The sequence below is a fragment of the Asticcacaulis endophyticus genome (assembly GCF_014652575.1).
Lineage (GTDB): Bacteria > Pseudomonadota > Alphaproteobacteria > Caulobacterales > Caulobacteraceae > Asticcacaulis > Asticcacaulis endophyticus.
The window spans coordinates 111,976-169,646 of record NZ_BMZB01000002.1; the positions used below are offsets into that span (position 1 = coordinate 111,976).

48 protein-coding genes (2 of these 48 only partly in view) are annotated in these 57,671 nt (G+C 56.0%); 23 read left to right on the top strand and 25 right to left on the bottom strand.

Going from position 1 to position 57,671, the window contains the following annotated elements; translation table 11 throughout:
* Positions 1-423 carry the start of an alpha/beta hydrolase-fold protein gene (locus tag IE102_RS09035; protein WP_229807661.1) on the bottom strand. It extends 843 nt beyond the left edge of the window, so the window shows 423 of its 1,266 coding nt (coding positions 1-423); its start codon is at positions 421-423; its stop codon lies off the left edge, out of view.
* A 215-nt stretch (positions 424-638) separates the two neighbouring features.
* On the opposite strand from IE102_RS09035, the gene IE102_RS09040 reads away from it, so the two are divergent.
* The 7 genes from IE102_RS09040 (at position 639) to IE102_RS09070 (ending at position 7,697) form a co-directional block, all read left to right on the top strand.
* Positions 639-794, top strand: a complete 156-nt coding sequence (locus tag IE102_RS09040) for a hypothetical protein (RefSeq protein ID WP_189486184.1) — start codon at positions 639-641, stop codon at positions 792-794.
* A 12-nt stretch (positions 795-806) separates the two neighbouring features.
* Entirely contained in the window at positions 807-1,052 is a 246-nt protein-coding gene (locus IE102_RS09045; protein ID WP_189486185.1) for an alpha/beta hydrolase, read from the top strand.
* A 230-nt stretch (positions 1,053-1,282) separates the two neighbouring features.
* A complete protein-coding gene (locus tag IE102_RS09050) occupies positions 1,283-1,825 on the top strand; it encodes an RNA polymerase sigma factor (protein ID WP_189486186.1) in 543 nt (180 codons plus the stop codon).
* Between the two features lie 76 nt (positions 1,826-1,901).
* A complete protein-coding gene (locus tag IE102_RS09055; RefSeq protein ID WP_189486187.1) occupies positions 1,902-2,831 on the top strand; it encodes a FecR family protein in 930 nt (309 codons plus the stop codon).
* A 195-nt stretch (positions 2,832-3,026) separates the two neighbouring features.
* Positions 3,027-6,263 carry a TonB-dependent receptor domain-containing protein gene (locus IE102_RS09060; protein WP_189486188.1) on the top strand — a complete coding sequence of 1,079 codons (3,237 nt, stop codon included), beginning with the start codon at positions 3,027-3,029 and terminating at the stop codon, positions 6,261-6,263.
* Between the two features lie 104 nt (positions 6,264-6,367).
* Positions 6,368-6,967 (top strand): biliverdin-producing heme oxygenase, encoded by a 600-nt coding sequence (locus IE102_RS09065; protein WP_189486189.1) that lies wholly within the window; start codon positions 6,368-6,370, stop codon positions 6,965-6,967.
* Positions 6,957-7,697, top strand: coding sequence for an energy transducer TonB family protein (locus tag IE102_RS09070; RefSeq protein WP_189486190.1), 741 nt, complete (start codon positions 6,957-6,959; stop codon positions 7,695-7,697). Before IE102_RS09065 ends, IE102_RS09070 begins: the two co-directional genes overlap by 11 nt.
* 220 nt (positions 7,698-7,917) lie before the next feature.
* Here the strand turns inward: IE102_RS09070 and IE102_RS09075 are convergent, their stop codons facing one another.
* Positions 7,918-8,820, bottom strand: coding sequence for a LysR family transcriptional regulator (locus IE102_RS09075; protein WP_189486191.1), 903 nt, complete (start codon positions 8,818-8,820; stop codon positions 7,918-7,920).
* Positions 8,821-8,917: 97 nt separating this feature from the next.
* Here IE102_RS09075 and IE102_RS09080 point away from each other — a divergent pair, with 97 nt between their 5' ends.
* Positions 8,918-10,093, top strand: coding sequence for an MFS transporter (locus IE102_RS09080; RefSeq protein ID WP_189486192.1), 1,176 nt, complete (start codon positions 8,918-8,920; stop codon positions 10,091-10,093).
* A gap of 11 nt (positions 10,094-10,104) precedes the next feature.
* On the opposite strand, the gene IE102_RS09085 is transcribed toward IE102_RS09080, so the two are convergent.
* Positions 10,105-11,028: a LysR family transcriptional regulator gene (locus IE102_RS09085; protein ID WP_189486193.1), complete on the bottom strand. Its 924-nt coding sequence runs from the start codon at positions 11,026-11,028 to the stop codon at positions 10,105-10,107.
* Positions 11,029-11,106: 78 nt separating this feature from the next.
* Here IE102_RS09085 and IE102_RS09090 point away from each other — a divergent pair, with 78 nt between their 5' ends.
* Positions 11,107-11,424, top strand: a complete 318-nt coding sequence (locus tag IE102_RS09090; protein WP_229807662.1) for a carboxymuconolactone decarboxylase family protein — start codon at positions 11,107-11,109, stop codon at positions 11,422-11,424.
* A gap of 352 nt (positions 11,425-11,776) precedes the next feature.
* Here the strand turns inward: IE102_RS09090 and IE102_RS09095 are convergent, their stop codons facing one another.
* The gene (locus IE102_RS09095) at positions 11,777-12,751 is read right to left on the bottom strand and encodes a FecR family protein (protein ID WP_189486194.1); all 975 of its coding nucleotides are present in this window, start codon (positions 12,749-12,751) and stop codon (positions 11,777-11,779) included.
* A gap of 58 nt (positions 12,752-12,809) precedes the next feature.
* The gene (locus IE102_RS09100) at positions 12,810-13,313 is read right to left on the bottom strand and encodes an RNA polymerase sigma factor (protein ID WP_229807709.1); all 504 of its coding nucleotides are present in this window, start codon (positions 13,311-13,313) and stop codon (positions 12,810-12,812) included.
* A 517-nt stretch (positions 13,314-13,830) separates the two neighbouring features.
* On the opposite strand from IE102_RS09100, the gene IE102_RS09105 reads away from it, so the two are divergent.
* Positions 13,831-14,412 carry a hypothetical protein gene (locus IE102_RS09105; protein ID WP_189486196.1) on the top strand — a complete coding sequence of 194 codons (582 nt, stop codon included), beginning with the start codon at positions 13,831-13,833 and terminating at the stop codon, positions 14,410-14,412.
* A gap of 132 nt (positions 14,413-14,544) precedes the next feature.
* On the opposite strand, the gene IE102_RS09110 is transcribed toward IE102_RS09105, so the two are convergent.
* From IE102_RS09110 to IE102_RS09120, 3 genes are all read right to left on the bottom strand, one after another.
* Positions 14,545-15,594 carry a DUF7146 domain-containing protein gene (locus tag IE102_RS09110; protein WP_189486197.1) on the bottom strand — a complete coding sequence of 350 codons (1,050 nt, stop codon included), beginning with the start codon at positions 15,592-15,594 and terminating at the stop codon, positions 14,545-14,547.
* Positions 15,591-19,883, bottom strand: coding sequence for a strawberry notch family protein (locus IE102_RS09115; protein ID WP_189486198.1), 4,293 nt, complete (start codon positions 19,881-19,883; stop codon positions 15,591-15,593). The genes IE102_RS09110 and IE102_RS09115 overlap by 4 nt, the downstream gene beginning before the upstream one ends.
* A 185-nt stretch (positions 19,884-20,068) precedes the next feature.
* A complete protein-coding gene (locus IE102_RS09120; protein ID WP_189486199.1) occupies positions 20,069-20,419 on the bottom strand; it encodes a DUF2958 domain-containing protein in 351 nt (116 codons plus the stop codon).
* Between the two features lie 273 nt (positions 20,420-20,692).
* Between IE102_RS09120 and IE102_RS09125 the strand changes: the two genes are divergently transcribed.
* The gene (locus tag IE102_RS09125; RefSeq protein ID WP_189486200.1) at positions 20,693-21,820 is read left to right on the top strand and encodes a hypothetical protein; all 1,128 of its coding nucleotides are present in this window, start codon (positions 20,693-20,695) and stop codon (positions 21,818-21,820) included.
* Here IE102_RS09125 and IE102_RS17865 read toward each other — a convergent pair.
* The 4 genes from IE102_RS17865 to IE102_RS09140 form a co-directional block, all read right to left on the bottom strand.
* The gene (locus IE102_RS17865) at positions 21,702-22,061 is read right to left on the bottom strand and encodes a DUF6117 family protein (RefSeq protein ID WP_229807663.1); all 360 of its coding nucleotides are present in this window, start codon (positions 22,059-22,061) and stop codon (positions 21,702-21,704) included. The genes IE102_RS09125 and IE102_RS17865 overlap by 119 nt on opposite strands.
* A gap of 88 nt (positions 22,062-22,149) precedes the next feature.
* Positions 22,150-22,551, bottom strand: coding sequence for a hypothetical protein (locus tag IE102_RS09130; protein ID WP_189486201.1), 402 nt, complete (start codon positions 22,549-22,551; stop codon positions 22,150-22,152).
* Between the two features lies 1 nt (position 22,552).
* Positions 22,553-22,975, bottom strand: coding sequence for a hypothetical protein (locus IE102_RS09135; protein ID WP_189486202.1), 423 nt, complete (start codon positions 22,973-22,975; stop codon positions 22,553-22,555).
* Positions 22,976-23,081: 106 nt separating this feature from the next.
* The gene (locus tag IE102_RS09140) at positions 23,082-25,223 is read right to left on the bottom strand and encodes a ParB/RepB/Spo0J family partition protein (RefSeq protein ID WP_189486203.1); all 2,142 of its coding nucleotides are present in this window, start codon (positions 25,221-25,223) and stop codon (positions 23,082-23,084) included.
* A gap of 453 nt (positions 25,224-25,676) precedes the next feature.
* On the opposite strand from IE102_RS09140, the gene IE102_RS09145 reads away from it, so the two are divergent.
* Positions 25,677-26,114, top strand: a complete 438-nt coding sequence (locus tag IE102_RS09145; protein ID WP_189486204.1) for a helix-turn-helix domain-containing protein — start codon at positions 25,677-25,679, stop codon at positions 26,112-26,114.
* Between the two features lie 60 nt (positions 26,115-26,174).
* On the opposite strand, the gene IE102_RS09150 is transcribed toward IE102_RS09145, so the two are convergent.
* Positions 26,175-26,474 carry a hypothetical protein gene (locus IE102_RS09150; RefSeq protein ID WP_189486205.1) on the bottom strand — a complete coding sequence of 100 codons (300 nt, stop codon included), beginning with the start codon at positions 26,472-26,474 and terminating at the stop codon, positions 26,175-26,177.
* Positions 26,474-28,159, bottom strand: coding sequence for a methyl-accepting chemotaxis protein (locus IE102_RS09155; RefSeq protein WP_189486206.1), 1,686 nt, complete (start codon positions 28,157-28,159; stop codon positions 26,474-26,476). The genes IE102_RS09150 and IE102_RS09155 overlap by 1 nt, the downstream gene beginning before the upstream one ends.
* 1,034 nt (positions 28,160-29,193) lie before the next feature.
* Here IE102_RS09155 and IE102_RS09160 point away from each other — a divergent pair.
* The 9 genes from IE102_RS09160 (at position 29,194) to IE102_RS09200 (ending at position 42,036) form a co-directional block, all read left to right on the top strand.
* Positions 29,194-30,639 carry a methyl-accepting chemotaxis protein gene (locus tag IE102_RS09160; RefSeq protein WP_229807664.1) on the top strand — a complete coding sequence of 482 codons (1,446 nt, stop codon included), beginning with the start codon at positions 29,194-29,196 and terminating at the stop codon, positions 30,637-30,639.
* Between the two features lie 590 nt (positions 30,640-31,229).
* Positions 31,230-32,600, top strand: coding sequence for a dicarboxylate/amino acid:cation symporter (locus IE102_RS09165; RefSeq protein ID WP_189486208.1), 1,371 nt, complete (start codon positions 31,230-31,232; stop codon positions 32,598-32,600).
* Positions 32,601-32,703: 103 nt separating this feature from the next.
* Complete coding sequence (locus IE102_RS09170; RefSeq protein ID WP_229807665.1) at positions 32,704-33,417, top strand: porin; 714 nt, start codon at positions 32,704-32,706, stop codon at positions 33,415-33,417.
* Positions 33,418-33,589: 172 nt separating this feature from the next.
* On the top strand, positions 33,590-35,878 hold the full coding sequence (locus IE102_RS09175; RefSeq protein ID WP_189486209.1) for an NADP-dependent malic enzyme: 2,289 nt from the start codon (positions 33,590-33,592) through the stop codon (positions 35,876-35,878).
* 231 nt (positions 35,879-36,109) lie between these two features.
* Entirely contained in the window at positions 36,110-37,132 is a 1,023-nt protein-coding gene (locus IE102_RS09180) for a helix-turn-helix transcriptional regulator (RefSeq protein WP_189486210.1), read from the top strand.
* 421 nt (positions 37,133-37,553) lie between these two features.
* A complete protein-coding gene (locus IE102_RS09185; protein WP_189486211.1) occupies positions 37,554-38,657 on the top strand; it encodes a helix-turn-helix domain-containing protein in 1,104 nt (367 codons plus the stop codon).
* Between the two features lie 271 nt (positions 38,658-38,928).
* On the top strand, positions 38,929-40,635 hold the full coding sequence (locus tag IE102_RS09190) for a methyl-accepting chemotaxis protein (RefSeq protein ID WP_189486212.1): 1,707 nt from the start codon (positions 38,929-38,931) through the stop codon (positions 40,633-40,635).
* On the top strand, positions 40,635-40,973 hold the full coding sequence (locus tag IE102_RS09195; protein ID WP_189486213.1) for a hypothetical protein: 339 nt from the start codon (positions 40,635-40,637) through the stop codon (positions 40,971-40,973). Before IE102_RS09190 ends, IE102_RS09195 begins: the two co-directional genes overlap by 1 nt.
* A gap of 106 nt (positions 40,974-41,079) precedes the next feature.
* A complete protein-coding gene (locus IE102_RS09200; protein ID WP_189486214.1) occupies positions 41,080-42,036 on the top strand; it encodes a glucokinase in 957 nt (318 codons plus the stop codon).
* 78 nt (positions 42,037-42,114) lie between these two features.
* Here IE102_RS09200 and IE102_RS09205 read toward each other — a convergent pair whose 3' ends face one another.
* From IE102_RS09205 to IE102_RS09245, 10 genes are all read right to left on the bottom strand, one after another.
* Positions 42,115-42,762, bottom strand: a complete 648-nt coding sequence (locus tag IE102_RS09205) for a class I SAM-dependent methyltransferase (protein WP_189486215.1) — start codon at positions 42,760-42,762, stop codon at positions 42,115-42,117.
* Entirely contained in the window at positions 42,759-44,126 is a 1,368-nt protein-coding gene (locus tag IE102_RS09210; protein ID WP_189486216.1) for a sigma-54-dependent transcriptional regulator, read from the bottom strand. The genes IE102_RS09205 and IE102_RS09210 overlap by 4 nt, the downstream gene beginning before the upstream one ends.
* Entirely contained in the window at positions 44,123-45,832 is a 1,710-nt protein-coding gene (locus IE102_RS09215; RefSeq protein WP_189486217.1) for a sensor histidine kinase, read from the bottom strand. Before IE102_RS09215 ends, IE102_RS09210 begins: the two co-directional genes overlap by 4 nt.
* A gap of 231 nt (positions 45,833-46,063) precedes the next feature.
* Positions 46,064-46,717, bottom strand: a complete 654-nt coding sequence (locus tag IE102_RS09220) for a hypothetical protein (RefSeq protein WP_373295597.1) — start codon at positions 46,715-46,717, stop codon at positions 46,064-46,066.
* 117 nt (positions 46,718-46,834) lie between these two features.
* Complete coding sequence (locus IE102_RS18025) at positions 46,835-47,161, bottom strand: nucleotidyltransferase family protein (RefSeq protein WP_308429915.1); 327 nt, start codon at positions 47,159-47,161, stop codon at positions 46,835-46,837.
* A 96-nt stretch (positions 47,162-47,257) separates the two neighbouring features.
* Positions 47,258-47,941, bottom strand: a complete 684-nt coding sequence (locus IE102_RS09225; protein WP_229807666.1) for a PIN domain-containing protein — start codon at positions 47,939-47,941, stop codon at positions 47,258-47,260.
* A 5-nt stretch (positions 47,942-47,946) separates the two neighbouring features.
* Entirely contained in the window at positions 47,947-48,603 is a 657-nt protein-coding gene (locus tag IE102_RS09230; RefSeq protein WP_189486218.1) for a hypothetical protein, read from the bottom strand.
* Positions 48,604-48,755: 152 nt separating this feature from the next.
* A complete protein-coding gene (locus IE102_RS09235) occupies positions 48,756-49,505 on the bottom strand; it encodes a hypothetical protein (protein ID WP_189486219.1) in 750 nt (249 codons plus the stop codon).
* Between the two features lie 68 nt (positions 49,506-49,573).
* Positions 49,574-51,304, bottom strand: coding sequence for an ATP-dependent helicase (locus IE102_RS09240; protein ID WP_229807667.1), 1,731 nt, complete (start codon positions 51,302-51,304; stop codon positions 49,574-49,576).
* A complete protein-coding gene (locus IE102_RS09245; protein ID WP_189486220.1) occupies positions 51,301-53,034 on the bottom strand; it encodes an ATP-dependent nuclease in 1,734 nt (577 codons plus the stop codon). The genes IE102_RS09240 and IE102_RS09245 overlap by 4 nt, the downstream gene beginning before the upstream one ends.
* Before the next feature lie 297 nt (positions 53,035-53,331).
* Between IE102_RS09245 and IE102_RS09250 the strand changes: the two genes are divergently transcribed.
* Together IE102_RS09250 and IE102_RS09255 are read left to right on the top strand one after the other, a co-directional pair.
* Positions 53,332-54,192 (top strand): hypothetical protein, encoded by an 861-nt coding sequence (locus IE102_RS09250; RefSeq protein ID WP_189486221.1) that lies wholly within the window; start codon positions 53,332-53,334, stop codon positions 54,190-54,192.
* Positions 54,189-57,134 (top strand): rhodanese-like domain-containing protein, encoded by a 2,946-nt coding sequence (locus tag IE102_RS09255; RefSeq protein WP_189486222.1) that lies wholly within the window; start codon positions 54,189-54,191, stop codon positions 57,132-57,134. The genes IE102_RS09250 and IE102_RS09255 overlap by 4 nt, the downstream gene beginning before the upstream one ends.
* 42 nt (positions 57,135-57,176) lie before the next feature.
* Here IE102_RS09255 and IE102_RS09260 read toward each other — a convergent pair whose 3' ends face one another.
* Positions 57,177-57,671: the 3' portion of a hypothetical protein gene (locus IE102_RS09260; RefSeq protein WP_189486223.1), read on the bottom strand. The gene runs 288 nt beyond the window's last position; 495 of the gene's 783 nt are visible here — the last part of the coding sequence; its start codon lies off the right edge, out of view — the gene reads right to left on this strand; it ends in the stop codon at positions 57,177-57,179.

Genomic DNA, 57,671 nt, shown 5'->3' on the forward strand with positions numbered 1-57,671 from the left:
CGGATAAACGCTGCCGTTTGCCGTCCTGACTGGGCCGATCTGCGTGAAGGTCGCCGTGGCATCCTTGTGTGTCGTGGATCGACCGTTGCTGAAATTAATGCGGGCATCCGCGTCATCTGCTGACAACTCGATGATCACGAAGCGTCCATGTGTGCCGACTTTCGCCATGGCAGCGGCCGTGTTCGCATAAACGGCTGTCACTGTCCGCCCTTCGACAGCGAAGGTCGAGACAGACAATTTGGATGTGTCGATGTCCTGATCGTAGCCGACCGCGATAGCGATCAATCGCTGGCCATCACCTGAGACCTTTGTGATCGCGGTGCCGCCTTTGATATGGGCGGGAAGCGGCGGGCCGAAGGACGGGGGCCCACCTGATGGCACGCCGTCCGCCTCTTGCGATTGTGCAATGGCCGCGGAGGTCATAACGGCGGCGCTCCCCAGGCCGGCTATGGCGAAAAAGTGTCTACGCGAATGCATCCATCGTCTCCCGTTCCGCCGATGGCTTTTACACCTGCATTATCAGCGGAATGCAGGCGCGTTTAATTCAAAAATCAATCTAATCAGCATGGCTCGTTGTTTACAATACATTATCGTCTTTTCCGGGGCATGCGGTTCGTTCTTCAAGGCCCCGGGAATGGTTGCCTGCCCGTCAGCCGTTTGTGCAGACGTCTTGGATTGCCACCACGGGGAATTCGTTCGGTGCCGTCGAAGCCCTGTTTGGGGCACAGCACCTCGGCTACTGCGCCGCGATTGACGCATCGTGCGGCGCGGAAAGCTGGGCTCAGGCGCCTTAAATCCGCGACGCCATGACAAAAACGGTGCGCCAAATCCCGATTTCCGTTCTGTTTTTTCAGGCCCAGAACGACTACGATGTGGCGCCAAGTATTGTCCTTCACAAGGAAATGGTCAAAGCCGGCAAGGTGGCGGAGGTGAACCTCTATCCCGCCTTTGGATCGTCGGATCGTGACGGCCACAGTTTTGCGTACCGGGGGATATCGATATGGGAAGCTGACACTTTCCGGTTCCTTGATGCCTATTGTGGGGCAGACTGAGGTGCCCCAAAAATTTTAGACGCGTTGCTTGTTACGAATTGGATGAAAAAGGAGCTGGTAATGTCCGCTTCTGAGATTTCGGCGCGTACCGCGAATGTCCGCCTTGGTCGCTCACATGAAGTTATGTTTGCGGGCTATTCACGTCGCCGAGGGAATGTCGCTTGCCTGAGCAACAGGGTTACCTGTAGAACTTGCGGATCATTCGCAACTGTGCTAGTTGTGTTGGCCTCATGGCCGAAAGCTCCCCCTTACCGGACCGAAACAATCTGTCCCTAAATCAAATCGCCCGTCAACTTCAGGGGCCGCTGTTTTCGCATGTGCGGGGACGTGTACGCTCTCATAGCGATGCCGAAGATATTGCTCAGGAAAGCTGGGCACGAGTAGCCGGCGCATTGGCTGGTGAAGGCATAGGGAACATACGTGCATATATCTATAGTATTGCACGCAATTTGACGGTCGATCATTACCGCCGACAATCGCGTAATCCGGTAGTTGAGGTAGATGAGGCCTTCTACCTGAATGTGGCTGATCTGAAGCCAAACCCTGAAACTCAACTACTGACGCGCGATGAACTGAGACGGATGAATGCAATCATAACCGCTATGCCGGCCCGTCCACGCCAAATCTTTCGCTTGTCACGTATTGAAGGCATGTCCTACGCCGACATAGGCCGTAAACTCGGTCTGTCGCGTCAAGCGGTTCAGGAGCATATGGTGCGTGCACTTTTGGCGCTTCAAATGGCGGCTGCCAATGATTACGGCCCCACGACCTGACAAATGCATAGTGGCAACGTCATAATCAGTGACGGACCCAGCCGTGGGTGCTGTCTGCAGACGTAAGGTTAAGATTTTGACACCCTCAATTCATGAAACAGATCCGCTCGACCGGCTTGATCCGGTGCGGCTGGCCGCGACCCGGTGGTTTGTGGCCCTACGCGATGAGAATGCCGACGAGGCTCTGATCGCTGAGTTCGAAGTGTGGTGTGCTGCTGATCCCTGTAATGTGCAGACCTACGACCGGATTGAAAAGCTTTGGGGGGCATCAGACGGCCTGGCGGCATTGAACGGGACAACCCACCGGCGTGGCCTGATTGGCGGAGCGGCCGGGGCTCTGGCAGTTTTGGCGGGGGGGCGGCTTCTCATGCAGGCGCATCCTTTCGCCGACTACCGCGCCGGAACGGGACAGCTTAGAACGGCGATGCTGCCAGATGGCTCACGTGTGGAGATGGCCTCGCAATCTGCCTTGTCAGTAAGTTTTTCGCCGGATCGTCGACGGGTGAAGCTTTTGTCGGGCGAGGCATGGTTCAAAGTAGCCCGCGATCCATCGCGACCGTTCGAGGTGGCCGCGGCCGGCGGGCGGATAACGGCACTGGGCACAGCCTTTGCTGTGGCGACGGATGACACGTCAACACAGGTAACTGTGACCGAACACGCCGTCAGGGTGGTGCTGGCCGGGCAAGCTGTGCGTCTGGAGGACGGTTATAGTTTGCGTTACGCAAAAGCCCGAATTGGGCCGACATTAACGGCGGATGAAAATGCGCTGGCGTGGCGAACGGGCCGTCTGGTTTTTGTTTCCCGCCCGTTATCCGAGGTTGTGCGAGTGCTCGATCGCTGGGCGGGGGGGCGTACGATCATTGCTGACAAAGCTCTGGCCGCGCGAGAGGTCACCCTGATGGTAAGCGTGGCCAATGCCGGTGACGGCGTGGCGCGTCTGGCAGAAAGTTTACCCGTCCGGGTAAGGCGTATAACACCACTCATGACCGTAATTAGCAAAATATAAAAATAATTCTCATTTGCAGACTGACAAATGCAAAGGACCGACGTCCTCATCCTCAGGGACGCCAGATGGCGTCAATTTGGGCAAAGTGAGTAGGGCGGCAAAATGTTTAGATCTAAAGCAATATATGGGTTTCTTTCGCTGGCAAGTTTGAGGAGGGGGCTACACCAGTCGACCGCTCTTGCGGCGATGATGGCCTTGAGTTTGCCCGCAGCGGCCTATGCACAAACAGACGTTAAACAGAGGTTCGATATCTCGCCTCAGCCCTTGGGGTCAGCGCTTGCGATCTTTACACGCGTCACTGGACTTGATCTGGTCTTCGGCGAGGCTTTACCCACTGTGCCGTCGGGTGCCGTGCGCGGGGAAATTACCGCTTCAGAGGCACTGTCGCGTTTGCTTGCGGGTACGGGCCTGACCTATCGCATCGCAGGGAATAAGGTGACACTGGAAAAGGCTCCGGGCGCAAACGGGGCAATTCAGCTTGGCACTATTCGTGTGGAATCCTCAGTTGATACTGGTCGTGGTGACCGGGTTGCCGGAACCGGCACCGGCACGCCACTGTGGGATGGTCGCCCCGAAAGTGTATATACGACTCCCGGCTCTGTCAGTGTTATTGAGCGTGAACAGATCGACGCCTTCCGCGGTACATCGCCGGCCGACATCCTGAAATCGGCTCCCGGCATTTTGTCAGGTGAAAGTCGCGCCAATGGTGGGATTGATGTCAATATACGCGGGCTTCAGGGACAAGGACGTGTCGTTGTCACCGTTGACGGCGCCCAGAACTCAACCAATGTGTATCGCGGTTATCAGGGTATCGCCAACCGTACCTTCATAGATCCTGATTTCATATCGAGCGTATCCATTGAAAAGGGCTCAAGCGGCCAGCCCGGAGCTTCCGGAGCAATCGGCGGCACACTCACCCTGCGCACGGTTACCGCAGATGACATAGTCGGAGAGGGTGAAGTCATCGGTATCCGAATGAAGGCTGAGTACGGTGGCAATACAAGCCCCCGTGAGCAGGGGCGTGTAGCCTTTTCGCAAGCGCCCTCAACCGGATTGGTCAGCACAGAGACTATGCCTCAACGACCGTCCGACTTAGACCTCAATACATCAGCCTATAGCATGTTAGTCGGGACAAAAAGCTCTCGTTTTGACACGGTGTTTGGCTATTCTCACCGCCGGTCAGGCAATTATCATGCAGGCGAGGAAGGATCGAATGGTTCGCGCCTGACGACCTGTCCGTATTCAGCGGAAGATTGTGCCTATTATAACAATTGGCATCAGTTGGGGCTGACGGCGTACCTGTCCGGCGAAGAGGTGCTCAACACGTCTCAGGATGCAGAATCTTTTCTGCTGAAAGGCACGCTCAGGATCACGGATTCTCAAACTCTGGATCTTGGATTTTCACGCTACGATAGCCATTACGGCGAAACCTTTCCGGGCAGTTTGTGGAATAATCAGGGATTGGCATCAGAATACCCGCTGTCTGAAGTTTTACTCGACACCTACACGGCGCGCTACCGGTGGGACCCGGTCAGTGAACTGATTGATCTCAAGTTCAATCTGTGGGGAACTGAGATGACCGAATTGAGCATCTCATCATCCAATACAGAGCAGAGCCATAAATGGGGTAAGTCACGTGGCGCAGATGTCAGCAATACGTCCAGCTTAAGCGTCGCCGGCCAGCCTTTGAATGTACAATATGGTCTGTCGTACCTGTCGGAATCGACTGGCCCTGATCGCGCCTATTATGTTGGTATACCGCCGCGTGAAGGAAGCCGCAAAAGTGCTAGTCTTTTTGTCAATACGCGCTGGGAGCCTTTAACATGGCTGACGGTTACAAACGGTCTGCGGTATCAAAACTTCGAAAGTGAGAACAAAAACCCACTTAGCCAGAAAGAGCGAGTTTCTGGTAATGGAACCGATATATCTCTGGCGGCAAGTGTCAGGACACCGGTTGAGGGGCTACAGGCTTATGTCCGTTACGATCGCGCCCACCGTCTGCCATCCTTGTTCGAATCTGTCGGAGCTTTTGCCACGACGGTATCGCCCGACTTGAAACCTGAGCGCTCGAATAACTGGGAACTGGGGCTTAATGCAGAGCGGCGCGGGATGTGGGGCGAGGATGAGGGTGCCCTTAAGCTCTCCTATTTCCGCAATCAGACTGATGATTACATCTATCGTCAGTGGACGCAGGTCTGTGCCTACTTTTATAATGGCAGATGCTATTACTATACCAGCACCATGGTCGTTTCCAACCTTGAGAAGGCTGAATTCACGGGATGGGAGCTGTCAGGACGTTACCGAAAGGGCGGTTTTGCGGCAGACCTGAACGCGACCTATTACGATAAGGTGGCTTTCTGCCGGACTGAGAATAGCTGCAAGGATTCATCCCTTGCCGCAGACTATGCCACCAATCAGGTCCCTCCGGAATATAGCTGGAACCTGACCCTGTCGCAAAAGCTTCTGAAGGATCGCCTGAACCTTAGTGCCCGCGTCAACCGTACCGGGCCGCGCGCGGCGAAAGCCGAACCTACGTCCGGCGGGGCTAATCCCTTCATCGCCCTGATAGATTGGAAGCCATATACTGTTACTAGTCTTTACGCAGACTACGCGGTGACGGACGGTGCAAAATTTTATGTATCTGCGGAAAATGTCTTTGACGAGTATTACGTAGAACCCTTGGGACTGGCGCTGATGCCGTCGCCTGGCCGCACTTTACGTTTCGGGCTTACGGCGGCCTTTAACGGGCCAAAGTCGGGCCGGTATTTGGGTGAGGGCGATAGCCGCAATTCAGGTGAGCCGGTTGATTGGAATGGCCTGTATGTTGGTCTGCATGGATCAAGGTCCCAGGGGCCGATCAGTGCGGAAGCGTTTGGCTCTGGGGGCATCAGAGCTCTAAATTTCAGTGATGTGGCTGAAACAGCGGCCGGCGTCCAGTTCGGCTACAACTATGTGTTTGCTGACCGTTTTGTCGTCGGGCCGGTCCTCGATTACAGCGCTGGAAAGATTAGCGCAAAACAACGTTTCCAAACCGAATACCTGTCCTCAATAGCCATTAGCAACCTGACGACGGCAGGTATTCGTCTCGGGATCGTCACCGATCGTACACTGGTCTATGTCGTCGGAGGCCGCGCTGTGGCGGATACAGAGTCACAGATCGGCTACCAGGCCTCCAGACGTCGCCCGGATATACAATATGCCGGTGACGGCCGCATGCGCGGCACCTTCATCGGGGCCGGTGCTGAATATGCTCTTGGGGAGCATTGGTCGTTTGTCGGGGAATACCGCAATATTCAGTTCGAGCGAGGTGATTACTGGTCGCAGAGCCAGAATATTAGCGCCCCTGAAAACACACCCTTCTTTCTCACCCTGGGTTGGGAGCCGAATGCCCGGCTTGATCAGCTCAAGATTGGGTTGAACTACCGCTTCTAACTGACATCCAAACCCCTCCTGCAATGCGTGAGGGGTTTGGTCATGGTGGTTTTAAGTAAAATGCGTACCCCTCAAAATGCATGCGGCATAGAACTGGAGATAATATGAGCGAGGTAATCGACCAAAGCTCGCGTTCCAAACGCCTTAAGGGGCTAACAACGGGGACCCATGACCGGCTTGATAAGTCGATCATGGGGGGTGAGCCGTTTGCCAGTGTTGAGAACTATGTGAAGTTTCTGAAGGTTCAGTACCTGTTTCATCGTGATATCGCCGCCCTTTATCAGGTGCCGGTACTCGACCGGCTGCTGCCCGACCTTACCGGCCGCCGCCGTTTTGAGGCGGTGGCCAGTGATCTAGCCGATGTCGGCGCGGATCTTCCCGAAGCGGAAGGTGAGCCAAGATTTGTTGAGGGCGAGGCTATTGATCTGCCGACGGCTCTGGGCTGGCTCTATGTGGCCGAAGGCTCGAACCTTGGGGCGGCATTTCTGCTGAAATTTGCGGCCAGGCTTGGCCTTGATGCCACTAACGGCGCGCGCCATCTAGCCCCAGCCGATGAGGGGCGGGGGCTGCACTGGCGCACTTTTACTGCGGCTCTGGATTCGATCGATCTAAGAGCGGACGAAGAAGCGCGGGTAACCGCCGGAGCCGAAGCGGCGTTTAATCGGGTGCACGGACTGGTGCGGCGGTTCTACGATGGCGTTTGACGGGGTGCGCGATCTGATACCGCCCAGTCCGTGGGCGCAGTTTGAGGCGCGGCCAAAGCCTAAGCAAAAGGGTTTGGCGCGCGGTGTGGTGGTGTCGCTTGTGCTGCATGCCGCCCCTGCGGCTATAGTTGTGTTGTGGGGACTTTATTCACCGGCGCCCCTGCCGGTTGAGGCGCCAAGTCTGGCTGTGGAGATGGTGACGCTGCAGGCCCCGCCGGAGCCGCCGTCCGAGCAGCCTGACGGTAAGCGTCAGGTCGAAGCGCTAGCTTCAAAGGCTGAGCCGCGCCCGATTGAGCGCATTGTGCATGAGGTTCTGCCCAGTGATATCGAGCCCATACCCGTACCCCCGCCCACACCACTCGTCACCACAAGCGTCGCGACCAATCCGGCTCCGGCCACCACAGCGACTGCGGCGAAGCCTGCGCCCCCGGCATCATTAGCCGCGACGACGCCTCAGACCTGGCAGGGACAGCTTCTGAGCCATATAGAAAAACACAAACGCTATCCTGCGACGGCCCGGGGCCGGCAGGGCGTGGTGCAAGTGCGCTTTACCATGGACCGTCAGGGCCGGGTGCTGAAAGGTTCGGTTGTGCGCTCGTCAGGTTCAGCGGCTCTGGATCGGGCAGCTCTTGATACCCTGAAACGGGCCAGCCCACTGCCGCGTCCACCGTCGGAAATCGCCGGAGAGACTGTCGAACTGCAATTCGATTTGGACTTCTTTGTGCGGTAGACAGGGCTCAGTTTTCTAAACACTGCATACCCACTTTCCGCACTCATCACGCTATTCCGTCCCAAATATCGTGAACTCCCCAGTGTCGCATTGGGTGTGGCTTTGATGACGCACAATTCAAGGCGTAATGTCCGCTGTGAGGATTCTGGCGCATCGTCTCGAATGTCCGGAAAGGGCGCATGGCAGTATACCTCAGTAGAGATTGCTTGGGTCAGCCGAGTTATCGCGTGGCTAGGCGTTCCACAAGGAAATCAACGAACACCCGAACACGCGCGGGCATGTGGCTCCCGCCCACAAAGACCGCATGGATCGGCTCACGGTCTTGGGGGTTGAAATCGTCGAGTAGAACGACCAGTTTGCCAGCCGTAATCTCATCCGCGAGATGGAAGTTTCCGACGCGGGCAATGCCAACGCCTTGCAGAGCTAATTGGACAAGGGTCTCACCATTGTTGGCTTCGATGGTGCCCGAAACCCCTAGCGCGTAGTCGTGCCCGTTCTTGCGAAACGGCCAGCCGGGTTCAATGCGGGCAAAGTCGAAATTCAGGCAGTTGTGATTACGTAAATCTTCCGGTACCAGAGGCGTACCCCGTCGCGCGAGATACTCCGGCGATGCCACAATGGATCGTCCTGTGTCGCCCAGGCGTCGAGCCGTCAAGGGGCTATCCGACAGGGGGCCAAAGCGGATCGCCACATCGGCGCGTCCACCCAGCACATCCACTAAGGTATCGCTGAGGCTAATATCGACCAGTATACCTGGAAACCTGTCGGAAAATTCCCCTAACAGCGGCACTATAACCAGACGACCGTGGGCCAGGGCGGCACTGACCCGCAGGCGGCCTCGCGGAACGCCCTGATCGGCTATGGCGTCTTCGACTTCAGTCAGATCGGCCAGAATGCGCGCGGCGCCTCGGGCGTAGGCTTCCCCCTCCGGTGTCAGGGTGATCGACCGTGTCGTGCGCACAATCAAGCGCACACCCAAGCGCGTTTCTATACGGGTGATCGTCCGGCTCACGGCAGAGGGGGTCAGCCCCAGTCGTCGCGCCGCGCCCGAAAGACTTTGCTCACGCACCACGGCGGCAAACGCTTCCATCTCACCGGACCGGTCGGCCATTTCGCGTTTCATTTGTGAATCCTACGCACAGAGCCTTGTCTTGAAGACTGCCTACACAGCAAGGCTGAAAGCATTCATATGCTTAGGGCACATAATCAGGATAATTTCAATGAAGCTCAATCTTCCTCTTCTGGCGCTGGCAACCGGCGCCTTCGGCATTGGCGTTACGGAATTTGCGCCCATGGGGCTTCTCCCCATTATGGCCGCCGATCTGGGCGTATCCATACCCGCGGCTGGATTGCTCGTCAGTGCCTACGCCATGGGAGTGCTGATCGGTGCACCGATCATGACCCTGACGACAGGACGGGTTCCGCGCCGGACGTTGCTGATCGGACTGATGGCCATATTCACGATCGGCAACCTCGTTTCGGCGATAGCGGGTGACTACACCGTGCTGCTGATCGCGCGTGTGGTGACCTCGTTTAATCATGGCGCCTTCTTTGGGGTAGGAGCAGTTGTAGCCTCAAGTTTGGTCGCACCCGAACGGCGAGCCGGGGCTGTCGCGGCCATGTTCATGGGATTGACGATCGCGACGATCGGTGGTGTGCCTCTCGCCACCTGGGCCGGGGAGGTTATGGGATGGCGCGCGGCGTTCTGGGGGATCACCGGGCTGGGTATAGTCACCATGATAAGTCTGCGTGTGTCTTTGCCAGAGCTTCCCGCCGATAAGAACGCCGATATGATGACGGAGTTACGCGTCCTGAAGCGGCCCGCGGTGCTGGCAGCCTTGGCGCTGACCGTGGTGGGTGCCAGTGCGATGTTCACGGTCTTCACCTATATTGCCCCCATCCTGCAAAGCGAGACCAAGGCCTCCACCGCTTTCGTGACGGCAATGCTTGTCATCTATGGTTTGGGATTGACTGCTGGCAATTGGCTGGGTGGCCGGTACGCCGACCGCTCGATCGATGCCACCCTGATTGTGACACTCGCTGGCCTTGTGGTGTTGTTGGTTCTGTTCGCCTGGGGTATGCGCTGGCCCGTGCCTGCGGCCGTACTGATATTCCTATGGGGCACAGCGAGCTTTGCACTGGTGCCGCCCTTGCAGACCCGCATTATGAACGTTGCCGCCGACGCGCCCAATCTGGCTTCAGCCATGAACGTCGGTGCCTTTAACCTGGGCAATGCTGTCGGTGCCGCCCTTGGGGGCGCGGTCATCTCCGCCGGACTGGGCTATCCCGCAGTGTCATTGGCAGGCGCGGTTATGGCCACCGCAGGGTTGATTATGGTTCTTTGCCTGCGCGCAAAGCCGGAGGTGAAGGTCTCTGAGCCGGTAAAGTGCGGATAAGGGCGAGGGCGCTAGACTGAGTTCGTTATGGCCAGGTTTTGGATTTGCTCCCGCAGCCATTGGTGACCAGGATCAGCGTCGTTCTTCTTATGCCACGCCATAACGACGTCGAAGGAGGGCATGGCGACGGGCGCTTCATACAGAACAAGCCCGTGCGTTTTGGTAAAGGCGGTCAACAAACGAAGGGGTTCTGTGGCGATAAGTTCCGAATCCACGACCATAAAGGGCGCCATCAGGAAGTGCCCTACCGTCACCTTGACGTTACGCACAATGCCCGTGGCCTTGAGGTCACCATCAATATAGCCGTGCATCTCGCCCTTCGACGACACCTGGACGTGGCGCGCCTGCCGATAAACATCAATAGACATGCCCGCCACACGCAACTCGGGATGACCTTGCCGGGCAGCGCAGACAAAATCCTCCTGAAAGAGACGGATCTGGTTCATGTGGGCGGGTGACGGTGGAAAATTGCCGACGATCAGTTCTGCGCCATCAGCGTCGAGCAGTGGCAATCCGGTTGTATGGTTGGCGTTGACGACACTCACGCCAATATCGGAACCCAGCCTGGACAAATGACGGGTCAATGCCGGTAAGAGAATGAAAGCCGCGTAGTCAGACAGGCCTAACCGAAACACTCTCTCACTAGTGGCCGGATCAAAATGACTGCGTGGTGTCAGCAGGCTTTGGGCGTGTTCCAGCAGCGCATGGACATCGTCGGCCATATCTATCGCGGCTTGGGTTGGCATCATGCCCTTGGGGGGGCGCACGAACAGCGGATCGGCCAACAGTGCCCGTAGCCGACTGAGCGCATGGCTGACACCGGATTGGGTCAGGCCAATCCGGTCACCTGCCCGGGTGACATGGCGTTCCGTCATGAGGGCATCGAACACCTTCAGGAGGTTAAGGTCGAGCCTGGAGATATGAATTTGGCGCATATCAAACCCTATCAGAATGAATTGGAATGATGAAGGCGTTTGCGGGAGAGTGATCTTTCCATCGGCAAGGAGATCAAGATGCGCAGGTTCATAGCGGTTCTGATGGCCGCAACACTATCGGTGACAACCAGTCACGTCTTCGCCCAAACACAGGAGCACACGCCCATGACCGACCGCTACACCCGAGGCCTGAACCAACTCAAGGCCATCGACGGTCGGGATGGCGAGGTGGTGGTCGAAAGTATGACGAAGATATCTCCTGATTTCGCGCGCTATCTGATCGAGTATCCGTTTGGCGATATCTACGCGCGCCCGCAACTGGATCTAAGATCCCGCGAGATCGCCACGATTGCGGCCTTGACCGCGATCGGTAAGGCGTGCCAGCGCTTTTGGTAGCGACTGCGACGGAATGTCAAGGCTATGAGTCTTCTGTTGAGGCGCTGCCTGCACGGGGCTGTCTTGCGCGCCTACAGGCAAGGCGACGGCGGCAACGGCCAGAGTTACCGCGCTGCACAGGAGCAGCGCCTTGCCGCGTTTTCGAAACGGCGGAAATGTGCAGTTGAAGTTGGTCATAGAGGCCCCACAGTCTGATCGACAAGTTATTTAATAATGCAAACGATTATCATTTGCATCGTCATGTCTAATAAGACGAACCGGGTGGGTGGGATCACCTAGTGGAAATTGAGATATTTTTTTCAAACGCGTAAGAAAGGCACAGTCGGGTGCGTGCGACCGGCAAAATCCAGCCTTAATATATCAGAATGGCTTTATCGCTCATGCGGACGGTGCGAAGGGCCAGCGTATCTATTACGGCATCAATAGCCACATCGGGATCGGCAATATTAAAGACGCCCGTCACTGTCTTCTGGCGCGCGTCCGAGCTGGCGAGGACTACCACCCCGCGACGGTAGCGACTGATTTCATCGACAACTTCCGACAGCGGAGCGCGGTAGAAGACCAGTTGGCCTTTGCGCCAAGCCGCAAGTTCGATCGGGTCACGGTCCGCGTCGCGGTCAATGCGGCTCTGGCTAACCCATGCGCTTTGACCGGGCATCAGCACGTCCTGTCGCTGAAGACGAGGGGCCTGGACGCCCACGGCGCCTTTGACCACGCTGACATGGGTACGCTGGGTATCATAGCGAACATCAAAGGCGGTGCCGAGAACACGCGCGCTGCCCGACGGGCTGTCGACGATAAACGGGCGGGCCGGGTTGTGGGCCACCTCAAAATAGGCCTCGCCGCGTTTAAGGTGCACCCGGCGGGTATCGGCACTGTAGGCCACATTCAACGCCGTGTCCGTATTCAATGTAATCACACTGCCGTCGTTGAGCCGCAGAGTACGGGTTTCACCAACGGCTGTAACCGTATCACCCCGCAGGCGGTAATACCCGCCTTGTGTCAGCCATGTGCCGCCAATGACGGCAATCGCCAGGCTTGCGGCTATGGCATAGCCCTGCCACTTGCGATAGGCGGGCGGCGCACGATGCCTTTCGTTTCGCGGCAGGAAAGAAGCTTGCTCTTTGTCAATCGCCAGGGCCGGGGCACCCAGCACGGAAAATAGAGCTTCGGCTTCGCGCATGGCTTCAGCGCGCTCAGAGCCACCTGCGAGCCAGACCTGAAAGGCGTGTTCGGTCTTAGCGTCGGGCGATTCCCGCCGACGTAGATGCCATCGACTGGCCTCTTCAAAGAGGGCGTCATCGGTGTCTGAAAGTGGAGTCGTCATATGCCTTCCCGTGCCGGTCTATTTACTAGACGAACGAGGAAGGTGAAATCCCCTAGTATCATGCGTTTCTACCGACCTCGCGCAAGCGCTTGCGACAGTGCGACAGGGCAAACGCCAAATGGTTCTCGACGGTTCGCGGCGAAATCTGAAGTTGGGCCGCGACCTCTTTCATCGACAACCCCTGGCCGCGGTAAAGAAGAAAGACCTGTCGGCTTCTGTCGGGTAAGTCCCTGATAGCCTGCTGCAGAACCGCAAACTCTTGCTGGCTGGCCAGCACCTGGAACGGCGAAGGGGTGTCGCTCACAATGGTTTCCGGGACTTCCTGCGCGGTGAAAACCCGAGCTTGGGCGCTGAATTGGCGCTGACGGTCGATGATCAGATTTGCGATCATCCGACGTATATAGGCGACAGGATTTTGTATGTCAGGGGAATCGGCGGGTTTAGGCGTGTTCAGCTTTTCCAGGCGAATCCAGGCGTCTTGCATAACCTCGTCGGCAACGGAGCTAGACCCGGATTTACGCAAGGCAAACCTGTGTAATTCGGTGTATCGGCTTTCCAGCACGCGCGTCAAAGTCAGCGCTGTAGGCGGGGTTCCGTGGGGCGAATTATGGGGCATGAAGGCTTAAATGCTAAATATCTTAGCATCCGTTTATAGTTGCGAACGATTATCAATTACTCGACTTCTTTGCAGAAGTCATCCAACAATGTCGTGTAAGCGTCCGCTGCATCGGGCCAGAGGCATATTCATAGCATCCCGCAGTCCAACGATTTTGATTGTCCCGCCGTTCGCTCGTCTAGAGTAGGACGTGGGTTGGCCGAACCTTTCTTACACCATCATGCAGCACTCGCGGAGATGACTGCGGACAGAACCACGAAGCCGGCGACCGGAAATGGCTCAAAAGGGGATTGCCTTTAAGTGCCCCGTTACAGAAAGCGGACATGATTAAAAAAAGTGATAGCCTTTCCGTTCCGTAAAGCAGAAAAAAGACTTACATTGTCTGTAGTTTCACCGAAGCACTGGAGCCTTGTCCTGTGCAAATTTGAAGGCTTTTGGCCGATTTCTGATAGGGGGGGGAGGAATGAACAAAGCTATAAGCTGGTGGATGACTGTGTTTGGAGCGTTCTTAGCGGCAACCACATTTTTGAGCATCGTTTCACACGCATTCTCTGTTCCTATTTCTCACATGTTTACTGACCTCATTGAGTTCTATCGAGGACTGTTCAGGCCTATTATAGACATGGTTCAAGTGCCGTTTCTGCGATTGTTGGACGCCCTTGGTTTTCATTTCAGTGTGCCTGGGTGGTTCAAAGACTTACATATTCTATCGTTTATTGGTGGTGGTATCTTCGCCAGGGCAGAAGCTGGCACCCCGAATCAAGGGCGTGATCCAAAGATCTGGCCGTTCGCTATGTTGCTGTCGGGATTGTTTATGGGAAGTGTTGGACTTGGAATTCTATTCTTGCTCGGACTGCCCAGGCCCATTGGGTATTTTATAGGGTCTTGGGCTGGCGCTTTGGGACGTGGGCGCGCGCCTGTTGGCGACGATATCAAAACAACCAGCTTTGAAGCCGGAAATAAATACATATACGGACGAGAAGGGTTCGCGATGCTTATTGCAGGTATAGTAATATTTGCGACCAACGCTACATTCAGCAGCTAGTTCCAGGGTGACGCAGTGACTGAATTCTGGAGCTAGCGACATTACTCCTCAGTTTGGTCCGATGCTGGGCCGAACCAATGTCTGCTAAGAGCCAACAGGCTAAATGCGGACGAGTAGGATACCGCCAACTTACTATCGTAAGGATCGGTACGCATCGTGTGTCACAATGTGCGACAGGAGTTGCCTTCGCAATTGCTCGACACCAAGTAACCGCAAATCTGTATTCAGGTCGTCCAGTTGAGGCGGCAAAACGATAGGCCTTATACCGAGGTCATCAGCGCGCGCTGCCAATCGTTCCGTTGCGGCATAGCCTGCGGCATCGTTGTCGCGGACAATGTACAGGCGTTGCAATGTCAGTGGCAAGGTGAGCGCCGCCAGATGCGACGCCGAAAGGGTCGCAATAACTGGCATGCCCGGCAGCACGGTTCTCAGCGACGCCACGGTTTCCAAACCTTCACCCACGGCCATAACATCCTCCACCCGACCTATGCGAATCCCGTGGCCGTAAATTTCCCCAATGGACTTTTTGGGCGATGCGACCGGGGCCTTGCCCAGGCGTATCGGATGCCAGCCGTCAGGGTCAAGATAGGTGCGATGCGCGCCGGTAATTTCGCCGTTGTCATTGGCGGATGCCGCAATCAGGGCAGGCCAGGATTTGCGCGACGTGCCATCCTTACCTCCATAGTAGCAGCGCGGGTGAAACCGAAGCATCGACGTATCGCCTGATAAGCGGATGCCGCGACCCAGAAGGTAGGTCTCTGCGAGGGTGCCGGCAATGGGCTGCGAGGCGGCGACCAGGCGACGGGCGGCTTCAGGCGATCCTTGAACCCTGCTGATACCGGTGGAAGTGCCCGGTAAACTGAGGTCTGGGGCGGGGGGCGGCATCGACAAAAATCGCCGGCCCTCAGCCAGTACCTCAACAAAAGTGGTCAGACCGCAGGTTTCGCGGATGATATCGAGCAGATCGCCGTGCTCGCCTGTGGCGGCATCCTGCCATTTGCCCGCCCTTTGGCCGCGCAGGTCGTCGGCCAACCGGACAAACATAGACTGACCTGCTGTGTTACGGGCATCACCGACCCGCCAATACCTGCCTTCCTGATGACCATTGGACAGATAATGACGGCATACCGCCCAGGCCACCTGGCCCAGGCGATAGGCTATTTCAGAGGCGCCCATGGTCATGCGACCTCCCGATCGGACAGGGATTCTATCGGATATTGAGCGAGGACGCGGCTAAGGACGTCGATGCCTTTGGCATCGGTCGGCACAAACATCCGCAGCTTCCAGGCAATGATCTCATGGAACAGGCCGTAGCTGGTCAGGCGGGCGCGCATGGCTTCGGTAAATCCACACAGTTCGATGCGGTGCTCGTGCATGACCCGCACCCGTCTCAGTTCCAGACCTTCAGCGATATGGATGATGGCCTTGCCCTCACGCACCATCGTGAAAGCCTCAATGGGTGCGAGGGCCGGGTGCTCGCCGGTTGCCGCGGCGGCCCAGGCGGGGGGCACCTTGCGGCCGATCACCCGCTCACCATCGTCGGTCTGCAAACGATAGACGCGCGCACTGTCGGTGGGCAGGCGTTTCCATATCGGCAGGAGCAGGCCAGCGACGACATGGACATCGACCTCGTTAAACTCCGGCACGTCAGCGACTTCGGATTGCCAGGCGGCGGTAAAGGTCGCCAGATCCGTGGTTTCCCACTGCGTATGTTCGAGCATGTCGGCCAGCAGCTTCGAGGTGTCCATGGGCCGGACCAGTTGCACCCGCGCCACCATGCCGCCGTCCTCATCAATCAGGCTGGAGGTGGGCATTTTGACGGCGGCGCGCTTGGACTGGCTGTTTATCATTATTACGGCACCCGTAGCGGCCAGATGAGCCAGGGCATCGTCGAGGCTGAGCGGTGCATTGCGATGTTTTTGCCGGATGGTCAGGAGCCTCGTTTGGGCGCCGGTGGCCGGATGGGTGTAGATGACTTTTCGGTCGGTGATGACGGAGGCGTGGGCGTGCAAGGTTTCCAGGCCCACATCGTAAAGGCCCGACGCAATGGCACCTTCGATACGGGTGGTCAGGATATCCTCAAAAGCGGTGAAGAGGATGTTCTGCATGGCAATGGTGAGGGCCAGCAGGCGATTGAGAAAGGTGTTGATGGGCGGCAGCTCGTCCTTGAGACCGGAGCTGTCGCCCAAGACAAGGCCGGTCGCCGCTTCGAAAGCCTGGAGCGAGCAGCCGTCAACCTTACCGCGCCATATGTGTTGATAGAGCTGGCGCAAGGCGTCGCGCCCGTACTGGCTTTCCAGATTGTCTTCCGGACGAAACAGACCCTGTCCGCCGGTCTGGCGCTGCCCCTTGGTGATGGCGCCCAGGGTATCGAGCCGGCGGGCAATAGTCGACAGGAAGCGTTTCTCTGCCTTGACGTTGGTCGCTACCGGCCTGAACAGTGGCGGCTGTGCCTGGTTGGTGCGGTTGGTGCGGCCGAGCCCCTGGATGGCGGCATCGGCCTTCCATCCGGCTTCCAGGAGATAGTGGACCCGCAGCCGTTGGTTTTTAGCCGAAAGCGCCGCGTGGTAAGACCGTCCCGTCCCACCGGCCTCGGAAAAGATCAGGACGGGCTTGACGTCGTCCATAAAACCTTGCGTTTCCGAAAGACTTGACGATCCCGGACGGTTCTCAACGACCAGGCGATCGCCTTTGCGGACTATACGGCGTGAGCGTCCGGTGATCTCGGCGACGACATCTGTACCGAAGTGCTGGACGATGAGATCGAGCGCCCCTGGCACCGGCGGCATGGCGGCGAGGTGTTCTAGCAGGCGGTCGCGCCTAGCCACGGCCTCGCGGCATTGGACTGGCTGGCCATCGAGGCTAACAGGCCGCGATGACAGGTTGCCGTTGTCGTCGGTATAGGGCTCGTAAAGTTGGGTGGGGAAGGAGTGGGCGAGGTAGTCCAGGACGTACTCCCTGGGCGTAATGTCGACCTGCACATCATTCCATTCGTCCGTCGGTATATCGGCCAGACGCCGTTCCATCAAGGCCTCGCCGGTAGAGACGATCTGGATGACGCAAGCGTGGCCCGCTGCCAGATCGGCCTCGATCGATTTTAGCAGGCTGGGCGCTTTCATCGAGGTGATCAGATGATTGAAGAAGCGCTGCTTGGCCGACTCGAAGGCCGATCTCGCGGCTCCCTTGGCCTGACCGTTCAGTGTGCCCTCCGATCCCGTGATATTGGCGGCCTCCAGGGCATCGTTCAGATTATTATGGATGATGGCAAACGCGCCGGCATAGGCGTCATAGATGTTGATCTGTTCCGGGGTCAGCTCATGCTCAAGCATGTCATATTGCACACCTTCGTAGGACAGGGAGCGCGCGGTGTAGAGACCGAGCGCCTTCAAGTCCCTGGCGAGCACCTCCATCGCGGCCACGCCACCGGCTTCGATGGCCGAGACGAAGTCGGAGCGGGTGGCGAAGGGAAAATCATGGCCGCCCCACAAGCCTAGGCGCTGAGCATAGGCGAGGTTCTGCACACTGGTCGCCCCCGTCGCCGAGACGTAGACAATGCGGGCGTTAGGCAGGGCGTGCTGCAGGCGCAGTCCGGCCCGACCCTGCTGGGAGGCGGCAATATCGCCCCGTTCGCCGGTGCCGCCACCCGCGTTCTGCATGCTGTGGGCTTCGTCGAACACGATGACGCCGTCAAAGTCCTTGCCAAGCCAGTCGACGATTTGATTGACCCGTGACGCCTTATTACCGCGCTCATCGGAGCGCAGGGTTGCGTAGGTGGTAAACAGGATGGCCTCGGCCAGCTTGATGGTGGCACCCTGTTTGAAGCGCGAAAGCGGCGTGACCAGCAGGCGTTCCTGGCCCAGGGCTGACCAATCGCGTTGAGCGTCCTCCAGCAACTTGTCGGATTTCGAGATCCACACGGCGCGCCTGCGGCCTTTCAGCCAATTGTCGAGGACGATGCCGGCGACCTGACGCCCCTTGCCCGAGCCTGTCCCATCGCCGAGGAACCAGCCTTTGCGAAACCTGACGGCATTATCGACGTCATCTCGCGCAGCGGAGACCACATCGTAGGTCTGATCGACGGACCACGAGCCTGCCAGAAGTTCCGAGTGGGCCTGTCCGCAGAGGATCACGCTTTCAAGCTGGGCATCGGATAACAGACCTTTGGTGATGACATCGGCTGGCAGGTGCGGGCGATAGGTTGGCTTGGGCGGTGCAACGCTGGCCATCGCCGCTGATTGCACCAGGGTCGTCGGATGCGGTCGGGCCTCAGGTATGCGGATCGACTGGAGGCTATAGCCCTCGTACAAGGCCTCGGTCAGTTGACCGCCTTCGCTGACCGCCCAGTCAAGGGTCTCATATACCAGCTCCGCGGCAAGTGGCTCCGGTGTGGCGGGTGCGGAGACGACATTGAGGGCCGATCGGCGTGGCGCCGGTGTCAGCGGTTTCGGCGGAGATATGGCGGGCAGGGCAGCCGAGGCAGGCCCGCGTGGTGGCACGTGGCGGGTAACCCAGTCGAGCAGGGTGGCCGCATCGGGGGCCAATCCTAGGGAGGGCACGAAGCATTCCGGCGCATCGGCGGGTATCTTGTCGAACACCAGGAGGCGAGTATCGATGGTCGTGCCGTGCTTTTTATAGACCGATCCGTCGATGGCAGCAATGAAAACCAGGCGCGCCTTGCCCTGCAGCTTGATAAAGGCGTCTCGCCAGGCGCGGGTTTCCGGAGAAAAATTGGCGCCGGTGATGGTGACTAGGCGCCCACCGTCGGCCAACCGGTTGAGGGCAGAGGCGATATGGCGGTAGACGGCGTCGCTCATGCGCCCGTCGACATTGGCCATGGCGGAAAAGGGCGGGTTCATCAACACCACGGAGGGTTTGACGTCGTCGGGCAGATAGTCGTCGATCTGCGCAGCATCAAAGCGGCTCAAGGCGTCGCCGCAAAACAGGCGTTGCAGAAGGTCCGCGCGGAACTCGGCCAGTTCGTTGAGCCACAACCGTCCACTGGACAGTTCGCCGAGGACGGCCAGAAGCCCGGTGCCCGCGGAAGGTTCCAGAATGACGTCGCCGGCGGTGATCATTGCCGCAGTCGTGGCCGACAGACCCAAGGTGACGGGTGTTGAGAATTGCTGGAAGGTCTCAGAATCCTCAGATCGGCGGGTGTGCGTTGGCAGAAGCGCAGTGAGGCGCGCCAATATGTTCAAGAGCTGTTGGGGTGTCCTGGCCTTGTCCTTCAGGGCGGGGCCGTATTTGCGCAGCAACAGTACAGTTGCCGCTTCGCAGGCGTCATAGGCTGTCTTCCAGTCCCAGATCCCTTGCGCATCGCTGCCGCCAAAGGCATGGGTCAAGGTATGGGCCAACAGTTTATTGTCGATGGGCTGACCCTTTTCGAGATGGGGCAGCAGGGCCCGCGCGGCGTCGATAACGGGAACGGGCGTCGTAGATCTGATAGATTGCAGGGTATGGGGACGTGTCATGGGCGTAGACCTTCAGTTTGGGGTGAACACAGGAACCGGGACGACCTCTCTCGCCCCTTTCGGTTCCCCCCATTCCGGCCAACCTCTGACTCTCATCTCAGGTACAAAAAAGGGTTCGACGCTTAAGCGTCGAACCCAGAAATCCCGGCCGTTTGTCGGGTGTTATGACAAATTGTCGTTTGCCGCTACGCCAGAACGATTTGTCGCGCGTGGTGGGCCAGATCGGCATAAAAGCTTAAGCTATGTTCGGCCTTAAAATAGAGGTCGCGTTCGACGGGCAGGCGCAGCGCACCCCGCACCGCTTGGATTTCCGACAGTCGGACGTACCCAAGCTCTGGACAGCCAATGCCGAGATCGCAAAGCCCAAACAGGATGTCAGGATATTCCGGATCAGCCTCCGTAATCAGCCAGGTGGCACCGGCATCGGGTGTGAACAGCTTAACAACTGGAAACGGATCGATACTGTTACCTGTTGCGGCGCGTGCGCCATTAGCCAGCAGGGCGTCCATCTGGTCAGGCGTGATGAGTGGGGTCATGTGGGGGCTCTCCATGACGGTTATCGGGAGCCTCTCTCCCGACCTAAACCGTCACAGACATCCCGATGCCCTCTCACTCCGGAGCGCAGATGACGAGGCGAACCCTGGGGCTCAAGCGTTGACAAAATTGTGTTACCGAGGTGCCGGTTTCGTCTTGGCGTTGTGATGTGGGGTCCGGTATCTTGACCTGTCGCCGGTATCATCCCCCCCGATTCCGGCGCCATGCGACGGACGCCTTTGCCCCTCAAAGGCGTCCGTTTTCTATGTTCCACCGTGAATGCCGAGCTTTCCGCGATCCTCATGACCCAGGATTTAAACCCCAGACTGTTCTTCCATGCGGCGCTACTGGCGGGCACAAAGCTATGTCTGCTGCCGGTCGGCCGGGTGTCGCTTGAACGGCCGGTGGAAATTTCGCCAGGGTTTGTCCTCTATCCGGCGGGGCATCTGACACGGGAGGACTTGCGCGTCGTCTCGGTGCCGGAGGAAGCGTATGAAGAGGCTTGGCGACGCTATGGTACGACGACTGACGACGGCCAGCGCGTGCTTGAGGCGACCGGTGAGGATCTCGCCTGGCTCAAAAGTCACGCAACCCAAGTTACGGCCGAGGCCTTTTTCAACTCTGCGCTGCTCGGCTTTACCATCGACGTGAATTGGGACCGGTTCCTGGGGCCTACCACTCATGCCGATCACCTCAGCATTTTGGAAGAGGCCATGGCCTGCGGCGAACGCGTATTCGATCTGGTACGCTTTCATTATTGCAACCCGTTCACGACGGTAACCTTGCCGGGCAAGGTTGGCCTGCTATCGCCGTCACAGTTTTCCGCGGGCCTTTTCTATGCGCTTGAAGACCATGAGAGCTACATCATTGCCGGCGAGGTGATTACTCATCAGATCGTGGTCGGCCTCGGACTGGAGATTGGCGCCCATGTGTCGGTCGAACCGCTGGCCCATGGGGAGGTCGGCCATATCGCGCGCCAGGGGTTGATGCTTTATACGCAAGCCCTGGAAGCCAGCACCGAAACGGCCAAGTTCATTCAGCTCATGAACCTGATAGAATTTTTGGCTGAACCCGATCGCTATCAGGGCATGGCCGACGCTAAAAGAGCCATTGGACGCCATGTGGCCAAGGATCTGGCCGACTATGAAGCTATCATGGAGGATTTCAAGTATTTGAGCAGCCGCGGCGGCGTGAGCGGCCCCAATGACGGCCTTCGCCACAACATTGTGCACGTCGGCAAACGCCTTGAGACGCTGATTGGGCCTGAGGAACGGATCGCGGTCTTTAAGCGCCTGGCGCGCTATGTGTGCGTGCCGCTCGGGCACATGATGGACCGATCGGCCTCGTCGTGGGGCGATATCGAGGCGTTTCGGTACGCAGCCGGCGAGAAGCTTGGCTTTTAAATCTGCTCGGCACAGACACGTTATAGGTTTCAGGCGGTCTATAGGCCTCATAGGGGTCGCCGTCGGCCAAGTGACCGAAGGGTGTCATAAAAAGGGTTTCGCCGTCCTGGGCCACCGCGCATAGGACATAACGCGGCTCGCATGTTGTCGCATCTGTGCATGCCAGGAGCGCCAGATGGCCGTTCTTGGCGGCGCGCAGAAGCGTGTTGAAATTCTTGGGGTAGCTGTCAGGTATGGCCATGATCAAAGGTCCAGTACGAGTATTGCCCGGAACATGGTCCGGGAACTGAGGAGGATGAAGAGAAGGCCAGAGCCCAGGTGCCAGGTGCTCAGGTCGTATCCAGGTGTTGTTGGAGCCATAGATGCGTGTCGATCCACGCGACCGTCTCACCCGTCGCCAGGGTCAGGACATGGGCGCCGCCGCCGAAGGCGTCGAGGCGGGATTTGGAGCAGGTGTTGGCCCATTCAAAACCCCAAAGCCCGGTAAGGGGCAGGGCGCGGGCGCAGCGACGCACGAAATCGATGACGTTTTCCGGATTACCGCTGATATCGTCGTAAATCGATAGCCACGTGCACAGACCATCGCTGCCGATCTTCATCTTGAAGCCGATGTCACGGCCATCGTCGCTAAGTTCGGTGGTCATTTCATGATACAGGGCCATGGCGCAGCGCACGTTTTCCGACGAGCCCAGCTCAAGCTTACAGGCGAACTGGGTATAATAATCAGCCATGTCATCCCCCTCTGGCCACATCAGGCCGTGGGGCTGCTTCCGGCGCAACCCCGAACGCCGAGGCCTGGCGTTTGACGCCGGTCACGGTCTTGATAAATGAGGCCAATAGCTTGGGGTCTTCGAGTCGCTCAAGATCGGCGAAAGTGTTGGGCCCGCCCGTAAAGTCGCGGCGGCCTTGACATGTACGTATCAAGACACCGTTGCGCGATCCGAAGCTGGGCTGGCTGATCTGAATATAGAGGGTATCGGCGTGCAGCGTGATTTCGCCGCTGACCGCTATGCCCCCACGATTTGAGCGAATATCGAAACGCCCGGCCGGCAGGTCGAGCGCCTTGGCGAGTTGGCGAAGGCGGGTGCGTGCCGCGGCATGAAATTTGGCTTTCTGCGCTTCATTATAGGCGCAACTTAAGTGCCATTGGAACATGGTGATCTCCAGACAGGAAAGGCACCAACCCGTCGGGCCGGCGCCGAGGACATGGGAAGGTAGGGAAAGGGCGAGCCACAGCGTTTGCCAAGGCCCGCGTTTGCCGTTACTCGGCCGCCAGTGGCCCGGCGGCCTCATCTTCAGGGTCAGGGCTGTCCTCGTCGCCGCTGATATCGTCGTCCATGTCTCCCATCAGGAAGCTCGGCAGGTCGTCGCCGACCTCCATGCCCGCGTCCGGTTCGAGATGGGGTTCGCGGTCACTGATACCCGACATTTGGAGGGGTGCGGGTAGCCACCCGGTCCCGTCCAGCAGCCGTTCGGCTTCAGCGGCCATGTCGCCTTTCTTCAGGTGATCGATCATGCCGACAAACTGCTCGCCGCGCGCTTCCCTGACCGCCTGAAGAATATGTGGCTTGGTGACGCGACCCAGATAGTTATCGGTCGTTGGTCGCCAACCGGACACGACGAGATCGAGATCGAGGGCGGCGCTTAAGCGGTCGGCTTGTCCCATACGCGCTTGCAAACCCTGGCGGGTCACCGTGCCGTTGCCATATTTGTCGATCTTTTGGTGCAGGGCGTTGACCCCGAAGGACACGCAGTGGGCTAGCAGTGCCATCCTCGTTGTCTCATCGAGCCCGTCCACCCACGACCATAGCGCGCTCTCATTGCCCGGCACCAGTGCCTGCCAGGTTTCATGCCGTTGGGTAATGGCTTGTGCTGATGGGCTGTCCTTGAGATCTGGACCCTGCGCCTGAAGCGAGGGATGGAAAATCCGGGCTTCGAGGCACCCGCCACCGTCGCGCAGGAACAGATCTCCTGCGAGTTTGTGCAGGAGTGCGGTAAGGGCGACGTGTGGGTTATTGGCCAGGGCATTGCGCAGCGCCACGGTGCGATACGTCGTCAGTTCACCCAATAGCCGGTCGGGCAGCGGTTTGACGGGATCATCATCGTCTTCGTCCTCGGCAGGCTGTCGCTCGCCAGCCGCCGTGATAATCGTGGTGGGGGTGATCCCGTCGTCGTCGACTGAGCGGCTCACTACCCCGTCGTCGGCTGAGGTTTCCGGCGCCGCCTCATCTTCCGGACGGATGTAAGCCCGGTCGACCTTCAAGGCACCGTCGTGGGCAATGGTCAGGAATATCCCGCCACGGGCGATGTCGGCGGGATCATAGAGGGTCGGGCGGTTTTGGTAACGCTCTATAGCCGCCTCTATCACGCCCAAACGCTCGTCGACCGCCTCGGGAAAAGCCTCCTCGTCAGCATAGTCGTCAAGGAGAGTATCAAGCTCTTCGCGCAGGGCATCATATTCGGTCTGCTCCGCGGCGCTCAGTTTCTCCGGTGTCCCCTTAAGCTTACGCAGGCCATTGGCATGGCCATAGGGCAGGTCGATGGCGATCTCGGCCCACTTCCAACCTTCGGCGGACAAGGTCTCGGCTGCAGAGCGCAGTTTGTCGGCAACGAGTGTGTCGAGCAGGACAGGGTCTTGCAAAAATCCGCCGGCATCGTCATTGAACAGATCGCGTTCGACGATGCCGCCCGCCTCGACATAGGCATCGAGACCTACAAACCGCACACGCTTATTGGTGGCGGCCACACTGTTTTCGGTGAGATGTCTGCGGATGTGATAGGGTTCCTGCTGCCAGGAGATACCTTGTATGGCCTGCCAGACCATTTCCTGACGCGCATGGTCGTCAGTGACCGAGAACGCCATCAATTGCTCCAGCGCCATGCCATCGTCGGCATAGATGTCGAGCAAGCTCGGGGCCACGCTTGCCAGTTTCAGGCGTTGCTTGACCACGGTTACCGACACGAAAAAGCGAGCCGCGATGTCCTCTTCACTGAGACCCTGATCGACGAGGGTCTTAAAGGCGCGGTACTGATCTAGCGGGTGGAGGGCGAGCCGGTGTGTATTTTCGGCAAGGGAGTCTTCCTCGGCGATGCCGTCTTCACGCACGATGCAGTTTACGGGTGCGTCTTTGGCGAGACGCTTCTGTTTAACCAGAAGTTCCAGCGCCCGGTAACGCCTTCCACCGGCGGGCACGCTGTAGAGCCCGGTCTCCACGCCCTTGTCGTCCAGGATGGGCCGCACACTCAGGCTTTGCAGGAGGGTGCGCCGGCCAATGTCTTCAGCCAGTTCTGCGATGGATTGTCCGGCCTTAATGCGTCGGACATTAGACTGGGTCAGTCGCAGTTTCTCGAACGGTATGTCACGCGACGGCGACAGGATAAGTTTCGTCAGCGGCTTGTTCATGGTCTGAGTTTCCGTGGCGGCGACTGGAAGCCTCTCTTCCAGCCTTAACCGTCACGAAGTCCAAACCCTCCTCTGTCTCTGGATGTTACGTGTGCGCAGGCGCGTGGGTGGTAGCGCTGGGCATGCTGCCGCAACCCCTGCCGTTCGGTCACTCCGAAGGTTGCGGACTACCCGCTGCCTGCTCAGGCACAGAGCCTGTCTGGGCTTTGAAAATAATGGTGAATGACCATTTTTTACACGTATTACGGTCGATGATCTGGAAATGACTATTTTCACGTCAATTTACCGCGACGGTGGCCAGCGCGACGCGGCATTTTTTAACTGTCGCCTTACCAAGCCACACCACACTTAAGCGGTAGGATAATGACGTGGTGAGTTGCGTCGAGGGGACCTGGTACATGTGACCGCGGCTGTTGGCGCGGAGAATTGCAAACGAAGCGAAGGATAGTGACGATGGGTATTCCTCCGGACGAACACCAACCTCATTTCGTGGATATCCATGTTGGCGCCCAGATGCGTAAATGGCGAAAATTGCGTGGCTTTAGCCAGGAGCGTCTGGCCGACAAAATTGGCGTCAGCTTTCAGCAGGTTCAGAAATACGAACGCGGCGGAAACCGGATCAGCGCATCCAAGCTTTATGAAATAGCGGTCGTGCTCGATTTGGAGCCCACTGTATTTTACCAAGGCTTGCGCGAAGGAGGCTCGCTCGCCGACTTTGCGATATCGTTCTCCGCCAGCGATGTACGCGCCTTCCTGGTGTCGCGAGAGGGAATTGCTCTGGCTCAAGCTTTTCCCGCAGTCAAGGATGCGAAATGCCGACGAAAACTGCTGGAATTGATCGAGGCCTTGGCGGGGGAGAACTTGACGCGCGCGGCATCCGGGCTCGACTGAAGGCCTGGCACGCTGGAACCACCGCACAAGGGGCAATCCTCGTGCGATGGTCTTCAGCGTCTAAAGTTTACCATCGGGGAAGGTGGGCTTCGCCTTGGCCTGCTCTAACTTGTTGAGCACGTCGACGAAGCTTTGGGAGAACAGCTCTAGCCCGGCTATCATCCGGGCGACCTCAACGGGGGCGTGCGGTTTCATGGCGACACTGAGGTGATGGCACTCCACCTTAAGTCCATTTAGATTTGCCAAAGCGGTGGCCCGCAGCCGGTTAGGGTTGATGTCCTGATTGGCCTGGGCGGCGTCAGCCCTATGAATGTTCGGCCGAAGCGGCACCACTTTTTCGCTATGGGGCTGGTCGTTCATCACGCTGCCCTGACATTGGCGAGGAACCGGTCCATTTCGTGGCGGAGACGTTCGGCCTGTAGTGAGAGTTCGCTGGATGCACTGAGTACTTGCGAGGCCGCTTCGCCCGTCTGTTCGGCGGCTTGGGCCACACCGGAGATGTTGATAGTCACCTCCTGTGTGCCGAGCGATGCCTGATTGACGGCTTGGATGATCTCGTGGGTCGCACCCGACTGCTGTTCTACAGCCGAGGCAATAGCCGCATTCGTCGTGTTGAGATTCTGGATGGTGCCGGTAATACTTTGGATGACGCTGGCGGCATTGCCGGTGGCATCTTGAATCTGGGCGATTTTAGCAGAGATCTCGTCGGTGGCTTTGGCGGTCTGGCCTGCCAGTGCCTTGACCTCAGAGGCGACAACAGCGAAACCTCTCCCAGCCTCTCCAGCACGGGCCGACTCTATGGTCGCATTTAGCGCCAAAAGGTTAGTTTGGCCCGCAAGGCCGGCAATGATGTCGACAACGCCGCCAATGCTGGTAGCGACGTCTTTTAGGTCTGAAACAATTTTAACGGCCGCATCGGCTTCGCGTACGGCGTTGGCGGACGACACTGCCGAGGTGTCGACCTGACGACCGATTTCGCTGACCGACGCACCGAGCTGTTCCGCGGCTGAAGCCACAGAGGTCACATTGGTGCCTGCCTCTTCGGCGGCCGCAGATACGGCGATCGACTGAGCCGATGTCTCCTGGGCGGTCGAGGTGAGTTGGGTGGCAGCGGCCTGCATTTCTGTAGCCGCGCTTGCCACAAGGGCTACGATGCCGCCAACGGATTGCTCGAACGAATCGGCGAGTTCCAGCATGCCGGCGCGCCGTTCGCGCTCGATTTGTTCCTTTTGCTTGGCGGCTTGAAAGCGCAAGGTCTCGGTTTCTCTGAGACCAGTCTGAAACAGGGTCAGCGCCTTGTTCATCTGACCGATTTCATCCTTGCGGCCATCGTCCGCAATCGTGTCATTGAGTTCGCCCTTCGACATACGGTCCATATGGCTAACCACGTCCATGATCGGGCGCGCGATCATGGATCGCGCCATCCAGAGCGCCAAGCCCACGACGCCGAGAACAATGAGGCCCACGAGGGTTAGTCCCCAGGTGAGCGTCTGGTTTGCCTTGGCTGTGACGGCCAATGTAGTCTCATTGGCATTCGCTTCGACCTTGTCCAAAAGGGGGCGAATGATTTGCCGGAACTTAAGTTGAGACGCCTCCAGCTTGGCGAGTTCCGCAAGGCCGGAACTGACATTGCCGCTGGTCAGGAATGCCAGGCTGCTTTCGGCGCCGCGCGCAACTTCGCTCCGGGCGATGCCCAGCTCTTTCAGCGTATCACCATGTTCGGGGAGTGCCTTAGTGGCCTTGTCAATCAACTGCTCTGATTCCACGACCGATGTCCTGACGGCCTCTTCCGGGGCTTTACAGGCCTCGGACGGACATTGGAGTAGGGACAGTTTATAGAGATTTTGAGCAATAAAGGCATTTCGCTGGCTTACCCGTGACAGGGCGACCAGGGCGGGGTAATCGGCCGTGGTGAGATCAGAATAGGTCGAGTTAACCGATCGAAACGTGACGGCGAAGTAGCCCAGTGCGCCCATCGTGGTGAGGGTGAGTAGGGCAAGAACGCTGATAATCTTGAGCGATATATTGAGGTCTTTGAAGCGCATGAGTGTCTCCGACGGGGGGGGGAGGATTTGATGGGTGTGCCAAGACACGCGTGGCGAAACGTCGCGGCAAATATGCGTCGAAGTTTACCTGGGGAGCAGGGAGCGCCTGCCGAGGCTGGTTTGCATCCGTTTTTGGGTGCGTGACTTCAATGCGCGTCGGTGGGAATTATGGGATCGCTGTTTTGGGTTGTGGTGCCGCCGTAACCGCGCGCCGCAATGACATTTCTATGTCACTGCGATTTGCACGCTGAGGCTAAAACGCATTTGCCACAGTCCCAACACATTTGGCGTTTTCGCCAAACCTATGAAATGGCAGGGTTATTTTTCTAGCAAAAAATATTTTGTGTGGAAATGTGCACATATAAACCATGAATGTGTGTTGATATAAGCACAAAATCCGAATCATTTTCTGGCCGGGGTATCATCCCGGCACGGTAGATTTCGCCCACATCCATAGGCTGGAACTGCCGGTCGCTGCTCGACCCGTTCAGTAACGGTCAGTGTAGGGAAAGCGATTAGGTGAAAGCTAAAATGACAAATTATTCGTCGTTCCAGCGACGAATAAAGCTTTAAAAGACGAGAGACGTGCCAATTGTACAGCCTCTTGGCGCGGACCAGCTCACAACGTACGATGATGAACCTGAAAAAGGTCGACGCATAGTGCCGCGCAGGTGATCGACTCAAATCAAGCTTAGTGGGTTCTGTTGCCACAGATTGAAATAGGGTGCGATATTGCCGCGAATTTAGAACCGGTGTGCAAAATGCCTTGGTATCATTGTATTTGAGTTAACCCGTTAAATGCCGTAAAATCCTAGTCTAGGAGTTGACGTGAGCGACCCATGTAACTTTTGCCATTCCAGAATAGTGGCAAAGACTTACCTTTCTTGAATTTCAATCTAAAGAGGTACCATTGCTTGTAAATCTATTGTTCACTATAATTTAACCCCGAAGAGAGCACTGTTATCGCAATTTGTATCACTTAATCTATTGTTGCGAGGCAGGTTATGCGTTTATTTGGGTCTCGGGCGCAAGCCATGCTTGACGCGATTTCAAAATCGCAAGCCACGATCGAATTTGCCCTGGACGGCACCATCGTCACGGCAAACGATCAATTTTTGAAAGCTATGGGATATAGTCTGGCCGAAATCGTCGGCCGACACCACAGCCTTTTCGTCGATCCGGCGTATAGCCAATCGGCGGCGTACCGCGAATTTTGGCAGGCGCTGGCCAAGGGTGAGTATCAGCGCGCTGAGTTCAGACGTTTCGGCAAGGGTGGACATGAGGTTTGGATACAGGGTGCCTACACCCCTGTCCTGGGAAGCAATGGAAAGCCGGAACGCATCGTAAAAGTGGCAACGGATATAACGGAGCAAAAGCGTCAAACCGCCGATTTCGAGGGGCAAATTAATGCGATCAATCGCGCCCAGGCGGTTATCCAGTTCGACCTGGAGGGCAACGTCCTCGATGCCAATGATAATTTCCTAAACGTTATGGGTTACAGCCGGGCTGAAATCGTTGGTAAGAAACATAGCCTGTTCGTCGATGCAGCCTATGCGGCAAGCGCTGAGTATCGCCAGTTCTGGGATACGCTGCGCAGCGGTCAGTTCCAGGCGGCGGAATACAAACGCTTAGGGAAGGCGGGGCGGGAGGTGTGGATTCAAGCCTCCTACAACCCGGTGTTCGATGCGAGTGGGCGCCTGGTCAAGGTGGTCAAGTTTGCTACAGACACGACGGCGCAGGTCCAGGAGCGACTGACCCGAGCCGCGATTCAAAAGGGGATAGACGCCGACCTGAAAGAAGTAGCGCAGGGTATATCCGAAGCCAATGATCAGGCCCGCGATGCGGCCGCGGCGTCGATGGAGACCTCTGAGAGTGTTCAGTCGATCGCCGCCGGCGCCGAGGAGTTGGTTGCCTCTGTGATGGAGATCAGCCGCCACGTGAGTCATGCGATGCAAATCTCGTCGCAGGCTGTAGGTCAGGCCGGTGTAACGAACACGATCGTTGAAGGGCTCGCCGAGGCTACGGCGAAGATCGGCGCTGTCGTAGAACTCATTAGCACAATCGCCAGTCAAACAAATCTGTTGGCGCTGAACGCCACCATTGAAGCGGCGCGAGCCGGCGAGGCGGGTAAAGGCTTTGCCGTCGTGGCTTCGGAAGTCAAAAACTTGGCGACCCAGACCGCCAAAGCCACGAGTGAGATATCTGCTCAAATCCTTGCTGTGCAGGACTCTACGCGGGCGGCTGTCGACGCCATCTCAGAGATTACGGGCACCATCACCGAGATTAGTGACATTTCGGGCAACATATCTGCGTCCATGGAGGAGCAGACGGCTGTCATCAACGATATCGCTGCCAGCATGCAAAATGCCTCTCAGAAAGTCGATGCGATAACTCAGAATATCGCATCCATATCAGGGGCAACCTCACAAATCGATATGGCGGCTAAGAACGTCAGCGAGGCGTCTCGCAAGTTGGCTTAGGCTCCGGTTTGAGGTCCGTCGTCTATGGTCCGCGCTGCGGTTGAATTGCAGATAACGACGTAGACTGTCTTCCACCTGCCCCTCATAGACAAGCCTGCGATCAGGTATGACACCAAAGTGGAGCGCCAGACCGGTCCCACTTAGCGACCGCTTTCCGTGACGGTCGATATGTGTGGTATCGCGTCGAGACGCTTCACCTGCGCCATCGATTTGTGCGTGACACCCGCCGTCGGCTATTCGCGCTTGCGCTTCTAAGTTTTACTCAAAGGCGTCACGTAGCTTTCAGCCGATATGGTCTAATCCAGCCTAACTTCAGCCCTGATGGATACAACACTGGTTGTGTGGAAATAAGCACATCCTAAGAAAAATCTGGCGTAATTCCACACAAAAATACTTTGTTAAATGCTCTAATTTTTAGAATTATAAAAATAAAACAAATACTTAAATTTTATTTCCAGGCGGCTTGAACCGCAATATCCCCAGGGCGAATACTGAGGTCACGAGGTGCGCATCCATAAGAGCACTCGACAGAGGAAATGCGGCGCTGGCGGAAAGCCAACGTGACCGCCCACCGAACAGGAGGATACAATATGGCGTACGTCTCAACGACGCCGACGTCTGATGGCGTCGCAAAAAAGGGCAAGTGGTACACCCACCTTTATGCGCAGGTGATCATTGCCATCACCATTGGCGCTCTGATTGGCCATTTTTATCCGGCAACCGGTGAGGCGCTTAAGCCGCTGGGTGATGGCTTTATCAAGCTGGTCAAGATGATCATCTCTCCGGTCATCTTCCTGACGATCGTTACCGGCATCGCTGGCATGGGCAGCCTCAAGGGCGTCGGCAATGTGACGTGGAAGGCGTTTACCTACTTCTTCACCTTTTCAACCCTGGCCCTGATTGTCGGCCTGATCGTCGCCAATGTCGTGCAGCCCGGCCACGGGATGAATATCGACCCCAGCACCCTGCATAACGAGAAGGTCACAGAATACGCGGCCAAGGCGCATGAATCGACCATTACCGGCTTTTTGATGGGCATCATCCCGAATACCTTTGTTTCATCGTTCGTGGATGGCAATATCTTGCAGGTGCTGTTTGTCGCCATCCTGTTTGGTATTTCACTGATCCTGATCGGTGAAAAAGCCAAGCCCGTCGTCAATATCCTGGAGTCCGCCAGCCATGCCATCTTCCGCATGGTGCACATCCTGATGAAGGCCGCCCCTATCGGCGCGTTCGGCGCCTTTGCCTTTACGATTGGTAAGTACGGCATTGCCTCGGTGGTGAATCTGGCGGCTTTGGTGGGGACGTTTTATCTGACATCCGGTCTGTTCGTCGTGGTTATTCTGGGGGCGGTCGCCGCGTTTAACGGCTTCTCGATCTTCAAGTTGATCGCCTATCTCAAGGCCGAGTTGTTGCTGGTTTTAGGGACATCATCATCGGAATCGGCCCTGCCGAGCCTGATGGAAAAAATGGAAAAGGCCGGCTGTGCCCGTCCGGTCGTCGGTCTGGTGGTTCCCACCGGCTATTCATTTAACCTCGACGGCACCAATATCTATATGACCCTGGCCGCACTGTTTATCGCTCAGGCCACCAACACCCACCTCAGCCTGGGGGATCAGTTGATCCTTCTGTCGGTAGCCATGCTGTCGTCCAAGGGCGCTGCTGGTGTCACCGGTGCGGGCTTTATTACTTTGGCCGCCACCTTGTCGGTTGTGCCATCGGTGCCGATTGCGGGTATGGCGATTATTCTGGGCGTTGACCGCTTCATGTCCGAGTGCCGGTCGATAACCAACTTCATCGGCAACGCGGTCGCCACCGTCGTGGTCAGCCGCTGGGAAAAAGCCATCGACATGGATGCTTTTAATGCCGCCCTGGGTGGCAAACCCCTCATGATCGAGCCGGTAGGCGAGATCATTACGCTCTCGCCTGGCCTTCAGGCCGGTGAGAAAAGCGCGGACTAAGTTTCGCGCATCCTCCCCGTTACCTCAGGCCCCACCGGTACCGCCATTCCGCGGTGGGGCCTCTTTTCTCACAATAACAATAATACCTGCAAGGAGTCGAACCATGTCGAATTCAGTAATTCTGCGCGCCCTAATGACCTCTGCCGTTGTTGTTTCGGCTCTCAGCCTGACGCCATTCACCGCCATGGCTGAAACATCTAAGTTCAAATTTTCGGGCCAGATCAATGCCTTATCCGACGGTATCTACCGCGGTGTCAGCCAGACCGAAGGCTTGCCCCAGTACACCGCAGGCGCTCAGGTCGCTTACGGCAAATTCTTCGCCGGCACCTTGTTCAAAACCATGCGCGACCGGGCGACGGGCGTCGACAATCAAATTCAGTGGCTCGTTGGATACAAGACTAAGTTTAAGGGTACAGACATCACCGCGCGGGCCATTTACAAGCAATATAATGGCATCCGCGTCGGCACCGATAATGAGTTCATAGAGTACGAGATCAATGCGGCGCACAAGCTGGCTAAGAACACGACCGGTCGGTTAACTCTGGCCTATAGCCCGGATAACTACGGGAAGGCCAAAGAGGCGACCTATGCTGAAATCGGTCTCGACCAGCAAATCACCCCGAAGTTTACGGTGATGGTCGCCAATGGGTTTCGTCACAACGAGAACAGCGTTGACTACACAAGCTACCTCGCCGGCGGTCGCTATGCGCTCACGAAAACCCTCAATGCCAGCCTGACCTTTACCACGACGGATAAGGGCAAGTTCGCCGACAAGTACGATGACAGCGTGTTCATCACCTTGTCCCAGAAATTCTGAGGGTAAGCGTTTAATTCGAAGCTGGGTTTAAGACGCCAGCAGAACGCAAGGGGCGGCGATATAGAGTTCGCCGATTGAACCAGAGTGGATGTCTTCAGCCGCATCTGGCCGCTCCTTAATTGTTAAGTTCGCAGGCCGTTCTGCGTTCATCACGCCATAATTGGAGTTTAGCGTGCCCGGTAAGAAGCAGACGTTCAGTGATGATGAAGCCCTTCACCTGCACCAGTATCCGCAGCCGGGTAAGATTGCGCTGTTGGCCACAAAGCCGATGGCCACCCAGCGTGATCTGGCGCTGGCCTATTCGCCGGGGGTGGCCGTGCCGGTGCGAAAGATCGCCGAAGATCCTGATGCGGCCTACGATCTTACCGCCAAAGGGAACATGGTGGCGGTGATATCCAATGGTACCGCTATTCTGGGTTTGGGTAATCTGGGGGCGCTGGCCTCAAAGCCGGTCATGGAAGGTAAGGCGGTGCTGTTTAAGCGCTTTGCCGATATCGACAGCTTTGATATTGAAGTCACGACCCAAGACCCTAATGAGTTCATCACGGTGGTCAAGAACATTACCCCGGCGTTTGGCGGGATCAATCTCGAAGACATCAAGAGCCCTGAGTGCTTCATTATTGAGAGCGCCCTTCAGGATCTGGCCGATATCCCGGTCTTCCACGATGACCAGCACGGCACGGCCATCATCGCCGCCGCCGGCCTGATCAACGCGCTGGAAATTACCGGCAAGACAATGGAAGACGTCAAGGTCGTGCTCTGTGGTGCCGGCGCCGCGGGCCTGTCGTCGCTGTCGCTGATCAAGGCGCTGGGCGTCAAGCACGAGAACACCGCGGTCGTCGATATCCACGGCGTCGTCTACAAGGGCCGCACGGTCGATATGGACCAGTGGAAGTCGGTCCACGCCACCGAAACCAAAAAGCGGACATTAGCCGAAGCGATGGTCGGCGCAGATATCTTCCTCGGCCTCTCAGCCAAGGGCGTGCTGACGCCGGATATGGTGGACACCATGGCCGCCAACCCGATCATCTTCGCCATGGCCAATCCTGATCCGGAAATCACACCGGAAGACGTCGCCAAGGTGCGCACCGATGCCATCGTCGCCACCGGCCGTTCGGACTATCCCAACCAGGTGAACAACGTGCTGGGCTTCCCCTACATCTTCCGCGGCGCACTCGATGTCCGCGCCCGCCGCGTCAATCACGAAATGAAGCTGGCCGCCGCCAAGGCGCTGGCCATGCTGGCGCGCGAGGATGTGCCCGATGAGGTGGCCGCCGCCTATCAGGGACGACATCTGACCTTCGGCCGCGACTACATCATCCCGTCGCCGTTCGATCCGCGCCTGATCTGGTATGTGCCGCCGTTCGTCGCACAGGCCGCCATGGATAGCGGCGTGGCGCGCCGACCGATTGAGGACATGGAAGCCTACCGCAAGACGCTTGAGCAGCGTCTCGACCCCTCGGCCGGGTTTCTTCAGAACATTACCGCCGCTGTTCGATCACGTCCTGCCAAACGCATTGTATTTGCGGAAGGCGAAGATATCCGCGTCATCCGCGCCGCGCTTGCCTTCAAGGCACAGGGTTTAGGCATCCCCGTTTTGTGTGGTCGAGAGACGCTGATCGTCGAGAACATGCGCGCCGCTGGACTGGACCCAATCGATGCCAATATCGAGGTTATAAATGCCCGCCTGACCGACCGGCGTGAGGCTTACACGCAACTGTTGTACGCACGCTTGCAGCGCCGCGGCTATCTTAAACGGGACGTAGAGCGCCTTATTAATCTCGATCGCAATGCCTTCGCCGCAGCCATGGTCATTTCAGGCCATGCGGATGGGATGGTAACAGGGGTTACGCGATCATTTGACCAGGCTTTCGCGGATGTGATGAGAGTTGTCGATCCGACGCCGGGCGGCCGTGCCATGGGGATGAGCATTGTGCTGGCCAGAGGCAAGACCGTGTTCATTGCTGACACCACGGTAGCCGAATTGCCATCGCCCGAGCAACTGGTCGACATTGCCATGCAAGCTGCGGCCACGGTACGCCATCTTGGCCATACCCCAAGGATAGCGTTTATGAGCTACACCACGTTTGGCAATCCGGGGGGAGAGCGCGGCGCGCGAGTAGCCGAGGCGGTGACCCTTTTGGAAACGCGCAACGTCGATTTTGAGTTCGAGGGTGAAATTCCGCCGGACGTGGCGCTGAACCCAGCGATCTGGGAGAACTATCCCTTCCAACGCCTGACGGCGCCAGCCAATGTGCTGATTATGCCGGCCATTCATTCGGCCTCAATCTCAACCAAACTTATTGAAGCGCTTGGAGGAGCGACCGTCGTGGGGCCGCTCTTGCTCGGCTTGTCCCAGCCGGTGCAAATCTGTCAGTTGGCCGACAATGTGTCCAAGATTCTGACCATGGCGACGTTTGCCGCCTATGACGTGAAGGTCTCGGTCGTGGGTAAAGATTGATTGGGGGGTAAGCGGCAACCCGGCGCCGACCTGGGTGCTGGGCGATTGCCGGGAACTCAGTTTACGCTACTGGTCGTTAAGTATCCCTCTATACTTACATTGTGCGCAGGCAGTAGCTATATCTGTCAGAGGAGAAAGAAGTTAAGACGCCAAAGTCTCAATGGGACGATTCAAAATATGCTCAAGCTTAAGGTTAAATATAACAACAAACGCACATAGAGTATGTTAAATATGGACCACGGTATAAACTTTGACAGCATGTTACCGTTATCATGGGTTGCTTCCGGTAGTGACCTCAAAGGTCTGGCAGATGTGCTCAGACTGGAGCCAAGTTTACGCCCAGAATGCCTTGATCCGTCCTGCCCTTTTAACTGGAAGATGAACCTGACACACCTTGAGGCCAGCAAGTTTGGCGAAAGCGTGTCTCTGTCTGTCATTCATCTGGAGTGCGACAGTAGCTGGGAGGTCAAGTGCCAGAGCTTGGGAAGTGACATCATCATGACCTTGCCGCTTCAGGGTCGCATTGCCTACACTTTTGCCGACGGGGTGGAGGAAACGAGACCGGGGCAGGTGATGATCTACCCGTATGGCGACATGCTGCGCCTTAGATGCATAGCGGAAGATGGGGTTTATCGGACCATCAGTCTCAGGATCAGCCGGAACAAGGTTCAACGCGTGATAACGCGTCGGACGGGGCGTTTCAACCAGGCCAAATTTGATATTCGTCGCCTGGTCCGTGACGGATCGCACAGTCTCTCGGTTGTCGGCCGGCTGATGGCGATGATCACCGAGCCTGTCTTCGCGGCGAACTTGCGCACGGTGTCTGAAGACGCTCGCTATGCTATGATTAATACGGTGGCGCAAGTTATGGTCGATGTCATCCATAGTGAAGAGCGGTACGGAGACGACAAGGCCGATGCGATTCCACTCTATGTGACCAAGGCGCTCACATTTATTCAGAAAAACCTGAAAACCCGAACTTCTGTCCATGAGGTTGCCAGCCATTGTGCTGTCAGTGTCCGAAAACTGGAACGAGGGTTTCGGGATAATCTGGGTGTGTCGCCCACCGAATACAGCAAAAATGTCCGGCTTGAACACATTCGGATGATCCTGAAGCGCGGTGCCTCCGGTCGCTCGATCTCGACGATTGCCGCTGAATTTGGCTTTTCGAACCGTACCCGTTTTCTGCGCGATTATCTGACCAAGTTTGGGGAGGCGCCGAAGGATACACGCACCTCCGAGGGGGGAACCTAATCCGGCTGGCCTTCGGTCTAAACCCTAGAGTAGTTGTCGCACACGGATGGGTTTATTTAATATGGTACATCAGGCGGCAACGGACCGTATTTTGTAACACTATCGCCATTCTTTTGATTGGGACGTCCTGATGCGTAGTGTATTGGCCCCGCCTGTTCTAACATTGTTATCAACAAATGAAGCGGTACTAGCAAGTGACGTTTCATTGCGGGTTGTAGAGTACACGATGACCTCCAGCGCGAGCCGCATTTGCGGCTGCAAGATGTGTGGAAGTATGCGTGACGTATGGGTCTGCGAAGGGATTTTGGTCCTCTGGGCGCTCACCGCCTCTGACCATGAATACTAGGTCCCCGAGCCCACACACCAACCATCAATCGAGACGCACCTGCCAGATATAGGTAAAGAGCAGCAGGCGACGACTATGAGAGTGACGTACGGAACTAAACTATCCTCGGTCCATATTATTGCGATTATGGAACATCTCGGCAAACTCGGGCGGATGGAAGTTCCGGTCGGTCCCAGTGTTGACCCTGTGACTTTTTCTCGCGGATTTCGCCAACTCTTTGACTTGAATGACCAGGAACCAGCGAGGCTGGATAGCGTGGCACGCGCTATTCATGCCTTGGATCGTAGCCTCTTTGTTGAGGACATGGGCGTTATTCGGCAGGGACATGAGCCACCGCCGCGTATCTATCGGCTGTCCCCCAGCTTTATGACAGCGCGTTACGTCGCGTTCGTGTTCATGCCCCTGCACGACGAACATGGTGAGGTAAAGAAATTTTTCGGCCTGGCCCGCGACGTCAGCGTTGAGGAAGTTCGGGCGCGACATAAGAGTCAGAATGCCCGCCGTATCAGCGTGATGATGGACTATTTCGGGGCTGAGTGTGTCTGGAGCGCTGACAAGGGCGGGCAATTGTTTGAACATTTCACATCAGGGCACCTGGACGGCGTCTTGCCAACCTTTGATATGCTACTACCCGACTCAATTCATCCCGACGACCGGGATCTGGCAATGACGGAAATAGCTGGGGCTATGGCAACCGGCGATGCGTTTTCAGTACCCTTGCGCATCTATGGATCGGACGGTGTCGCGAGAAAATACGTCAAGAGAGGCTTTCCTCTGTTTGAGCAAGGGCGCCTGGTTGAGTGGTGGGGCGTTATCATGGCGGATCGGGCGCCTGTGGATTTATCGTCAGCCGAACTGGAGCATGCGATCAGGCTCGCAACGGGGGCTACGATAAGATCCTTATGCGGTCTCCAAGGCTGGACACACGAGGAACTTGCCCAGATGACCGGCATCTCCAGAACGACAATATATCGCATGGTGACCGCCCCCGATATCTTGCTTGGCCAGTTTAAGCACAAGACGGTCGAGGCTGTATTGCAGATCTTCGCCTGCCATGGTGTTCGGTTTTTCATTGATCCACAGGGTTTGCTGGCCCATTCCTGTAGCCTTCGGGGCGGGGGTGCGGAAGGCTTCGGGACGGACGCGCGTGATGCAGAGTCTGACGAAGACCTAGGGTAAGTTTCAGTGACGCAATGAAACGCAAGGCAATGTAAATGACTAGAATCGCTATTTGCGCACTAAGGAATACCGGTCGGCCAAATGAAGCACGGTGTTCGAAATTGTAAGACTAATAGCCTGGCCTTGGCGTGTTTTGGGTCAATTTTAGCGGTATTCTGAGGCCGGATAGCGCCAAAGTCCTGAAAATTTTAAGTCAGGAGATACATCCTTCATTCACCATAACGGCACGGGCAAGGGTTTGCTCTCACGTGTATAGTTTTGGGAGAATAGAATGAACTTCAACAACATTAAAATGCAGATGAAGCTGTTAATTCTGGTGGGCGTAACAAGCGTGATCACTGCGTTTATAGCCTTTTTCGGCGTCACCAACTTTAACCACTTGGCGGATACACTTGTTGAGGTCGATCAGGTCGGGTCAACGGCTGCGGTCGGCGCACGTATGACGCAAGACGTCATCATGTCTAACAGATCTGAGTACCGAATTGCCGCGAGCCCGACGGACGAAACTATTCGCGAGGCGCAGGCTATAAATGATGAAGCCAGTAAGCGTTTTCTTGAGCGTGTCGAGCAAACCTCGAAGGTAGCCAACGACGATGAGAAGGCGCTGTTGGCTAAGGCAAAGCAGGCCTACACCGACTATGCGGCGGGTCTGCAAGATGTGTATGCTGTGGCGCATGATGTTAAAAATACCGCACACCTCGACGGCGAACAGCAGCGCCTATATCAGGCCGTCACCGCAAATCGCGACCGAGCCAATAAGCTGACTGAGGCGGTTAAGGCCTATGGGCAGGCGATCGATAAACGCGGCACGGAGACGGCGCAAAAGGCTGTGGCAGACAGTAAAAAAATCAGCATGATCATGGTTAGCGTCGCGGTGGGCGGGGTTTTGGCCGGTCTGATCGTTGGCTGGTTGATGGCGACCTTTGGCATTGCCAAACCCCTGGCGCGCTCCGTGGACCAACTGCGCGGATTGGCCGACGGACGCCTTGATGTAGAGGTCACGGGCGCGGACCGTCACGACGAATGCGGTGATATTGCCAAGGGACTGGCGATCTTTAAGGAGAATGCCCTTAAGGCACGTGAACTGGAAGCCACAGCGATCGAGTTGAAGCAGCGCGCTGAAGCCGAGCGCCGCCAGGGCATGCTGGATCTGGCCAACGATTTTGAAAAGTCGGTCGGCGGGATTGTGACCATGGTCTCGGGAGCGGCAACAGAGTTGCAGGCCGCGGCGCAACAACTCACCAGTACGGCACAAGAGGCGTCGGCCCAATCGATGGCGGTCTCCGCGGCAGCGGAAGAGGCAGGCGCCAATGTGGCTTCGGTGGCGGCCTCTACGGAAGAAATGGGCGCTTCCGTCTCGGAGATTGGGCGTCAGGTAGAGACGTCGGCGCAAATCTCGCAGACCGCGATGGCTGAAGCGGCTGAAGCCGGTCGGATTGTCGAGGAGTTGACCGAGGCGGCAGAGAGTATTGGCGGTTTTGTTGATATGATCTCGGGTCTAGCCAGTCAGACAAACCTCCTGGCCCTGAACGCAACCATTGAATCGGCGCGGGCTGGTGAAGCGGGCAAGGGCTTTGCGGTGGTGGCGTCGGAAGTGAAGGCGCTGGCGGGTCAAACAGCCAAAGCAACGACCGAGATATCGGAGAAAATCGCGCAGATCCAGGCGGCAACGGCCCGCGCTCTGACCGCGATGCAAAATATTGGAAGCACTATCAATAACATCAATAGCACCTCCACAGCGATCGCGTCGGCGGTTGAGCAGCAGAGTTCGGCAACGCAGGAAATCGTTCACGCGGTCAACCAGGCCTCGATCGGTACAACCGAAGTAACGGCGAACATCACCGGCGTGGCCGACGCGGCCGAGCAAACCGGAAGCGCTGCGGCTCAGGTGCTTTCGTCATCCGGCGAACTGGCTGAGCAGGCGGCACGCCTGCACCATGAAATGGATCAGTTCCTGGCCAATGTCAGGGCTGCGTAATGGAAAACTCTCGGCCAAATGCTAATGTCAGCGCCCATCCTTCCAGCCGAACCTCGGAAAGTGTTGTCAGGCTGGCAGCCTCAATCGATCCCGTAACGCTTCACGAGGATCGCCTGAGGCTCCTGGAAGTGACCAAATCGCAGTTTGAGCGCCTGCGTCGGGAGTGTCTGGAACTGGCTTACATTATGGAAAGCCATAGCCCCGAGACCGTTAGCCAGATGATGGACGGCCTCGACGTTTTCGTTGAGAGTTTTGTAAAGCTTGTTGAGCGTATTGGGATTAAGCCCGCAGCCACAACAGAAGGGGACGTGTCCCACTCTCAAACGTCCATGGCGTGACGATGTGTCCAGGGCCGGTCGCGTGGCAACGCGCGATCGGTTCGGCATCGGACGCCTGTGGGCGAGAGTGCCCGTTTTCCCTTTCCTCAAATCTCCGAGCTATCCTATGGTTGCGTTAGTGCTCTATGTCGATTTCAGCTACGACAATAGCGTAAGAATGGCTGTCGCCGCGCTGGGAGAGCGTCCTCCCAATGCTCGTCTTTACCACTGCGCCTCGCTTGACGACCTCGATGGTGCGCTCCACAATTTTCTTGAAGGCGTCGACAATCCACCCCTGACTGGCGCTGCCTTTTCCATTTGCGGTTGGGAGCGTGACGGCGTGTTTGAGATGCCTAACCACGCCTACCGGATCGACCGTTCGTGGATACGACGACGGCTGGGCGTCAGTCGCTTAAATCTGGTGAACGACTGTGTGGCGCTATCTTTGGCCATCGGTCGCCTTGAGGTGAGCGAGCGATATTTAATTTGTGGTCGAGCGGGCGATCCGCTTCAGACCAAGGCTGTTATTGCGATAGGCCGGGGACTAGGGACAACCGCCATTATCGCCGATGATTTGGGGGCTTCCATGCCGCTGGTTTTGCCGTGCGCCGGCGGCTTTAGCGATCTGCCATCAACCACGGACCGCGAGTATGCCGTGACACGCCAACTGCGCGGCAAATACGGGCAGGCGCTACGTTTGCACGCTGTGTCAACGAGCGGTCTAAGCGACGTTTACGGAGCCTTACGTGTGCTCGATGGCCATCCTGATATAGCATGGGAGGTTCATTACATCCTTGGACTTGCGAGGAAAGGCGACGACATCGCCAATGAGGCTATAGCCTTGGTGACAGGCTGGCTAGCGGCGACCGCATCAGATATGACGCTGAGCCTCGGTGCGTGGGGCGGTGTTTTTCTCGCGGGCTCATTCTTTGATCTCCTGGGCGAGTTGTTTGACCCTGACGCGTTTGCGGTGCGCTTCACCGACAAAGGGCGCTATCTGGCACATCTTCAGGACACCCCTGTGCACCTCGTCAAGACACATCAGCCTGAAATGCTGGGTCTCAGCACACTGTTTGATCTCTAGGGCGGGGAGGGTTTCCAGACTCAAGGTATTCGGTATGTTGCACCGTTGGAGCATGTTGAGGCTGGCCCCGCCGTATGTCTAGTCGCTATCCGGCTTCTTTTGGGCCAACCAGACATTCGCACCGCCGCAGGTCGGATCATCCTCAATAAAGGAGAGCACCTCAAATCCATTTGCCGCCAGAAGGTGACGATAGGCCGATTTGTCGAGGCTCCCGTGATAGAGCGGATAACCCTCAAACGACCCGATAGCATCGCCGTGTGTCGTACCGCTGTTAAAAAGTAGCGCGGCACCCGGACAGCACAGGCGGCCGAAGGTCTCGAACATCGCGGGCTGATCTTCCGGCGTGAGGTGGAAAAAGCTGTTCCAGGCGACCAATCCGTGGAACCTCCCCAATGGGGGCAGGTTTCGCATATCGGCGACCTTCCAGGTGTGATCGGGAAAGGTTTGATGGGCCACCTCGATTAAGGCAATCGCGGCGTCCACACCCGTCAGCCGGCACTCGTTTTCGATCAAGTATGCAGCGATTGGCCGGCCAGAGCCGCAGCCAATGTCAAGCACGTCATGTCCGTCCCGTGGCAAAGCGGCAAGAAAGGCATCGAGCCACGGTCGCTCAATCAAATTGTCGCCGCGCAACCTGATCCAGGCGGCCGCGTTCTCCTGATAGAGCGTAACAACCGTGTCAGCGAATGCGTCTGCAGACAATGTCTTGCACTCCCGGGACGTCATGGCGAAACCTTGAGCCGGAATGACGAAATATCGATCTTGTGGCGCGACAGCTTATCGTAGAAAGTTTTGCGAGGCAGTTTCAGGGCGTGCATGGCATCCTGGGCATTCCCATGACAGGCCGACAGGGTTTCGCGTATCGCCGTCGCTTCAAAGTCTCCAACACGATCGGCCAGGCTCGTATGAGATTCCCGGTCACCGTCTCCGGTCGCGGCCTTGGGGATCATGTTCAGACCCAATGCGAAGCGCTCGGCGTATTGTTCCAGCTCGCGGACATTGCCTGGCCAGTCGTGGCGCTGGAGAAAGGTCGCCGCGTCGGCCGAGAGCAAGGGCATGGGCCGTTTCAATCGAAGGCAGGCATCAACGAGAAAATGCTGAAATAGTAGGGGTATGTCGTCCCGTCGTTCGCGCAGTGGGGGCACTTTTAAGGTCACGCCGCTCAGGCGATAATACAGATCGGCACGGAACGTACCCTCCTGCACGGCTTGACCGAGATTGATCCGGCTGGAGGCCACGATGCGAATGTCGATGGGACGAGCGTCTTCAGCGCCCAGCACCCATAGTTCTCTGGCCTCGACCACACTCAGGAGCTGGGACTGGTGGGGCAGGCTGAGGCCTTCAATATCGTCGAGATACAGTGTGCCCTTTTGCGCCTTTTCAATGCGGCCGGTGGTGCGTCGTGACAATGGCGCCTGGGCTTCAAGCCGGGTGCCGGATTCAACCCCAAACAATTCGGCGGCAAACACGGCGTCGGGCATGGCGGCGCAGTTCACATGCACAAAGGGCCGATTCTTACGCAAACTCTGGCGATGGATCGTCCGAGCCACCAGCTCCTTCCCGACGCCGGTATCACCTTCTACCAGAATATCGACCTCGGCATCAGCCACCTGAGAAATGGTGCGTCGCAGATAGTCCATGATCGGGCTGTTACCGAGGAGCCGTGGGCTTCCATCATGGGTGTCATCATAAAGGCTGCGCAGTTGGCGATTTTCGATCACCAGTCGCCGTGTCTCCAGGGCACGTCGCAACGCGGCACTGAGGGTGTCCATAGAAAAGGGTTTGGTAATGAAATCATATGCGCCGCCTTTGAGCGCGGTCACGGCCATGGGCACGTCGCCGTGGCCGGTCATAAAAATTACTGGTAGCTCCACATCGATAGCCTGAATGCGGGCGAACACCTCCATACCGTCTATGCCCGGCATGCGCACGTCTGTGATAATCACACCGGGAAAATCAGAAGATATGACCTTCAGCGCGTCCAACCCATTGGAAAAGGCCTGCACCATAAAGCCGGCAAGTTCGAGCCCTTGGGTCTGGGCGGCGCGCAGATCGTCATCGTCGTCAATAAAGATCACTCTGGTCGTCATTTTGGCACCTTGCGCAGCTTAATGATGAAACAGGCGCCCACGGAGCGCTCCAGATCCGCTGTCAAATCACCGCCAAAATCGCGCACGATATCCTGAGCAATCACCAGCCCCAACCCCAAGCCTTGTGGTTTGGTGGTCGTAAACGGGATAAACAAAGCCTTCTTGACGCTCTCTGGCAGCCCGGGGCCATTGTCGGAAACGATGAGCCTGACGCTGTCGGCGGATTCCTCCACACGCAGCGTCACCTTGGCGTCAGGTATGCTGCTTACGGCTTCGAAGGCATTTTGCAGAAGATTGACCAGTACCTGTTCCAACCGTACGCGCTGTGCCCAGACTTGCAGCGCAGCGTTAACCTTGGGGCGGATAAACTTGACCTCGTGCGCCTTCATGCGGCTATGAGTCAGGAGAATCGAGCCTTCAATGGCTTCATTGACCGACGTCGGCTCGCTTTCACCTGAGGCCTTACGCGAAAACGCGCGCAACTCACCGGTAATGTGGCCAATACGTTCCGACATCCGGATGATACTTTCCAGATTGCTGTCGATAGCTGCGGGCTTAAGGCCCGCGCGGGCATTTTCGGCCAGGACGCGAATGGTGGCGAGGGGTTGATTGATTTCATGCGCGACCCCGGCGGTAATCTGTCCCAGGTTTGCCAGTTTATTGGCCTGAACGAGGTCAGCCTGGAGGGCGTTGAGGCGCACCTGAGCACTTTGGCGTTCCTCTATTTCTTCCGATAACTTGTCGTTCGCATAGCGTAAGGCGTGTGTGCGCTCGCCCACATCCCGTTCCAACCGGGAGCGGTAGGCCAGATCGGCGGCTTCCCTAAGACGAATGTGCGTGTTGCGTCGCCATGCCCATAGCGCAGCTCCGACGATGAGCAGCTCCGCCAAAAGCGTAATGATGCCTACCGCGAGCGCCGTGGCCTTCACCGTGTCGGTTGATCGATAGACGTGCATTCGCCAGCCGGGCACACTCTCTATCGGCAGCGAAACAGCCAACTGGTCTTGAGCGGGAGGAGGGGGCCTTTTAAACCGAGTTGTGGGATCACCTGCGATGACTATGGTGTTGTCAGCGCCCGTGACGAAAGCCTTGTCAGGCAAACGTGCCCACTCGGACTCCACAGCATTGAATTCGAGCTTTACAACCACCACACCGATGATTTTGTTTCCCGAAACCACACTATGGGACAGAAACAGACCTGGGCGATGGCTCACCATCCCCATGGCAAATTGGGAGGCGACGCCATGTTTAAGTGCTTCGGTGAAGTAGTCGCGGGATATATACGAATTACCCACGAAACTGTCAGGAAAGCCCCAATTGCTGGCGGCTAGAGCCGTGCCCCGTGTATCGAGGACATAAATGACTGTGCTTTTGGTCTCTTTACGTAGAGCTTCGAGTTTGATCGAGACGTCTCGCAGCCGTTCCGGAGATGAGGTGAGGAGGGCATCTTTCAAGTCTCGATCGACGGCCAAAATCGCGGGTGACGTTCGGTGCTTTTCAATCTCACTTTGCAGGACGGCCGCTCTCAACATTGCGGACGCGTTCGCATCGTCCCGCAGTGTGTTCAGGGCGTGCATGTAGGTGGCGTTATAGGTGGCAAATATGAGCGAAAAGCCGATCAGCGTCGCAACGCCGATGGTCCAAAAATAGAGGGGTGATTTTGTTTTCACCAGCTCTGCCACTTTGTCGCGGATCTTACCTGGCATGGCCTCACAGTGTTGTGTGGAACACGAAACAGTTTGTCAGCATATTGGGCGATATTCAACATGAATTACACCGACGCGCCGCGCATCTACTATCATCACTGAGCGCTTCGCCCTCGATCGCGACATTGCACCTGATAAGGTGCCGATGCACAATTTGTTTTTGTATATATAGGTTTGTGCTTGGACCCGAATACGTCTGTTTGCACCTCAGGTGTCCGTCCCGCTGGTAGGTCAGCTTGGCTCAGATGCAGTTTTATTCTCTGCCCGCCACGTGTCGAAACTTTCACGGGCTCTGTCTGTAAGCAGCGAAGCAAATACACCAGGATCGCCTACATACAGACAATGCCTCATGATCGTGAAAGGATTGAGTGGCGTGCCATCACTACGCGATTCAAAATCAGCCTTATATTGGCGAACGGCGCCAATTGTCTCCCGCAGATAGAAATTGAATTTGCCTCGGCTGATATTGGGCTTCAGATCGATGACCTGCTGCGTGAAGCCGTCGACCTTGTGAGGCTCAAAATCCTGCCCCGGGAAAAAGTGCTTAGCGATCCTGAGCAAACTGAAGGCGTTGAGCGGCGCATACGTACGCGGCGAATCGTCTACAACAATTTCCGGCTCGATCTGGGCGATGCTCGATTCTTGCTCAATCTCTGCATAGGCGTCGGTTCGCTCGATCTCCTCGGCGGTGCCATCTCGAACGGCTCGAAACTCTCGATCAGCAAGCTCAAACAAGGCTGCAAGGGTGTTAATTCTCCGTTTTAGACCGTTCGGGATGGATTTCTTGTACTTTATTTTGTGATCAAGAATGCTCCACGAATCCTGAACAACGGTACGAATTTGAAGTTCAAACGGATAGTCCGAGTAAGCTGCGTATTCTTTCAATCCCCTCCGACCTTCGTTGAGCCGCAAGTCTAAGTGCAGGCCCTTGTAACCGAAAGCATCGGCCGTCTCCTCAATCTGTGCGGTCTTGTCTGTTACGCCAAGTACATCAAATTCGTCCTAGATAAGGGCCTTCACCCGTTCCACGTCGTCTTCATAAAAGCAGACAATCCTCAAGCCGATCAGATCAGAGATATGGTCACGAATAGAGTACGCAGTTTTCTCACTTTCGAGGACCGTCAGGTATTTTAGCCGGAACTTACTAAGGCATTCTTCACGCTCCTTGACTCGACCTTCGACTTTCGCGCCTGCTATTGCAGGGTCTGTGGCCAGAAGAGAGCGGACAAGCGTAAGGAATGCGTTGCGTGCGGCATCCATTATATCCCATGATGTATCGTAGAAATCTCGAAACGCAACTTTCTCGGTCTCATAATCTTGCGATGCCATGTAATCTCCCCAGTCAACAGCTTAAACCTTACGTTGAAATTTGGCGAAAGAGAATACCTCGCAAAAACTAATCTTTGTTGTAGAGCGCTACCTTATTTAAATACCAAGCGCGTGTTTGGCTCCGCTCATGTTGGCCGCATAGACAATACTAATAGTGCTAAATTCGGTCGCGATCTCAGGCTTCAAGATCCTGCTATCTGTCAAATATTCATTGGTGTTTGACGACAGAAATACGATTGGTTTTGTAAATCCTGCTAGGCGCAAAGCTGATACGCCCTCAAGGTAGGTCTCATAAATCAGGCAGTCTTTTGATGAGTCCTTGCCGCGCCTTGCTGGAGCGATGCCCGCGTTTAGCCTTGCAAAGGCTTTGGCCGGCGCCAACGCGCTAGGTACTAATGTTTCGAGACTGGAGAGCCAGCGCCCGACAACGGCACGAGCGCGTGCTACATGGTCGTCAAGATGTGCTAAGTCAACAACACCAGGCGCGCCGAAGGCGGCAGAAAGCTCGTTGATGCGCTCGACCTGTTCCCGTATGTTCTTAAGATTGCGTTTTGCCTCATCCTGAATTTTTTGATCATGGTCTGCAAACTCGATCGCCACCTGTTCTGCCATAAGCAGTAAAAGACCCCCAGATTCGGCAGCGACAACGAGATCCATGGCTGCTCGCCGGTCATGAGGTTTGGCGGACTCGCGTGTGGGATCACGCATAATGTCCAGAATGGAACAGGTGTCGATGCACAGCACCGGAACGCCCGCCGACGCTATCGCGTGTACGTCCATGAAATTCAGTGCTCTTGATAGTAGGCGAGAAGAGCCATAGAACTTTCGAAATCGCCGGCAAGGTTGTGAGCAGAGTCCTCGTCCCAACCTTCGGCTTCATGTAACCAACGCGCCAGTCTATCCGGGCCAGGGCTATTGCCGCCACGATGTGCGGCAACCAGAAAATCAAACCAGCGCCGCTGATCCATCGGGTGGCTAGCACCCGACGACTTGTTCGCGGCCCCTGAGAAGCGCCTCAACTTTAGCGCCGCATCTGGCGTCAGCCAATCGTCAATAGTCTGCAGTGGCTCAGTCGTAGAGATTGTGAAGCCAAATTTTGTCGCAACCGGCGCGGCGATGCGGGTAATAAAATCCATTAGCACCGCGTTGTATTGAGTGAAGCTAAGGCTGCCCATCTCCAACGGAATTATGTTGGGAACGTAGTAGCCGTCCTGCGTTCCCCATAACGTTAGCCCGGCTCCCGGGTGGTCCTGGTCAGCATCTCGGCGGAAAAGAACAACGTCGTCCGAGGTCACGGCGTCACGCGCTACGGCTGCCGACCGTTCCAGATCAATACTCCAAGGATCAACCGCCGCTGCCACCAGCGCAGCGCGAAGGGCCGGCTTATTCGGGGTCGGGCCGCGAATTGTCATGTCCTGAAAGACTTCTAGCTTTTCTGTCACATTCTCTCCTTCGAATGCCTTGGGTGGCTTCCATTTAAGCAAAGGCCTGTTCGCTTACATAGGGTTTGTCTTATTTAAATGCTTTTGAGTTGACGTCGCACTTAGGTTGGTTCGGTTTTGAATCATCGAAGATAAAAACGGCCCGTTGCGCATCACGAATATAGTGGTTTTAGATATTTGCCGACCCCGTCCATAATCTCGTCGATTAAGGCCAGGGCGCGGCTGATCAGCGCATCGCCCATATAGATAATCCAGGGTTCGCCATCTGTGGTGGATTGGGTGAACCACTCGGTTGGCCATCTTTTCGTTTCGACCAGCTTAGAAAATTTCTTTCGTTCACCGACAGGCCATTCGAAGCCCAGATGTAGCATGCGATTTCTATAGGTAAAAACCGCCTCTAGCACCTGGCGTACATCGGCAGGAAGTAAGCTTCTCAGGCCTATGCTATCGGCAAGCTGAATTGTGCCACGCACGACATCCCTTTTCGCGCTTTTCCCGAATATGTAATGGGGGTCCCAGGCTCTTTTATCGCGCGTATGATTGGCTCTTTCACCTGAAAGCGTTATCTTTCTTCCAGATGGATCTAACGTTTCGAGCCCCAGAAAAATTGTAGTGATGAGTGATTCAATGGCGGGAGCAAGCATGCCAATCGCCGCCATGCTATGGGCAGCGTCTTGATAGATTGAGGCATGAAGACTGTCTTGCCACTGACCCTGTAAATGCCAGCCGTAGGCATCGGAGGCCTTTGTTGCCAGTTGGGCGAGATCATTGATGTCATCAGAGAGCGCTTTATCGGCTTGACGATTCCAGCTCAGAGCGTGATGAATGGCTCGAAGCTGCGCTTCAAGGTCAAGGTCTGAAAGAAGAAACATTGCAAAATCGCGGTCAGATAATTCGTCCAAGGTAGCTCCGATTGCTTAGGTGTTTCTATATTATTTGCGAGTAAAGATGCGGAGTAGGGGGGCTTTACCTAATAATCCGCGATGCCCGGCTTCTGGAAACCTTTGGCGATGAGTTCAGGCTCGAATTCTGCGAGACAGGACTTCGGGACCGCCAGCACGAACAGGTCTTTGGCGCGTGTAACCGCCACATAACCTATCCGGCCGACCTCAGTGGCCGTTCCGTCCAGAAGTTGGCGCAGATGTTCCTTGCTAGCGACATACATTACTGCCTCCAGGCTCTCGCCCTTAGCCTTATGTACGGTGGAAATGCGAAACTTGACGGGCTGTGCTCCCGCTAGATCTGGCAACTTCAGTAACGGCCGATTCTCGAGGGCTTTCTTGGCAAGCCTCTGACCTAGATTGTCAGCGACAGTGAGGCCATGATCGGCGGCAAGCTTTTGCACGAACGCTTTCGCTCGAGTGCTCAAACTGGGATGCCATTCCTTATCGGCGAGAAGTGTCCCAGACGGTAGGCCTGTTGCCGGATCTTTCACAAACGTCCAGATCGCGCGTTTGATTTTGACGTCTTGCGGCTCCATCCGGCTTTTAGCCAACCGCGATATTAAGTCACCGTGCTTGTCAGCCAACAAACCAACGACACCGGCACTGGCATGGGCGAAAGCATCGGCCATATTGTGAAGCTTGTCGCGGCAAATTGTTGCTTCGGCAAAGCTTCTTACAATGCCTTGCCCCTGTCCGTCCCCGGCACCGCTCCAGTCGAGAGCCCAGTCCGCTGAACGGCAAAGGACGACGCCATGCTTTTCATCAATTTTCGCCACATTCAAAAGACTGCGAAAGACGGCTAGGGTCTTTTCTTTTTCGGTTTTTTGAAAGGGAACGTAAAACGCTCCGCTTAAAGTGCCTTTATCCTGACGGTGTGCTCCATCGTTCCGTCCCGAGAGGATATTAGCGACCTTCAAAATTGCAGGCACAGACCGATAGTTTATATTCAACTGTTGGGACGTCACACCAGGGCGAGTGCCATATTCTGCAAGGAAGGCCCCGTTGGCATGGGCAAATTCATAAATGCCTTGGTGAGAATCCCCAATGAGTGACAGCTTTGTGCCAGCGGCGATCATAAGTTCAAGGATAGCTTGGTGTTCCGCCCCTATGTCCTGCGCCTCGTCGACAAGTATGTGAGGATACCGCCTGACGAGTGCCCGCAGGACAAACGGTTGTTCTTTCAAAATCCTAAGCACCCAGTACCGGGCCGAGCCATGTGTGTACGCACCGTGACTACCAAGCTTCTGAAGCGCCCGTCGAGCCTCGCTCGGCACAACTGTCTTCAGCGAACGACTCCCAACCTGAAAATTAAACACGCCAGCATCAACTGTTATGCGAATATCGGTCGTTGGATTATTGCGCTCGCCGTCATAGACGGTGAACGATTTCAGGAAAGGCTCACGTCCCTCCACCAAATAGGGTGCCCGGTTACATCCCATCGTACGGTGACCGTGTGGTCTTAAGACGTTGGTAGTGATAAACCCGTCTACAGTGTCAATTTCAATGCCAAATGAGCGGCGTCCGGCACCGCTACCTTGCATAAGAGCATAGTAGTCCTTTTTGAAGGTCTCCACCGCAACGTTTGAGAAAGACAATAGCGCGACCATACCGTGCGCGTCATCTAGCAGACGTCTCATCTCGATCAGACGGTGGACCGCCGTCTTAGTTTTTCCGCTTCCGGCGCAAGCCATTACGGATAACGGCTCCAATGGCAATTCTATGATTGCTTGTTGTTGGGTTGATAACTGTGGCGTCATTGGCAGGCATGCTTTATGGCATCCAAAACGTAAGACGGTACTGTCACCTTGAAATGCCCTTCGATAATTTTTTCAGCCAGGGCCTGCGCAAACTTGCCCTTTTGGACATTGTTTTCTGACCGCTCAAACATGCCCTTGAACAAGGTTGTTGCTTTGGCTTGATCGCCGACCGCTGCGTTGACCTTGACTTCAAGCGTTTTGGCGATCGTTGGATGAATATCCTTCAACGCCGCGATCATAGCGTTACGGTTTGTCTCGATGAGGGCCAAGTCATATTCGAAGGTCTTTTGGCCGTGGAAAATCTTCACATAGTCATCTGCCAACGCTTTCATGGCGCTTGTGTTTGCGGAGACCGTCACGATTTCTGTTGCATCTGGGTAGTATGCCGTCTTGGTACCGTCGACACTGTCCACTTTTTCTGGGTCAGCATCAGTCAGGATCGAGACCGGAATTCGAATTGCGTCCTTACCAAACAAAGGGATAAACGAATCGAAGTTGAGGCCCTCTACACTAATGAGGCTGACACCATGGTCTCTCAGGTCCATTTTCTCCTGTTGAGCCAAAATATTGACCATTAAAAGTTCCGCGGCGCCTTCGACAAAAATGACCCTCCGCGCGAAAAAGAGTTCGGCGCGCGTCACATCAAGATAGCGCTTAAGCTTTTCTCGTTTACCCTTGGAGAAAGCTACAGACCGTGGGTGAAAAACCTCAACCTTGGCGCCAGCGTCGATCAGACATACGATACTGTCCAAGTCAGCGATGCTAGCGAAATTAGGGGAGTGGCTAGTCACGAAAACCTGTACGGGCCTGTCACCGTCCGCGCTCTGGATGCTAGATAAATACCGAAGCAACACGGATTGTAACTGCGGATGCAAGTGTGCTTCAGGTTCCTCTACGATCAACCCGCGATAGGCAGCATCGGCATTTTTTGCTAATTCGCTAAGGACAACCGCCATAAAGATTAGATTATTATAGCCAAGACCGTTCCGCTCTATCTCGAATGCATCGACCAAAATTGAAAGCCGAGAGGCTAATTTCTGAAAATCGGACCCGGAGACTTCTACATGCAGGGCCTGAGCCAATTGGGTACCAAGCATGGTCTGGTGCCGCCCGGTAATAGCAGTTTGCGCATCGACGAGTGGTTTCAGTCCCCTGATCTTTTTGTCGGCTGCCAACAATTCGGCGGCAATTTCATCTTTACCCGCATCATCGGATAAAAGGTGCAGGAGGCGCGAAAGCTGACTGTTTCTGCTGGGGCGGAGCCCCTGTTCGGCATCTCTGAGGGGTTGAAGATAAACGCTGCGCAAATTATCGAGCATCGTCGAGGTCATTGCTACATCTTGATGATCGCCACACCATTTTCGAACTTTTAATCGCCCGACCTTGTCGGCGTCGCCGTACGTAATACCGAGGACGGCCTCAAGCTTGCCGTCTTCGCCCGGCTTTAGAGCATGCAGGAAGTCCGCTTCGTCGTCGGGACTGAGATCCTTGAAAGTATAGCCAAATGTAATATCACCTGACGCCGCCCCAGCCTTTGGTAGATGCAGATCGTCCCGCGTAAACCGTGGATAGGGATCATCCGCACCAGCAAGAAGGGCGCGCAACGCATCAACTACGGCGGTCTTGCCGACATTGTTGGGGCCGACAATAACATTAAGTCCATCCTTGAATTCGAGCCTAACCTCTTTCAGACGGCGAAAGTTGTTAATCGTCATGCTGGCAAGAAACATTCGTCTTCCTCTTATTCTTATCTGCTTCCCTGAGTCTCCAGTAAGCTGATTTTACGAAATTTCAATCGGAAGTCGAACCAATGTGATGTTTGATTATCCTTTACGTATCAGTGGGGCGGAGGTTATCGCGAAATTGATGCTTAAAAAGATTGTCGTATATCGACGTGCGTGCAGACTACCCTCCGGCGCGTGGGTTAGATAGACACGAATCTAATTAACCTCATGACGTATGCAGATGGTTGTGGAATAAGTTTAGCGGTTGATAAGTGACGAATAGGGAGTCGGATGGGATTGGATATGCCTACAAGCTGGCGCTACGGAGCGCCGGGTTCACTCAATCCTGCAGCGGTTAACGCATTCAACGCTTTGGTCCACACCATTGCGGGGCAAGCCGAGTCGTCCTGGGCTATCATGGAGTTGTTTAAAGCAAAATTTTCGGGCGGCTATTCTCGAAGTTCGAGTGAGAGCTGGGCTATAGGCGATCTTCACAACAGCATGATGAATGCATCGGACAACGCGGCCACGTTTATTTCGGCATTTTGGGACGGATGCGCTCAGGTACATTCAGAATTTCCTGAGATCGGTCTACCGGACGCAGATATCGTCAATCAGATCCTGTTCGAGCACGAGGTCCCGTTTGAGGTACGGCCTCCGGCGCTTTTGCCCCGGAACCTTCAAACACGTATCTCCGTCATGGCGAATGAAAAGACGATCGGAGAAAAAGCGCTCACCCTCATCCATAAATCGTTGGACGATGCGGATCGCCTGTTGCTTGAGCAGCGTGCGCGTCCGGCTGTGCAAGAAATTTTATGGCTCTTAGAGACCGTATCAACCGCTTTTCAGGGCCAAGACACCGGGTCGGGCAGTATTGAAGGTAAGTATTTCAATGAGATTGTACGGGATCTTCGAAGAAAAAACCAAGGAACAGCGCTAGCGGAGGCATTAGGTTGGATGAGTAAAATGTACGGTTTCCTGTCGTCTCCCGGTGGCGGTGGAGTCCGCCACGGCACGCGATTAGCCGCTGATGTGTCACCGTCGATGAAGGAGGCGCATTTGTACTGCAATCTGACGCGAAGCTATATAAATTATCTGCTGGCAGAGTTGGCTGAGGTCACAAGCCAGACACCAGCCCCTCCGGTATTTGGGAAACAGAGGTGAAAAATCGCGTCGAACTGAGAGATTATATTCGGTATCAACTGGCACAACTTGGCGCGCGAAATGGCGAACATGAGTTTGAACTTCTGGCATTTGAGCTGGCCCGCTTGCGCCACGTTTCCAATTTGGTCCCGGCAACTGGACCCGTCAAAGCCGGTGGGGACCAAGGTCGGGACTTTGAATCGTATCATACCTACTTATCACAAACTTCCATTGCCGCTAATGCTTTCGCCAGCCTTATCTCAACAGAGATAGTCGTGGGGGCCTGTACCCTCGACAAAAAAACGCCTACCAAAATCAGGGCCGACCTTAAAACAATATTCGGTAGCGGTGAGAGGCCTCAAAAGGTTTATTATTTTTGTGAACCCAACGTCGTTGTATCCACCCGACACAAGCTCATTGCCGAATGCAAAGCTCAATTCGATGCAAGCCTTGTTATTTTCGACGGACTGGCGATCGCCGACCAGCTTTCCGATACAGATACTTTCTGGATTGCAGAACAATATTTGTCTGTACCATCGGAATTCTTTCCCCAGGAGAGTGATAGCGATTACGCCGCGCTCCGCGATCGTTGGTTAGCGGTGAAGAGGCCAGCGGAAAGTCTTGCGGACTTTCTCGATATTAAGATGGGATTGAGAACAGCCACTCATGAGGAATACGCAAAGCCTGATATTATAAAGTGGCTGGCGCGAATGAAGGACTACGCCTCAGAGCCTAACAGTAACCGCATGAAGCAGAAAGCCCGCTATGAAGTGTCGGTCGCTGAACTCAAGGGGCGAGGCAATCTTGATCCGGCCATCGATTATATACGGGCATTTTTTGCAGATTTCCCGGTCACGGCTTTAACGGCAAATGATCTCTTAGACGGTGCCATAGTAGTTGCTTTTTGCCAGGGCTCAATCACGACACAGCAAAGCAGCTTGACTCGGCGCGAGGTGGAGGGATTTGCCAACGTTGTTGAGGCTGTTCTGGCGAGGAAACTAACCGAAATCGCGAAGGGTGGGGACTATTGTACCCTCCTTGAAGCCAAGGCGATGTTAACAGTTGTCGTTCGAAAAGATCGGCCGGCGAAAGCCAATCAGGTGCCGATGGTTCAGGCATGGCTAGAAGTGATTACGGCCGTCAAAGATGTTCCGTATTACCCGATTTCACATATCGCTATGCTCATCGAGAAGTTGGCGCCAATATTGATCGAGGTGCCGGAATTTACAAAGCTTCGCGATGAGGTGGACCGGTTATCTCATGCCCGAGCAGGGAAGCGGTCCATCGCTGAAATAAGCCGTAAGCGAGCATTGGCGCACCTTAATGCCGGCCAACGTCTCGCGGCTATAGATGAGTTGCAAAAAGCGAAGGTTGGCGCGTTCACAGGAGAGGAACTGCCGCTCTCTATCCTGATAATGCTTATGCTTAGTCAGTGTTATTCGGAGCTTGGACTTCATTTTGCCGCTCGTTATTATGCAGCGGGCGCCACGTTCATGACGATGAAATCGGCTGACGAGAATGTTTATCAAATGTTGCCGCAGGCGGCTTTCGCGCTGGCCGAGACATTTTATAGCGCCGGTGAGGGGACAACCTATTTTCTTCAGCTCGGACATGCTTTTCAGGCACATGTCGAACTTGCCTCGGAACCTGCCGAGACGGGCAACCATCCATACATTGAGCGGGCCTTTGCGCATGCTGGGATATTCAAAGTTGTTGCAGACAAATTGGTGCCGGACCTGAATTCCACGCTGGCCGATGCAGTCCAGGCCTGGCCGTTCGCGGCTAAGGACGTTTACCGGTTTCTCGATATGGCTACCTCCGCGAGTGCGCCTTGGCCAAAAATGACGGTTGACGAATTAGAGGTCGCTTTTGAAAGGGACCTTGGCTGTACACCTTTTACAGATCTCGGCGACGCCCGTGAGGTTACATGGATGGCCTTGGGCATTAGGTGGACCGTACGGTTTCTAGCGGACGAAGTCACACTTCCCACCGTACAAGGCCTTATAGCAACGCTTCAGGTTGCCCAAGCCGAGTTAACAAGTGTGGAGTTGCTCATTGTACCGAGCTCCGCGCTTATCGTCGTAGACACGATGGCGGTCGGCAAGATGACCGTCGAGTATGTTGGGGACAATAATATCCTCACTTGGCGGGTATCGATCCCTGATAGGGTCGATGACGACGAGGACATGCTCGATGCCGTCGGAAATGCGGTGGCGATGGTTGTTACCGTAATTGGTCAGTCGAGTGCACTCGATATCGAGACCTACCAACAACGAATCCATGCGTCGCTTGATCGTGGACTTTTAGTTCGAGTTTTCTCGGTTCGCCCCGCCCATGAATTAATGAGTTTTGCTCTGCAGCAGGCGCCGGGTTGGCAGACGCTTATCGGAGTTAGTAAATACCACCCAAAAAGGGAAATTGAGCCGATCGAAGCTCCTGAAATGAGATGGAGAACGGGGGATGGACCAGGTTACACTAAGGAAAAAGCGAATGAGGCCTTGAGCAATCGCTATCGCCGCTCAGTAGAGATGATCCGGTATACATTGCCTAAGTTGGCAGCTGACAGAGGGTTTCGGGCGAATATAGCCACTTTGAAGGCAGAAGGTGTCTTAGATTGGCAAATTCTCATAGCATTGATGAATCTCGTGACTAGGTTACAAGTTGAGGCCCATCTCGGCGGCCCAATCACGTGGGCGACTCGCCACAAGCACCTGGATCGATTAAAAAGGCCGGAAGAACTAAGCGATGCTGTTGTTTCGCCGGACACGCTTACGATCAAGCTGCTAAATGAGGAGCTTGAACGGCAACCAATTTACGTCGCAGGTACTTGGGGCCTTACATTGCCGACAGACACGCCAATAATGAAGGGAATAAAGAGACTGCTCGACGTCCGTTATGGAAACTCACGCGATGATATCCCACATAATGACCTGTTTGGCTTGTCGACCGAAAATGGTGTCTGATACGCCTATTTTCCTTGGCAGGCATATCGCGGAGGCTTTCGCTTACGCTAAAACACGAAACAATGCGCTATGGGTTGAAGTTGCAAGATGTTGTGCTATGGCATAAGCTGTTGAAGGCATTGGGCATTCTAGGTGTGTGCGCGCCCCCGCAACCACCGCCTCTTTACATAAGGGGTGAGAGCTAATTGAAGAGGCGAAGTCAGCACCCAAATTTAGGGTGTGTCCGTCGTCTTCAACCTTCCCGTTTTTTCCCTGATGGTTAGAGTCGAAGTCGCGCTGGTAACGAGTTCCCGCAACCAGCGCCTTAGATTGGTGGAAATCCGCCAAATCTACGTCGCCGTCCAAGAAATCATCATCCGCTTGCTGCACTGGTTGAAGTTTAGACAGATCGCTTAATACGGCGTTTCTGTCCCGTTTAGTGGCCATCGAGAGAATTCCCCCCAGATCGCCGATCAGGTCAACCGTCAAACGGTCGCCTTCTTTGGTTGGCGTGATAACAACACGGTCTATCAATGATCGCAGTATCGCCGCCGCCTC

What these genes read in the sequence shown, in the direction of transcription:
- IE102_RS09090 (WP_229807662.1), top strand. Translation starts at nt 11,107, where the DNA reads ATGCGCAGGTTCATAGCGGTTCTGATGGCCGCAACACTATCGGTGACA.
- IE102_RS09140 (WP_189486203.1), bottom strand. Translation starts at nt 25,223, where the DNA reads ATGAACAAGCCGCTGACGAAACTTATCCTGTCGCCGTCGCGTGACATA.
- IE102_RS09240 (WP_229807667.1), bottom strand. Translation starts at nt 51,304, where the DNA reads ATGACGCCACAGTTATCAACCCAACAACAAGCAATCATAGAATTGCCA.
- IE102_RS09110 (WP_189486197.1), bottom strand. Translation starts at nt 15,594, where the DNA reads ATGACCATGGGCGCCTCTGAAATAGCCTATCGCCTGGGCCAGGTGGCC.
- IE102_RS09245 (WP_189486220.1), bottom strand. Translation starts at nt 53,034, where the DNA reads ATGTTTCTTGCCAGCATGACGATTAACAACTTTCGCCGTCTGAAAGAG.
- IE102_RS09170 (WP_229807665.1), top strand. Translation starts at nt 32,704, where the DNA reads ATGTCGAATTCAGTAATTCTGCGCGCCCTAATGACCTCTGCCGTTGTT.
- IE102_RS09195 (WP_189486213.1), top strand. Translation starts at nt 40,635, where the DNA reads ATGGAAAACTCTCGGCCAAATGCTAATGTCAGCGCCCATCCTTCCAGC.
- IE102_RS09180 (WP_189486210.1), top strand. Translation starts at nt 36,110, where the DNA reads ATGGACCACGGTATAAACTTTGACAGCATGTTACCGTTATCATGGGTT.
- IE102_RS09105 (WP_189486196.1), top strand. Translation starts at nt 13,831, where the DNA reads ATGAACAAAGCTATAAGCTGGTGGATGACTGTGTTTGGAGCGTTCTTA.
- IE102_RS09050 (WP_189486186.1), top strand. Translation starts at nt 1,283, where the DNA reads ATGGCCGAAAGCTCCCCCTTACCGGACCGAAACAATCTGTCCCTAAAT.
- IE102_RS09075 (WP_189486191.1), bottom strand. Translation starts at nt 8,820, where the DNA reads ATGAAACGCGAAATGGCCGACCGGTCCGGTGAGATGGAAGCGTTTGCC.
- IE102_RS09130 (WP_189486201.1), bottom strand. Translation starts at nt 22,551, where the DNA reads ATGGCTGATTATTATACCCAGTTCGCCTGTAAGCTTGAGCTGGGCTCG.
- IE102_RS09185 (WP_189486211.1), top strand. Translation starts at nt 37,554, where the DNA reads ATGAGAGTGACGTACGGAACTAAACTATCCTCGGTCCATATTATTGCG.
- IE102_RS09165 (WP_189486208.1), top strand. Translation starts at nt 31,230, where the DNA reads ATGGCGTACGTCTCAACGACGCCGACGTCTGATGGCGTCGCAAAAAAG.
- IE102_RS09120 (WP_189486199.1), bottom strand. Translation starts at nt 20,419, where the DNA reads ATGACCCCACTCATCACGCCTGACCAGATGGACGCCCTGCTGGCTAAT.
- IE102_RS09190 (WP_189486212.1), top strand. Translation starts at nt 38,929, where the DNA reads ATGAACTTCAACAACATTAAAATGCAGATGAAGCTGTTAATTCTGGTG.
- IE102_RS09205 (WP_189486215.1), bottom strand. Translation starts at nt 42,762, where the DNA reads ATGACGTCCCGGGAGTGCAAGACATTGTCTGCAGACGCATTCGCTGAC.
- IE102_RS09155 (WP_189486206.1), bottom strand. Translation starts at nt 28,159, where the DNA reads ATGCGCTTCAAAGACCTCAATATATCGCTCAAGATTATCAGCGTTCTT.
- IE102_RS17865 (WP_229807663.1), bottom strand. Translation starts at nt 22,061, where the DNA reads ATGGCCATACCTGACAGCTACCCCAAGAATTTCAACACGCTTCTGCGC.
- IE102_RS18025 (WP_308429915.1), bottom strand. Translation starts at nt 47,161, where the DNA reads ATGGCATCGCAAGATTATGAGACCGAGAAAGTTGCGTTTCGAGATTTC.
- IE102_RS09095 (WP_189486194.1), bottom strand. Translation starts at nt 12,751, where the DNA reads ATGACGACTCCACTTTCAGACACCGATGACGCCCTCTTTGAAGAGGCC.
- IE102_RS09160 (WP_229807664.1), top strand. Translation starts at nt 29,194, where the DNA reads ATGCTTGACGCGATTTCAAAATCGCAAGCCACGATCGAATTTGCCCTG.
- IE102_RS09115 (WP_189486198.1), bottom strand. Translation starts at nt 19,883, where the DNA reads ATGACACGTCCCCATACCCTGCAATCTATCAGATCTACGACGCCCGTT.
- IE102_RS09250 (WP_189486221.1), top strand. Translation starts at nt 53,332, where the DNA reads ATGCCTACAAGCTGGCGCTACGGAGCGCCGGGTTCACTCAATCCTGCA.
- IE102_RS09135 (WP_189486202.1), bottom strand. Translation starts at nt 22,975, where the DNA reads ATGTTCCAATGGCACTTAAGTTGCGCCTATAATGAAGCGCAGAAAGCC.
- IE102_RS09085 (WP_189486193.1), bottom strand. Translation starts at nt 11,028, where the DNA reads ATGCGCCAAATTCATATCTCCAGGCTCGACCTTAACCTCCTGAAGGTG.
- IE102_RS09150 (WP_189486205.1), bottom strand. Translation starts at nt 26,474, where the DNA reads ATGAACGACCAGCCCCATAGCGAAAAAGTGGTGCCGCTTCGGCCGAAC.
- IE102_RS09215 (WP_189486217.1), bottom strand. Translation starts at nt 45,832, where the DNA reads ATGCCAGGTAAGATCCGCGACAAAGTGGCAGAGCTGGTGAAAACAAAA.
- IE102_RS09145 (WP_189486204.1), top strand. Translation starts at nt 25,677, where the DNA reads ATGGGTATTCCTCCGGACGAACACCAACCTCATTTCGTGGATATCCAT.
- IE102_RS09080 (WP_189486192.1), top strand. Translation starts at nt 8,918, where the DNA reads ATGAAGCTCAATCTTCCTCTTCTGGCGCTGGCAACCGGCGCCTTCGGC.
- IE102_RS09225 (WP_229807666.1), bottom strand. Translation starts at nt 47,941, where the DNA reads ATGGACGTACACGCGATAGCGTCGGCGGGCGTTCCGGTGCTGTGCATC.
- IE102_RS09070 (WP_189486190.1), top strand. Translation starts at nt 6,957, where the DNA reads ATGGCGTTTGACGGGGTGCGCGATCTGATACCGCCCAGTCCGTGGGCG.
- IE102_RS09200 (WP_189486214.1), top strand. Translation starts at nt 41,080, where the DNA reads ATGGTTGCGTTAGTGCTCTATGTCGATTTCAGCTACGACAATAGCGTA.
- IE102_RS09045 (WP_189486185.1), top strand. Translation starts at nt 807, where the DNA reads ATGACAAAAACGGTGCGCCAAATCCCGATTTCCGTTCTGTTTTTTCAG.
- IE102_RS09210 (WP_189486216.1), bottom strand. Translation starts at nt 44,126, where the DNA reads ATGACGACCAGAGTGATCTTTATTGACGACGATGACGATCTGCGCGCC.
- IE102_RS09065 (WP_189486189.1), top strand. Translation starts at nt 6,368, where the DNA reads ATGAGCGAGGTAATCGACCAAAGCTCGCGTTCCAAACGCCTTAAGGGG.